Annotated in this window: 52 protein-coding genes, 3 pseudogenes and 1 riboswitch (2 of these 56 only partly in view); of the genes and pseudogenes, 30 read left to right on the top strand and 25 right to left on the bottom strand. The window is 73.0% G+C overall.

The features are described from left to right. The 3 genes in view from ACIQFX_RS05145 to ACIQFX_RS05135 are tightly spaced (at most 1 nt apart) and all read left to right on the top strand, a layout consistent with a single transcriptional unit that may run on beyond the window. On the top strand, nt 1-1,110 hold the 3' portion of the coding sequence (locus ACIQFX_RS05145) for a hypothetical protein (RefSeq protein ID WP_402459064.1). 636 nt of this gene lie to the left of the window's left edge; the window shows 1,110 of its 1,746 coding nt (coding positions 637-1,746); the start codon falls outside the window, past its left edge; it ends in the stop codon at nt 1,108-1,110. Continuing rightward, nucleotides 1,103-1,483, top strand: coding sequence for a hypothetical protein (locus ACIQFX_RS05140; protein WP_402459062.1), 381 nt, complete (start codon nt 1,103-1,105; stop codon nt 1,481-1,483). The genes ACIQFX_RS05145 and ACIQFX_RS05140 overlap by 8 nt, the downstream gene beginning before the upstream one ends. 1 nt (nt 1,484) lies before the next feature. After that, nucleotides 1,485-2,564, top strand: a complete 1,080-nt coding sequence (locus ACIQFX_RS05135) for a hypothetical protein (protein ID WP_402459060.1) — start codon at nt 1,485-1,487, stop codon at nt 2,562-2,564. 61 nt (nt 2,565-2,625) lie between these two features. Here ACIQFX_RS05135 and ACIQFX_RS05130 read toward each other — a convergent pair whose 3' ends face one another. Together ACIQFX_RS05130 and ACIQFX_RS05125 are read right to left on the bottom strand one after the other, a co-directional pair. Further along, entirely contained in the window at nt 2,626-3,378 is a 753-nt protein-coding gene (locus ACIQFX_RS05130) for an isocitrate lyase/phosphoenolpyruvate mutase family protein (RefSeq protein WP_402459059.1), read from the bottom strand. Beyond that, on the bottom strand, nt 3,375-3,905 hold the full coding sequence (locus tag ACIQFX_RS05125) for a carboxymuconolactone decarboxylase family protein (protein WP_402459057.1): 531 nt from the start codon (nt 3,903-3,905) through the stop codon (nt 3,375-3,377). The genes ACIQFX_RS05130 and ACIQFX_RS05125 overlap by 4 nt, the downstream gene beginning before the upstream one ends. Nucleotides 3,906-3,952: 47 nt before the next feature. On the opposite strand from ACIQFX_RS05125, the gene ACIQFX_RS05120 reads away from it, so the two are divergent. Then, nucleotides 3,953-5,455, top strand: coding sequence for a PLP-dependent aminotransferase family protein (locus tag ACIQFX_RS05120; protein ID WP_402459055.1), 1,503 nt, complete (start codon nt 3,953-3,955; stop codon nt 5,453-5,455). A gap of 73 nt (nt 5,456-5,528) precedes the next feature. Here ACIQFX_RS05120 and ACIQFX_RS05115 read toward each other — a convergent pair whose 3' ends face one another. After that, nucleotides 5,529-6,401, bottom strand: coding sequence for a hypothetical protein (locus ACIQFX_RS05115; RefSeq protein ID WP_402459053.1), 873 nt, complete (start codon nt 6,399-6,401; stop codon nt 5,529-5,531). A 115-nt stretch (nt 6,402-6,516) separates the two neighbouring features. Between ACIQFX_RS05115 and ACIQFX_RS05110 the strand changes: the two genes are divergently transcribed. Next, nucleotides 6,517-6,813 carry a hypothetical protein gene (locus tag ACIQFX_RS05110; RefSeq protein WP_402459052.1) on the top strand — a complete coding sequence of 99 codons (297 nt, stop codon included), beginning with the start codon at nt 6,517-6,519 and terminating at the stop codon, nt 6,811-6,813. Nucleotides 6,814-6,828: 15 nt separating this feature from the next. Next, the gene (locus ACIQFX_RS05105) at nt 6,829-8,013 is read left to right on the top strand and encodes a glutathionylspermidine synthase family protein (RefSeq protein ID WP_402459050.1); all 1,185 of its coding nucleotides are present in this window, start codon (nt 6,829-6,831) and stop codon (nt 8,011-8,013) included. 23 nt (nt 8,014-8,036) lie between these two features. Here the strand turns inward: ACIQFX_RS05105 and ACIQFX_RS05100 are convergent, their stop codons facing one another. Both ACIQFX_RS05100 and rocD read right to left on the bottom strand, forming a co-directional pair. Beyond that, the gene (locus tag ACIQFX_RS05100) at nt 8,037-8,732 is read right to left on the bottom strand and encodes a polysaccharide deacetylase family protein (RefSeq protein ID WP_402459049.1); all 696 of its coding nucleotides are present in this window, start codon (nt 8,730-8,732) and stop codon (nt 8,037-8,039) included. Nucleotides 8,733-9,039: 307 nt separating this feature from the next. Continuing rightward, nucleotides 9,040-10,245, bottom strand: a complete 1,206-nt coding sequence (rocD, locus tag ACIQFX_RS05095) for an ornithine--oxo-acid transaminase (protein WP_402459047.1) — start codon at nt 10,243-10,245, stop codon at nt 9,040-9,042. A 107-nt stretch (nt 10,246-10,352) separates the two neighbouring features. After that, nucleotides 10,353-10,443, top strand: a riboswitch (ZMP/ZTP riboswitch). A 64-nt stretch (nt 10,444-10,507) separates the two neighbouring features. Between rocD and glyA the strand changes: the two genes are divergently transcribed. Further along, nucleotides 10,508-11,776, top strand: coding sequence for a serine hydroxymethyltransferase (gene glyA / locus ACIQFX_RS05090; RefSeq protein ID WP_402459045.1), 1,269 nt, complete (start codon nt 10,508-10,510; stop codon nt 11,774-11,776). 95 nt (nt 11,777-11,871) lie between these two features. Here the strand turns inward: glyA and ACIQFX_RS05085 are convergent, their stop codons facing one another. Both ACIQFX_RS05085 and ACIQFX_RS05080 read right to left on the bottom strand, forming a co-directional pair. Further along, complete coding sequence (locus ACIQFX_RS05085) at nt 11,872-12,669, bottom strand: hypothetical protein (RefSeq protein ID WP_402459043.1); 798 nt, start codon at nt 12,667-12,669, stop codon at nt 11,872-11,874. Further along, nucleotides 12,662-13,258: an RNA polymerase sigma factor gene (locus tag ACIQFX_RS05080; RefSeq protein WP_402459042.1), complete on the bottom strand. Its 597-nt coding sequence runs from the start codon at nt 13,256-13,258 to the stop codon at nt 12,662-12,664. The genes ACIQFX_RS05085 and ACIQFX_RS05080 overlap by 8 nt, the downstream gene beginning before the upstream one ends. A 56-nt stretch (nt 13,259-13,314) precedes the next feature. On the opposite strand from ACIQFX_RS05080, the gene trpS reads away from it, so the two are divergent. Continuing rightward, nucleotides 13,315-14,328 carry a tryptophan--tRNA ligase gene (trpS, locus tag ACIQFX_RS05075; protein WP_402459041.1) on the top strand — a complete coding sequence of 338 codons (1,014 nt, stop codon included), beginning with the start codon at nt 13,315-13,317 and terminating at the stop codon, nt 14,326-14,328. A gap of 92 nt (nt 14,329-14,420) precedes the next feature. Next, nucleotides 14,421-15,017, top strand: a complete 597-nt coding sequence (locus tag ACIQFX_RS05070) for a 2'-5' RNA ligase family protein (RefSeq protein WP_402459039.1) — start codon at nt 14,421-14,423, stop codon at nt 15,015-15,017. A 72-nt stretch (nt 15,018-15,089) separates the two neighbouring features. On the opposite strand, the gene ACIQFX_RS05065 is transcribed toward ACIQFX_RS05070, so the two are convergent. Beyond that, nucleotides 15,090-15,845, bottom strand: coding sequence for a decaprenylphospho-beta-D-erythro-pentofuranosid-2-ulose 2-reductase (locus tag ACIQFX_RS05065; protein ID WP_402459037.1), 756 nt, complete (start codon nt 15,843-15,845; stop codon nt 15,090-15,092). 208 nt (nt 15,846-16,053) lie between these two features. Between ACIQFX_RS05065 and ACIQFX_RS05060 the strand changes: the two genes are divergently transcribed. Continuing rightward, nucleotides 16,054-17,019 (top strand): YihY/virulence factor BrkB family protein, encoded by a 966-nt coding sequence (locus tag ACIQFX_RS05060; protein WP_402459575.1) that lies wholly within the window; start codon nt 16,054-16,056, stop codon nt 17,017-17,019. On the opposite strand, the pseudogene ACIQFX_RS05055 reads toward ACIQFX_RS05060, so the two are convergent. Next, a pseudogene (locus tag ACIQFX_RS05055) lies at nt 16,955-18,313 on the bottom strand (D-alanyl-D-alanine carboxypeptidase family protein); the annotation flags it as partial. The gene ACIQFX_RS05060 and the pseudogene ACIQFX_RS05055 overlap by 65 nt on opposite strands. 109 nt (nt 18,314-18,422) lie before the next feature. Here ACIQFX_RS05055 and ACIQFX_RS05050 point away from each other — a divergent pair. The 3 genes from ACIQFX_RS05050 (at nt 18,423) to ACIQFX_RS05040 (ending at nt 21,862) form a co-directional block, all read left to right on the top strand. Next, nucleotides 18,423-18,677 (top strand): SCO4848 family membrane protein, encoded by a 255-nt coding sequence (locus ACIQFX_RS05050; RefSeq protein ID WP_402459036.1) that lies wholly within the window; start codon nt 18,423-18,425, stop codon nt 18,675-18,677. 35 nt (nt 18,678-18,712) lie between these two features. Next, on the top strand, nt 18,713-20,113 hold the full coding sequence (locus ACIQFX_RS05045; protein WP_402459034.1) for a metallophosphoesterase: 1,401 nt from the start codon (nt 18,713-18,715) through the stop codon (nt 20,111-20,113). Between the two features lie 195 nt (nt 20,114-20,308). Next, a complete protein-coding gene (locus tag ACIQFX_RS05040) occupies nt 20,309-21,862 on the top strand; it encodes an ABC transporter substrate-binding protein (RefSeq protein WP_402459032.1) in 1,554 nt (517 codons plus the stop codon). 105 nt (nt 21,863-21,967) lie between these two features. On the opposite strand, the gene ACIQFX_RS05035 is transcribed toward ACIQFX_RS05040, so the two are convergent. Genes ACIQFX_RS05035 through ACIQFX_RS05025 form a run of 3 tightly spaced genes read right to left on the bottom strand, consistent with a single transcriptional unit; the run spans nt 21,968 to nt 23,611 of the window. Continuing rightward, complete coding sequence (locus ACIQFX_RS05035) at nt 21,968-22,729, bottom strand: TetR/AcrR family transcriptional regulator (protein ID WP_402459030.1); 762 nt, start codon at nt 22,727-22,729, stop codon at nt 21,968-21,970. Between the two features lie 10 nt (nt 22,730-22,739). After that, a complete protein-coding gene (locus tag ACIQFX_RS05030; RefSeq protein ID WP_402459028.1) occupies nt 22,740-23,132 on the bottom strand; it encodes a thiol-disulfide oxidoreductase DCC family protein in 393 nt (130 codons plus the stop codon). Between the two features lie 44 nt (nt 23,133-23,176). Continuing rightward, nucleotides 23,177-23,611: a hypothetical protein gene (locus ACIQFX_RS05025; protein ID WP_402459027.1), complete on the bottom strand. Its 435-nt coding sequence runs from the start codon at nt 23,609-23,611 to the stop codon at nt 23,177-23,179. A 125-nt stretch (nt 23,612-23,736) separates the two neighbouring features. On the opposite strand from ACIQFX_RS05025, the gene ACIQFX_RS05020 reads away from it, so the two are divergent. Further along, on the top strand, nt 23,737-24,549 hold the full coding sequence (locus tag ACIQFX_RS05020) for an alpha/beta fold hydrolase (RefSeq protein WP_402459025.1): 813 nt from the start codon (nt 23,737-23,739) through the stop codon (nt 24,547-24,549). Between the two features lie 48 nt (nt 24,550-24,597). Here the strand turns inward: ACIQFX_RS05020 and ACIQFX_RS05015 are convergent, their stop codons facing one another. From ACIQFX_RS05015 to ACIQFX_RS05005, 3 genes are read right to left on the bottom strand one after another with little or no spacing between them, the layout of a single operon-like run. Further along, complete coding sequence (locus tag ACIQFX_RS05015; protein WP_402459573.1) at nt 24,598-25,974, bottom strand: DUF4132 domain-containing protein; 1,377 nt, start codon at nt 25,972-25,974, stop codon at nt 24,598-24,600. Continuing rightward, nucleotides 25,971-27,221: a hypothetical protein gene (locus ACIQFX_RS05010; RefSeq protein ID WP_402459023.1), complete on the bottom strand. Its 1,251-nt coding sequence runs from the start codon at nt 27,219-27,221 to the stop codon at nt 25,971-25,973. The genes ACIQFX_RS05015 and ACIQFX_RS05010 overlap by 4 nt, the downstream gene beginning before the upstream one ends. 42 nt (nt 27,222-27,263) lie before the next feature. Further along, a complete protein-coding gene (locus ACIQFX_RS05005) occupies nt 27,264-28,487 on the bottom strand; it encodes an MFS transporter (RefSeq protein ID WP_402459022.1) in 1,224 nt (407 codons plus the stop codon). An 86-nt stretch (nt 28,488-28,573) separates the two neighbouring features. Between ACIQFX_RS05005 and ACIQFX_RS05000 the strand changes: the two genes are divergently transcribed. Beyond that, nucleotides 28,574-29,122 (top strand): MarR family winged helix-turn-helix transcriptional regulator, encoded by a 549-nt coding sequence (locus ACIQFX_RS05000; protein WP_402459021.1) that lies wholly within the window; start codon nt 28,574-28,576, stop codon nt 29,120-29,122. A 72-nt stretch (nt 29,123-29,194) separates the two neighbouring features. On the opposite strand, the gene ACIQFX_RS04995 is transcribed toward ACIQFX_RS05000, so the two are convergent. The 6 genes from ACIQFX_RS04995 to ACIQFX_RS04970 form a co-directional block, all read right to left on the bottom strand. Further along, nucleotides 29,195-29,755 carry a hypothetical protein gene (locus ACIQFX_RS04995; protein WP_402459020.1) on the bottom strand — a complete coding sequence of 187 codons (561 nt, stop codon included), beginning with the start codon at nt 29,753-29,755 and terminating at the stop codon, nt 29,195-29,197. Between the two features lie 93 nt (nt 29,756-29,848). Next, a complete protein-coding gene (locus ACIQFX_RS04990) occupies nt 29,849-30,607 on the bottom strand; it encodes a succinate dehydrogenase iron-sulfur subunit (protein ID WP_030318427.1) in 759 nt (252 codons plus the stop codon). After that, nucleotides 30,607-32,361 (bottom strand): succinate dehydrogenase flavoprotein subunit, encoded by a 1,755-nt coding sequence (sdhA, locus tag ACIQFX_RS04985; protein WP_306326455.1) that lies wholly within the window; start codon nt 32,359-32,361, stop codon nt 30,607-30,609. The genes ACIQFX_RS04990 and sdhA overlap by 1 nt, the downstream gene beginning before the upstream one ends. Nucleotides 32,362-32,386: 25 nt before the next feature. Further along, nucleotides 32,387-32,863, bottom strand: a complete 477-nt coding sequence (locus tag ACIQFX_RS04980) for a succinate dehydrogenase hydrophobic membrane anchor subunit (RefSeq protein WP_402459018.1) — start codon at nt 32,861-32,863, stop codon at nt 32,387-32,389. 8 nt (nt 32,864-32,871) lie between these two features. Beyond that, nucleotides 32,872-33,252 carry a succinate dehydrogenase, cytochrome b556 subunit gene (gene sdhC / locus ACIQFX_RS04975; RefSeq protein WP_015035721.1) on the bottom strand — a complete coding sequence of 127 codons (381 nt, stop codon included), beginning with the start codon at nt 33,250-33,252 and terminating at the stop codon, nt 32,872-32,874. 192 nt (nt 33,253-33,444) lie between these two features. Beyond that, a complete protein-coding gene (locus ACIQFX_RS04970) occupies nt 33,445-34,062 on the bottom strand; it encodes a 2-oxo-4-hydroxy-4-carboxy-5-ureidoimidazoline decarboxylase (protein WP_402459016.1) in 618 nt (205 codons plus the stop codon). 174 nt (nt 34,063-34,236) lie between these two features. On the opposite strand from ACIQFX_RS04970, the gene ACIQFX_RS04965 reads away from it, so the two are divergent. From ACIQFX_RS04965 to ACIQFX_RS04955, 3 genes are all read left to right on the top strand, one after another. Beyond that, nucleotides 34,237-35,874, top strand: a complete 1,638-nt coding sequence (locus ACIQFX_RS04965; RefSeq protein ID WP_402459015.1) for a glycoside hydrolase family 20 protein — start codon at nt 34,237-34,239, stop codon at nt 35,872-35,874. Nucleotides 35,875-35,961: 87 nt separating this feature from the next. Next, nucleotides 35,962-36,603, top strand: a complete 642-nt coding sequence (locus ACIQFX_RS04960; protein ID WP_402459013.1) for a DUF4328 domain-containing protein — start codon at nt 35,962-35,964, stop codon at nt 36,601-36,603. A 66-nt stretch (nt 36,604-36,669) separates the two neighbouring features. Continuing rightward, on the top strand, nt 36,670-37,230 hold the full coding sequence (locus ACIQFX_RS04955) for a hypothetical protein (RefSeq protein ID WP_402459012.1): 561 nt from the start codon (nt 36,670-36,672) through the stop codon (nt 37,228-37,230). A 7-nt stretch (nt 37,231-37,237) separates the two neighbouring features. On the opposite strand, the pseudogene ACIQFX_RS04950 reads toward ACIQFX_RS04955, so the two are convergent. Further along, nucleotides 37,238-37,836: pseudogene (locus ACIQFX_RS04950) on the bottom strand (Clp protease N-terminal domain-containing protein); the annotation flags it as partial. Nucleotides 37,837-38,181: 345 nt separating this feature from the next. Here ACIQFX_RS04950 and ACIQFX_RS04945 point away from each other — a divergent pair. Beyond that, nucleotides 38,182-38,871: an RNA polymerase sigma factor gene (locus ACIQFX_RS04945; protein ID WP_402459010.1), complete on the top strand. Its 690-nt coding sequence runs from the start codon at nt 38,182-38,184 to the stop codon at nt 38,869-38,871. After that, a complete protein-coding gene (locus tag ACIQFX_RS04940) occupies nt 38,871-40,001 on the top strand; it encodes a hypothetical protein (protein WP_402459009.1) in 1,131 nt (376 codons plus the stop codon). Before ACIQFX_RS04945 ends, ACIQFX_RS04940 begins: the two co-directional genes overlap by 1 nt. Nucleotides 40,002-40,157: 156 nt before the next feature. Here the strand turns inward: ACIQFX_RS04940 and ACIQFX_RS04935 are convergent, their stop codons facing one another. Then, nucleotides 40,158-41,012 (bottom strand): peptidoglycan-binding protein, encoded by an 855-nt coding sequence (locus ACIQFX_RS04935; RefSeq protein ID WP_402459007.1) that lies wholly within the window; start codon nt 41,010-41,012, stop codon nt 40,158-40,160. Nucleotides 41,013-41,243: 231 nt separating this feature from the next. Between ACIQFX_RS04935 and ACIQFX_RS04930 the strand changes: the two genes are divergently transcribed. The 3 genes from ACIQFX_RS04930 to ACIQFX_RS04920 all read left to right on the top strand — a co-directional run bounded on the left by ACIQFX_RS04930 (nt 41,244) and on the right by ACIQFX_RS04920 (nt 44,417). After that, nucleotides 41,244-42,824: a methylmalonyl-CoA mutase gene (locus ACIQFX_RS04930; RefSeq protein WP_402459006.1), complete on the top strand. Its 1,581-nt coding sequence runs from the start codon at nt 41,244-41,246 to the stop codon at nt 42,822-42,824. 67 nt (nt 42,825-42,891) lie between these two features. Continuing rightward, nucleotides 42,892-43,551, top strand: a complete 660-nt coding sequence (leuE, locus tag ACIQFX_RS04925; protein WP_402459004.1) for a leucine efflux protein LeuE — start codon at nt 42,892-42,894, stop codon at nt 43,549-43,551. 44 nt (nt 43,552-43,595) lie between these two features. Then, on the top strand, nt 43,596-44,417 hold the full coding sequence (locus ACIQFX_RS04920) for a MerR family transcriptional regulator (RefSeq protein WP_402459002.1): 822 nt from the start codon (nt 43,596-43,598) through the stop codon (nt 44,415-44,417). 46 nt (nt 44,418-44,463) lie between these two features. On the opposite strand, the gene ACIQFX_RS04915 is transcribed toward ACIQFX_RS04920, so the two are convergent. Together ACIQFX_RS04915 and ACIQFX_RS04910 are read right to left on the bottom strand one after the other, a co-directional pair. Beyond that, complete coding sequence (locus tag ACIQFX_RS04915; RefSeq protein ID WP_402459000.1) at nt 44,464-45,816, bottom strand: polysialyltransferase family glycosyltransferase; 1,353 nt, start codon at nt 45,814-45,816, stop codon at nt 44,464-44,466. 233 nt (nt 45,817-46,049) lie between these two features. Continuing rightward, a pseudogene (locus ACIQFX_RS04910) lies at nt 46,050-47,048 on the bottom strand (glycosyltransferase family 2 protein); the annotation flags it as partial. A 219-nt stretch (nt 47,049-47,267) separates the two neighbouring features. Between ACIQFX_RS04910 and ACIQFX_RS04905 the strand changes: the two are divergent. From ACIQFX_RS04905 to ACIQFX_RS04875, 7 genes are all read left to right on the top strand, one after another. Then, the gene (locus tag ACIQFX_RS04905; RefSeq protein WP_402458999.1) at nt 47,268-48,557 is read left to right on the top strand and encodes a DUF6716 putative glycosyltransferase; all 1,290 of its coding nucleotides are present in this window, start codon (nt 47,268-47,270) and stop codon (nt 48,555-48,557) included. Further along, nucleotides 48,557-49,783, top strand: a complete 1,227-nt coding sequence (locus tag ACIQFX_RS04900) for a cytidylyltransferase domain-containing protein (RefSeq protein ID WP_402458997.1) — start codon at nt 48,557-48,559, stop codon at nt 49,781-49,783. Before ACIQFX_RS04905 ends, ACIQFX_RS04900 begins: the two co-directional genes overlap by 1 nt. An 11-nt stretch (nt 49,784-49,794) precedes the next feature. Then, entirely contained in the window at nt 49,795-50,688 is an 894-nt protein-coding gene (locus tag ACIQFX_RS04895) for an N-acetylneuraminate synthase family protein (RefSeq protein WP_402458996.1), read from the top strand. Further along, nucleotides 50,685-51,764: a hypothetical protein gene (locus ACIQFX_RS04890; protein ID WP_402458994.1), complete on the top strand. Its 1,080-nt coding sequence runs from the start codon at nt 50,685-50,687 to the stop codon at nt 51,762-51,764. The genes ACIQFX_RS04895 and ACIQFX_RS04890 overlap by 4 nt, the downstream gene beginning before the upstream one ends. A gap of 116 nt (nt 51,765-51,880) precedes the next feature. After that, on the top strand, nt 51,881-53,101 hold the full coding sequence (locus ACIQFX_RS04885) for an amidohydrolase (RefSeq protein WP_402458992.1): 1,221 nt from the start codon (nt 51,881-51,883) through the stop codon (nt 53,099-53,101). A 395-nt stretch (nt 53,102-53,496) separates the two neighbouring features. Next, nucleotides 53,497-54,561 (top strand): BMP family protein, encoded by a 1,065-nt coding sequence (locus ACIQFX_RS04880; protein WP_402458990.1) that lies wholly within the window; start codon nt 53,497-53,499, stop codon nt 54,559-54,561. 117 nt (nt 54,562-54,678) lie between these two features. Next, nucleotides 54,679-55,888 carry the 5' portion of an ABC transporter ATP-binding protein gene (locus ACIQFX_RS04875; protein ID WP_402458988.1) on the top strand. The gene runs 503 nt beyond the window's last position, so the window shows 1,210 of its 1,713 coding nt (coding positions 1-1,210); the start codon lies at nt 54,679-54,681; its stop codon lies beyond the right edge, outside the window.

Below are 55,888 nucleotides of genomic sequence, written 5' to 3'. Positions count from 1 at the left end.
GCCACCCAGCGCGGCCAGTTCGCCCGCGCGCTCACCCGCGAGCTCTCCCGGGAGCGCTTCCCCGACCAGCGCACCGACCCGGCCGAACTCGCCGAGGGCGCCCGCTCCCGCCGGCTGCGCGAACGGATCCGGGTCGAGCAGCACGCCCGGCTGATCATGTACGACGCCGACGACCCGTTCTGCGGCGCCGGCGAGCCGTACGAGCCCTGGTCGCTCTCCGTCGAGCTGCGCCCCCGCAAGAACCTCGACGGCAAGGCGCCCGAACCGCTCGACAACAGCGCCATCATGCGCCACGTCGTCCCGCTGGTGGAGGCGCTGCGCGTGCCCTCCCCGCACGGCTCGCCGCAGATCCAGGCCGCCGTACGGGACCGGCTGCGCGAACTGGAGATCGACGAGGTCGTGTTCCTGCCCGTCGACGGGCTGCCGGACCGCGCCTCCGCGCCGTACACCCCGGAGGGCTTCGAGGCGCACCGCTCGGGCGCCATCGAGGAGGGCGGCGAGACCCGCCGGCACTTCCTGCGGATCAGGGTCGGCGGCTGGGGCGAGGAGATCGTCACGACCGTCTTCGTCCGCGTCCACACGCAGGGCGGGATGCTGATGCTGGAGGTCGCCCCGCACGTGCTGCGGCCGGTGAAGCCGCTCTACCGGTACGCCGACCGGGTCGCCCACCGCTACCTGCACAACCACCACTTCGGCAAGGCCGTGTGGGCGCTCGGGCAGACCCCGCGCTCCGCCGGGCGGGCGCTGGTCACCCTCGGGCGCGCGGTCGGCCACCTGTGGCGGGTGCTGACGGCGGGCCACGCCAACGCGCTGCCCGAGGGGCCGTGGGCCTCGGTCCGCGAGCTCGGCTCCGACGACCAGGCCTCCCTCTTCCAGGAGATGGACGTCAGCCGCTATCTGAAGAGCGTGCAGGACCGGGTCGCGAACGGCGTGACGATCGCCCTCCGCGAAGCCGGTTACGAGACCGCCGAGTTCGAGCAGAAGATCGTGCACGTCGCCGAGGGCGGCACATTCATCGAGAACACCCAGGGGAACGTGACCCTCGGCAACCACAACACCGTGACCCACAAGACGTTCACCACTTCGAAGACCGGAGGCGACCGTGGCTGACAGCGACAACTCCCGTGACCGCGGCGGCATTCACGTCACCAACACCGGCGGCAACGTCACCATCGGCGACAACAACACCGTCACCAGCACCGTGAACGGCACCGGCCCGGACCGCGACCCCGGGCAGGAGGCGCTCCTCCAGGCCATCGGCAAGCTCCGCGCCGACCTGGCGGGCGTCGTCCCCTCCGAGCAGACGGCCGCCCTCGACGAGGAACTGTCCGACGCCGAGGACGAGATCGAGGCCACCGGCCGCGCGGGCGCCGGCCGCCTGCGCCGCCTGCGCCAGGCCCTCACGGACGCGGGCGCCGTCACCGGGATCCTCGCCTCGGGCGTCGCCGTCGGCCAGGCCGTCGGCACCCTGCTCGGTGGGTGAGATGAGCGGCCACGGGGGCGGGGCCCGCTGGAACGACGAGACGCAGAGCTGGGAGCGCGGACCGGTCTCACCGCCGACCGGGCCCCCGGACCCCGGCGCGGCCCCGCACGGAGGCGGGCACGGAGGCGCGTACGGAGCCGGGTACGGAGCCGGGTACGGAGCCGCGCACGGCCCCGTCGTGCCGCCTCCGCCGCCCGACCGTGCCCCGGAGTACGGCCCCGGCACCACGCCCGAGTACGGCCCCGGCGTGGCCCCGGAGTACGGCCCCGGCACCACACCGGGGTACGGCCCCGGCGCCTCGCCGGGATACGGCCCGGGACACGCGCCGCAGTACGACCCCGAGACGGGCGGCTGGCAGTACCCGGTGGCCGGCACCGTCGCGGCGGACCGGCCGCGCTCGCGGACGGCGCTCGCGGCCGGGGTGGCCGTGGCCGTCCTGGCCGCCGGGTCCGTGGGCGGCTGGCTGGTCTGGGGCCGGGACGACGCGGGGACCCCGGCGGCGGGCGGCCCGGAGGTCTCCGTCTCCGTCTCGGTCCCGGTGGACAGCGGCGAGACCACCACGGAGCCGACGACCGGCAGCACCGCGTCGGACTCGCCGCCCGGCACGTCGTCGGCCCCGGCCGACGACGTGCCGCCGCCCGGCTACAGCGAGCAGCAGGACCTCAAGGGCTTCACCATCGCCGTCCCCGAGGGCTGGGACCGCACCGAGTCCGACCAGGGCGTCTTCTTCAACGCGCCGGACCGCCGGAGCCTGATCCAGGTCTTCGTCGTCCAGGACGAGGACATGACGCCGTACGACGCCCTGCGGGGAGCCTCCGACGACGGCCGTGCCAACAAGCCCGGCTACCAGGAGATCAGCCTCGAACGGGTCACCGGCGAACCGGGCGCCCCGTCCGACGCCGCCGAGCTGGTGTACGCCTACGACCGCGACGGCGGCCGCCGCAAGGTCGTCGACCGGGCCTTCACCGCCGCGGACGGCACGCACTACGCGATCCTGGCCGCCGGCCCGGAGTCCGACTGGCCGAAGCAGCGGGAGCGGCTCGGCGTGGCCCTGAAGTTCTTCCGCCCGGGCGCGTACTGACGGGCGGGACACCCTGCCGGGTGTCCCGCCCTCTGGGCGCAGCTCTCGGGGCGTCCGCCGGTCAGGCCCCGAGCGTCCCGCCGTCGCGGAGCTTCCCCGCGAGGGCGGCGAGGTCGTCGAGCGCCCGTAGGAGCAGGCCGTCGCCGAAGGTGATCCGGGTCGCGCCGAGCGCGCCGAGCTCGGCGAAGGACGGGCCGCCGGGGACGGCCAGGACGTTGAGCGGGAGGTCGCCGAGGGCGCCGCGCAGGAACGGGAGGTCCGCGGGCGGCGCCGCGATCGGGTAGACGCAGTCCGCGCCCGCCGCCGCGTAGAGCCGGGCGCGGGCCACCGCGGCCTCCGCCGGTTCGGGGACCCGGCGGATGTACACGTCCACGCGCGCGTTGACGAACAGCTCGGGGCCGGCCGCGGCCCGCACCTCCGCGAGCCACTCCGCGTGGACCTCGGGGTCCCTGAGCGCGCGGTCGGGGCCGGTGTCCTCCAGGTTGACGCCGACGGCGCCGGACTCCCGTACGCGTTCCACCAGTTCGGCCGCCGGAAGGCCGTAGCCGCCCTCCAGGTCGGCCGTGACGGGCACGGAGACCGCGCGGGCGATCCGGGCCACGGCGGCGAACATCTCCGCCGCCGGCGTCGCCCCGTCCTCGTGGCCGAGGGAGGCGGCGATCCCGGCGCTCGGCGTGGCGAGGGCCGGGAAGCCGGCGGCCTCGAAGACGCGGGCACCCGCCGCGTCCCAGGGGCCGGGCAGCACCAGCGGGTCGTCCGCGGCGCGTCCCCGGTGGAGGGCGCGCAGGGCCGCGGCCTTCGGGTCGGCGCTCACGCGGAGCGCGGGGTGTAGTGGCCGGGCGTCAGCCGGGTGGTGACGCCGATCCGGTTCCAGGCGTTGATCGTGGTGATCGCCGCGACGATCCGGGCGAGTTCGGTCTCGTCGAAGTGCGCGGCGGCCCGCGCGTACACCTCGTCGGGCACGAAGCCGTCGGTGAGGACGGTGACGGACTCGGTCAGCGCGAGGGCCGCGAGCTCCCGCTCGGTGTAGAAGTGCCGGGACTCCTCCCAGGCGGACAGCTGCACGATCCGCTCGACGGTCTCGCCCTCCGCGAGCGCGTCCCTGGTGTGCATGTCGATGCAGAACGCGCAGCGGTTGACCTGCGAGGCCCTGATCTTGATCAGGTGGTACAGGGTCGGGTCGACGCCCTTCGCCGCGGCGGTCTCGAGGCGGACCATCGCCCGGTAGAAGTCGGGGAGCAGCTCGGCCAGGGCGAGGCGGGGGGCGTGTGCGTGGGCGAGTTCACGGGTGGGGGCGGCGGGCTCGGCCGGGGGCGCGGTCCGCGGGGTCGTGGTCGTCATACCGATCACCGTACGAGCCCTGTGGCACACGGGTATGGTCCATTTCCATGGCGAACGAGTGGGCCACTTTCGGGTCCGACCTCCATCTGGAGCTGCGCGGTCCACGACTGCGCGCCGGCCTCATGGAGGCCCTGCGGGAGGCCGTGCGCAGCGGGCGCCTGGAGGCGGGCACCCGGCTGCCGTCCTCCCGGACGCTCGCCGCCGACCTCGGCATGGCCCGCAACACCGTCGCCGACGCCTACGCGGAACTCGTCGCCGAGGGCTGGCTGACGGCCCGGCAGGGCTCCGGCACCCGCGTCGCCAAGCGGGCGGCCCCCCGCCGGACCCCCGCCCCGGCCCCCGGGCCCGCGTCCCGCGCCACCAGGGCCCCCGCCCCGGCCCCCGGGCCCGCGTCCCGTACCGCCCCGCCGTCTGTCGTGCGCCGGACCACCCCGCCGCCGGCCGGCCGGCGCCCCGGCGGCCCGGCGCACGACCTGAAGGCGGGCACCCCCGACCTCGCCGCCTTCCCGCGCGCCGAATGGCTCAAGGCGTACCGGCGGGCGCTCACCGCTGCGCCCAACGAGGCCTTCGGCTACGGCGATCCGCGCGGCCGGATCGAACTCCGCACCGCGCTGGCCGAGTACCTCTCCCGTGCCCGGGGCGTCCACGCCCGGCCCGAACGGATCATGATCTGCTCGGGGTTCGTGCACGGTCTGATGCTGATGAGCGAGGTGCTGCGGGCGCGCGGGGTGCGGGACGTCGCGGTCGAGTCGTACGGACTCGACATCCACGCGGACCTCCTCGACCGCGCCGGGCTCGGGATTCCGCCGCTGCCGCACGACGAACGGGGCACCCGGGTAGAGGAGTTGACCGAGGAGGGATTCGGCGCCGCCGGCGCCGTCCTCATGACGGCCGCCCACCAGTTCCCGCTGGGCGGCGCCCTGCCGCCGGACCGGCGCGCCGCCGTCGTCGACTGGGCGCGCGCCTCGGGCGGCTTCGTCCTGGAGGACGACTACGACGGGGAGTTCCGCTACGACCGGCAGCCGGTGGGCGCGCTCCAGGGCCTCGACCCCGACCGCGTCGTCTACCTCGGCACCGCGAGCAAGTCCCTCGCGCCCGGCCTGCGCCTCGCCTGGATGGTGGTGCCGGAGGAGCTCATGGCCGAGGTGACGGCCGCGAAGGGGGCCGTGGACTGGGTGTCGAGCGCGCCGGACCAGCTGGCGTTCGCGGAGTTCCTCGGCTCGGGGGCGTACGACCGGCACGTGCGGGCGAGCCGGCTGCGCTACCGGCGCCGCCGCGACCAGCTGGTGGCGGCCGTGGCCGCGCACTCGCCCGAGACCCGGGTCAGCGGCATCGCGGCCGGGCTGCACGCGGTCCTGGCGCTCCCGCCCGGCACCGAGCAGGAGGTCGTGCGCGCCGCCGCCTGGCACGGCCTCGCCGTCCAGGGAGTCAACCAGTTCCGCCGCCCCGCCGTGCCCCCCACCCTCGACGGCCTCGTCGTCGGCTACGCCACGCCTTCCGACAGCGGCTGGCAGGGCGCCCTGCGCGCCCTGTGCCGGGTCCTGCCCTGACCGGCCGAGGGGGCGGCGGTTCGAGGGCTCGGCGGCCCGGGAGGCCGGCCGGCGGTCCGGCGCGCGTCGGCGGTCAAGGCATGCCCGGGTTCCGCCCCGGAGCCGCCTCCGCGTCCTGCCGCCGCCCCGGGACCGGTTCCGGAGCGGGCGGCTCGCCGAAGCGGGCCAGGGTGAGGGAGCCGGCTACGGCGATGGCGAAGCCGGTGACGGCGAGCCAGCCGAGGCCTTCGCGGGTGCGGTCGCCGAGCCAGACGACGCCGACGATCGCGGGGCCGATGGTCTCGCCGAGCACGGCCCCGGCCGTCGCCGTGGTGACGGAGCCGCGCTGGAGGGCGGAGGTGAGCAGGAGGAACGCGGCGCCGCCGCCGACGAGGAGCGCGTACCAGACGGGGTCGGCGAAGTCGATGCCGTCGATGAGCCGGACCGCCACCTCGACCACGCCGAAGCCGAAGCCGGCGCCCAGGCCGAGGACGAGCGCCCGGGACCGCTGCGGCAGCCGGCCCGCCACGGCGCCGAGCAGCAGCACCCCGAACGAGACCGCGAGCAGCGCCCAGCGCAGTGCCTCCGAGCCGTCCTCGTGGCCCTCCTCGCCGGACGCGAGGGCCAGCATCGCGAGTCCCAGGCAGACCACGGCCACGGCCACCCACTCCACGCGCTTGAGCCGCACCCGCAGCACCCGCGAGGCGATGACCGCCGTCACCGCCAGGCTCGCGGCGAGGGCCGCGCCGACCACGTAGATGGGCAGCGTCCGCAGCGCCACGATCTGCAGGGCGAACCCCAGGCCGTCCAGGCCGAGACCGGCGAGATAACGCCACTGCCGCAGGGCCCGCCACATCAGCGCGACGTCGACCCCGCTGCCCGTCCCCGGCTCCGCGGCACGCGCCGCCATCGCCTGGAACACCGAGGCCGCGCCGAAGCAGACGGACGAGGCCAGCGCACAAATCATCCCGAGAAGCACGAAAAGACTCTATGGGTTGAGGCCGGAAATCATCGGCCTACACTGTGCGGTCGCGACGGACGCGACCGCGACGGACGCGACCGCGAAGGGGAGGGCGACGGACATGCGCAGGCTCAGGTCGAGCACGGTGGTGCTCGGTGGGATGGGTGTGCTCGCGGCGACGATCACCGCGTGCGGCTCGGATCCGGACAGGCGGTGCGTGGACCCGCTGACCCGGGAGGAGCTGCCCAGCTACCAGTGTCAGAGTGGCGGCGGTGACGACGACGGCAGCAGCGGCACCCACCGCGGCGCGTACTACTACGGCGGCTCGGTCAACGACCGGAAGGTGAGCGGCGGCAGCTTCGACAAGACCGCCGTCGACACCGGCGGCTTCGGCTGCTCCGGCACCGGCGGCGGCTGAGGCGGACGCGACACCATGGAACGGCACACCATCGAGCCCCGCCCCGACTGGCAGCGGACGGTCGAGGAGCAGGGGCTCGTCTACCCCCTGACCCGCTACCCGGACGGCTCGCTGCGCCCGTACTGGGACGAGAGCGCGTACTACTCCTTCACGCTGCCCGAGGTCGAGGCCCTGGAGGAGGTCGTCGAGGAGCTGCACGCGATGTGCCTGGCGGCGGCCGCGCACATCGTCGAGCGGGACCGGTTCGCGGAGCTCGGCATCACCGATCCGAAGCTGGCGGGCCTGGTCGCCGAGTCGTGGCGTCGGCGTGCCGAACTGCCGTCGCTCTACGGGCGGTTCGACCTGCGCTACGACGGCACGGGCCCGGCGAAGATGCTGGAGTACAACGCCGACACCCCCACCTCGCTCGTGGAGGCCGCCAGCCCGCAGTGGTTCTGGATGGAGGAACGATTCCCCGGCGCCGACCAGTGGAACTCCCTCCACGAACGGCTCGTCGACGCCTGGAAGCGGCAGGCCCACCTGCTGCCGCCCGGCCCCCTCCACTTCGCCCACTCGGACGGCGACGAGCTCGGCGAGGACCTGATGACGGTCGCGTACCTGCGCGAGACCGCCCAGCAGGCCGGGCTCGACACCGAGGCGCTCTCGGTCGAGCGGATCGGCTGGGACCGGCTCTCGCGCCGCTTCGTGGACGACCGGCTCCGGTTCATCCGCAGCTGCTTCAAGCTCTACCCGTGGGAGTGGCTGACCACCGACCGCTTCGGCCGGCATGTCCTCGACACCCTCGACAACGGCGGCGGGACCGGCACCACCTGCTGGATCGAACCCGCCTGGAAGATGCTGCTCTCCAACAAGGCACTGCTCGCGATCCTGTGGGAGCTGTACCCCGGCCACCCCAACCTGCTCCCCGCCTACCTCGACGGTCCGCGCGAACTCGCCGCCACCACCGGCTGGGTCGCCAAGCCGCTGCTCGGCCGGGAAGGGGCGGGCGTCACCCTGCACGAGGCCGGCACGGAGCCGTTCGTACGGGACGGGGAGGCCTGCTGCTACCAGGAACTGGCCCCGCTGCCCGACTTCGACGGCAACCGGGTGGTGCTCGGCGCGTGGGTCGTCGAGGACGAGGCGGCGGGTCTCGGGATACGGGAGTCGGCGGGGCCCGTCACCGACGAGTACGCCCGCTTCCTCCCGCACGTGATCCTCTGAGGCGCGGCCCTGCTCGGGGGCCCTTACTCGGGGACGTACTCCCTGAGCGGCGCGGGCTTCAGACCGGCCGCCTCGGCGAGGTCGAGGGCCCGCCGCAGGTCCTGCTCCACCGTCTCGTTGAAGTGCAGCAGGATGATGTCGCCCGCCTTGAGCCGCGGCGCCGGCGGGGTCCACTGACCCCAGGTCGTCAGGTCGTGCGTCCAGGTCACCAGCGCCTTCGCGCCGCACGCGCGGGCCGTGGTCCGGGTCGTCGCGTCGTACGTGCCGTACGGCGGGCGCAGCAGGCGCGGCCCGTCGCCGAACTCGGCGAGGTGCCGGTCGCGGGCCCCGCAGACCTGCGCCCGCTGCCCGGCGGCGTCGAGGGTGGTCAGGTCCGGGTGGTCGACGCTGTGGTTCTCGACGCGGGAGCGGCCCTGGTCGAGCAGCGTGTGGAAGTAGCCGGAGTCGTACGAGTAGGCGCCGGGGAGCAGGAAGAGCGATGCGGGCACCCGGCGGTCGAGCAGCAGCCTCGCCGCCGCCGGGTCGTGGTTCCAGCCGTCGTCGATGGTGATGAAGACGACCGGGTCGGTGGTCTCCACGTGGGAGACCACCGGGACGGGCTCGGGCCAGGCCGCCCGGGGGGCGGCGTGCGCGGGCCCCGTGACCGCGCCGAGGAGCGCGAGCGGGACGAGGGCGGCGAGCGCGGCACGCACGGCGTGACGCAGACGGAGTCTCGACATGGCCGCATCATTGGCCTAGACCAACTGTCGTGTCAATGGCCCGAGTTGCCCCGTCCGCGCCCCGTCCCCGCCCTGCCGGAGCGTCCCGTCCCCGCCCTGCCCGAGCGCCCGTCCCCGCCCTGCCCGAGCGCCTGCCGACGCGCCGCACGAGCGCCCGCCGACGCCCTGCCCGGAACCTGCCGGAGCCCGGCCCGAGCCCCTGCCGGAGCCCGGCCCGAGCTCCGTCGGCGCGTCGACCCGGACCCAGTCGGCGCGTGCGCGCGAGTGCCGCGCGCCCGTGCCGACCGCCGCCCTCGACCGGACGCCGTCACTCCGAGAGGACGGCCCTCAACTGTTCGAGACCCCAGTCCAGGTCCTCCTTCGAGATCACCAGTGGCGGCGCGATCCGGATCGTCGAACCGTGGGTGTCCTTCACCAGCACCCCGCGCTCCATCAGCCGCTCCGAGATCTCCCGGCCGGTGCCCCGCGACGGTGCGATGTCCACCCCGGCCCACAGGCCCCGCCCGCGCACCGCCTCCACCGCGCCACCGCCGACGAGCAGCCCCAGCTCGGCGTGGAGGTGCTCGCCCAGCTCCGCCGCCCGCTCCTGGTACTCGCCCGTCCGCAGCATCGCGATCACCTCCAGGGCCACCGCGCAGGCCAGCGGGTTCCCGCCGAACGTCGAGCCGTGCTCACCCGGCCGGAACACGTCGAGCACGTCACGGTCGGCGACCACCGCCGACACCGGCACCACCCCGCCGCCCAGCGCCTTCCCCAGGACGTACACGTCGGGGACCACGCCCTCGTGCTCGCACGCGAACGTCCGCCCCGTCCGGCCCAGGCCCGACTGGATCTCGTCCGCCATGAACAGCACGTTCCGCCGGCGCGTCAGCTCCCGCACCCCCGCCAGGTAGCCGGCCGGCGGGACGAGCACCCCCGCCTCGCCCTGGATCGGCTCCAGCAGCACCGCCACCGTGTTCTCCGTGACGGCCGCCTCCAGGGCCGTCAGGTCCCCGTACGGCACGATCTCGAACCCCGGCGTGTACGGGCCGAAGTGGTCCCGTGCCTCGTGGTCCGTGGAGAAGCTGACGATCGTCGTCGTCCGGCCGTGGAAGTTGTTCCCCGCGACCACGATCTTCGCGTGCCCGTCCGGCACGCCCTTCACCTCGTAGCCCCACTTCCGGGCGGTCTTCACGGCCGTCTCGACCGCCTCCGCCCCCGTGTTCATCGGCAGCACCGCCTCCTTGCCGCACAGCTCCGCGAGCTGCCCGCAGAAGTCGGCGAAGCGGTCGTGGTGGAACGCCCGGGACGTCAGCGTCACCCGCTCCAGCTGCGCCTTCGCGGCGTCGATCAGACGCCGGTTGCCGTGCCCGAAGTTGAGCGCCGAGTACCCGGCGAGCATGTCGAGATAGCGACGGCCCTCGACGTCGGTCATCCAGGCGCCGTCCGCCGAGGCGACGACGACCGGAAGGGGGTGGTAATTGTGCGCGCTGTGCGCGTCCGCGGCAGCGATCGCGTCTTCTGTCCTCGACACGGGATCTCCGTTCGTCCTGCGGCTCGGGGGTACGTGTGGCCCCTTTCTTATCGTCGCTCGGATGCCGGACAGGGAAACCTCGACGACGGCGCGCCCGCTACTGTGGAAACACGCGCGGCGACTGGCGTACGGGGAAGCGACCCCGGGGGAGCCGCGCGCGCTCCACCACACGAGGTGCCGCTCGCCTGGGCATCACGGGCCCCAGGTCCCGTGCGCACCTCAGCCCCGGGACCGTTCCGCCGAACGCCCGGAGGACACCACCATGACCACCCCGCAGCACCACCCCGCCCTCGCCGCCGCCGACCCCGAACTCGCCGCCCTCGTCGGCGCCGAGGAACGGCTCCAGGGCGAGACCCTGCGCCTCATCCCCAGCGAGAACTACGTCTCCGCCGCCGTGCTCGAAGCCTCCGGCACCGTCCTCCAGAACAAGTACAGCGAGGGCTACCCGGGGCGCCGCTACTACGAGGGCCAGCAGAACATCGACCAGGTCGAGACCCTCGCCGTCGAGCGCGCCAAGGCCCTCTTCGGCGTCGACCACGCCAACGTCCAGCCCTACTCCGGCTCCCCGGCCAACCTCGCCGTCCACCTCGCCTTCGCCCAGCCCGGCGACACCGTCATGGGCATGGCCCTGCCGATGGGCGGCCACCTCACCCACGGCTGGGGCGTCTCCGCCACCGGCACCTGGTTCCGCGGCGTCCAGTACGGCGTGCGCCACGACACCGGCCTGATCGACTTCGACGAGGTCCGCGAACTGGCCCTCAAGGAACGCCCGAAGGTCATCTTCTGCGGCGGCACCGCGCTGCCGCGCACCATCGACTTCGCCGCCTTCGGCGAGATCGCCCGCGAGGCCGGCGCCGTGCTCGTCGCCGACATCGCCCACATCGCCGGCCTCGTCGCGGGCGGCGCCCACCCGTCCCCGGTCGGGCACGTGGACGTCGTCTCCACGACCACCCACAAGACCCTCCGCGGCCCGCGCGGCGCCATGCTCATGTCCCGCGAGGAGCACGCCAAGGCGCTCGACAAGGCCGTCTTCCCCGGCCTCCAGGGCGGCCCCCACAACCAGACCACCGCGGCCATCGCCGTCGCCCTGCGCGAGGCGTCCCAGCCCTCCTTCCGCGACTACGCCCACGCCGTCGTCGCCAACGCCAAGGTCCTCGCCGAGGCGCTCCTCGCGCGCGGCTTCGACCTGGTCTCCGGCGGCACCGACAACCACCTGATCCTGATGGACCTCACGCCCAAGCAGGTCCCCGGCAAGATCGCCGCGAAGGCCCTCGACCGGGCGGGCATCGTCGTCAACTACAACACCGTCCCCTACGACACCCGGAAGCCCTTCGACCCCTCCGGCATCCGCATCGGCACCCCCTCCCTCACCTCCCGCGGTCTCGGCACCGAGCACATGGCCCAGGTCGCCGAGTGGATCGACCGGGCCGTCACCGCCGCCGGCGCGGGCGACGAGGACACGCTCCTCGCCGTCCGCGCCCAGGTCTCCGACCTGATGGCCGCCCACCCGGCCCCGGGCCTCCCGGCCTGACCCACGACGGGCCCGGCAGCCTGGCAGCCCTGCGGCCCGGCATTCCTGCGGCCCGTCAGCCCGTCAGCCCGTCAGCCCGTCAGCCCTGCTGCCCGTCAGCGCGTCGACTCGGCGGTGCGGCGGGCCCGCTCGCGGTCCGGTATGCCTTCCAGGCGGAAGGTGAGCGCGCCCCCGCTCCTCGTCCAGAGGAGCGTGGGGCCCGCCGTGCGGACCTCGTGGGTCCAGGCGGCGCCCGCGCCGTCCGTCATCGGGAAGGTCAGCAGGTGGGGGGCGGCGAACCAGTAGCCCTGCCCGCCGTCCGAGAGGTCCACCCACTCGGGCGGGGTCCGCACCTGCTTGGCGAAGCCGATGTCCAGGCGGGCAGGGAACTCGTCGAGCCGGACCGTCCGGTCCCCCTCCCGCCAGCACAGGCCGATCACCGCCCGGCCCCGCGCGGCCGAGCCCGTCACCACGACCGCGTCCGGCGCGCCGAGCGCCTCCGGTACCAGCGGCTCGAAGCCCGCGAGCCGCCCGGCGTCCGCCAGGGGCACCGGCTCGGGGCAGCCGGGCACCGCGCCGCCGACCGGCACGTGGGCGTCCGGGTCGTACCGCACGGCGACCCCGCCGAAGCCGAACCAGTCCGCGACCGTCGCGCGGACCGGCGGGGTGAGCACCAGCACGACCAGCACGCCGGTGAACCCCGCCACCAGCGCGCGCCACCGCTCGCGCGCCGCACCGCGCACCGATGCCCACCACCGCGACCGGACCGGCGAAGGCTCCGGCACCGGCGTCGGCACCCGCTCGGCGAGGAGCTGCGCGAGCACCCGCTCGGCCATCGACCCGCCGTCCACGTCCGGCACCCGCAGCCGCCGCCCGAGCTCCCTCAGCTCGTCCGGCAGACCCTCGTCAGCCACGCCCCCCACCTCCCTCCGGATCCTGGTCCAGCACGCGTCCCAGCTTCTTCAGCGCCCGGCTCAGCCGGGACTTCACCGTCCCCCTCGGCCAGCCGAGGGCCTCGGCCGTCTCCGTCTCGTCCAGCTCCAGGAGATAGCGGTGGACCACCACCTGCCGGTGGTCGTCGGCGAGGCCGTCCAGGGCCTCCCACAGCCGCCGGCTCCGCTCCCGCTCCTCGGCCGCGACCGCGGGGTCCGCCGACTCCGGTATCAGCGGCTCGGCCCCGAGCAGATCGGCCTCCCGGTCGTGGACGGCACGCTGCCGACCCGCCGAGCGCACTGTGTTCCTGGTCTCATTGGCGACGATCCGCAGCAGCCACGGCCGGAACGCCGAGCCCTCCCGGAAACGCCCCAGCGACCGGTACGCCTTGAAGAACGCCTGCTGCACCACGTCCTCGGCCTCCGGACCCGCGCCGCACGCCACAGCCGCCCTCAGCGCCACCGCCGTGTGCGCGCGGACCAGTTCCGCGTACGCCTCCGGCTCACCGGCGCGCACCCGTGCGATCACCACGGCCTCGTCGTCGACCAGGCCCCCCTCCCGCGTCCTCACACTCTTGATACACCGGTCGACGGGGATCGGTTCCCACACCTGAGAGAATGATGTGCATGGCCTCTGACAGTCCCCGCGTGCTCTCCGGAATCCAGCCCACCGCAGGCTCGTTCCACCTCGGCAACTACCTCGGCGCCGTCCGCCAGTGGGTCGCCCTCCAGGAGACCCACGACGCCTTCTACATGGTCGTCGACCTGCACGCCATCACGGTTCCGCAGGACCCCGCCGAGCTCCGCGCGAACACCCGGCTCGCCGCCGCCCAGCTGCTCGCGGCCGGCCTCGACCCCGAGCGCTGCACCCTCTTCGTCCAGAGCCACGTCCCCGAGCACGCGCAGCTCGGCTGGGTCATGAACTGCCTCACCGGCTTCGGCGAGGCCTCCCGCATGACCCAGTTCAAGGACAAGTCCGCCAAGCAGGGCGCCGACCGCGCCACGGTGGGCCTGTTCACGTACCCGATCCTCCAGGTCGCCGACATCCTGCTCTACCAGGCCAACGAGGTCCCGGTCGGCGAGGACCAGCGCCAGCACATCGAGCTGACCCGCGACCTCGCGGAGCGCTTCAACGGCCGCTTCGGCGAGACGTTCACGATCCCGAAGCCGTACATCCTCAAGGAGACGGCGAAGATCTTCGACCTCCAGGACCCGACGATCAAGATGAGCAAGTCGGCGTCCTCGCCGAAGGGCCTGATCAACCTCCTGGACGACCCGAAGGCCACCGCCAAGAAGGTCAAGAGCGCCGTCACCGACACCGACACGGTGATCCGCTTCGACCCGGAGAACAAGGCCGGCGTCTCCAACCTGCTCACGATCATGTCCACGCTCACCGCCACCTCCGTCGAGGACCTGGAGAAGAGCTACGAGGGCAAGATGTACGGCGCGCTGAAGACGGATCTGGCCGAGGTCATGGTGGACTTCGTCACGCCGTTCCGGGCCCGCACCCAGGAATACCTGGACGACCCGGAGACGCTGGACTCGGTCCTGGCCAAGGGAGCGGAGAAGGCGCGGGCCGTCGCGGCGGAGACGCTGGCGCAGACGTACGACCGGATGGGCTTCCTGCCCGCCAAGCACTGAGTCCAAGGGCCCTGGCCACAAGGGTGGTGCAGGCCGCACACTGGCGGCTGCACCACCCGCACACAAGTCGACCGACGACGGAGGAGAACGACGTGGGGACCGTAACGCTCGGCGTTTCGATCGCGGTCCCGGAGCCCTACGGCAGCCTGCTCCAGGAGCGGCGCGCCGGCTTCGGGGACACTGCCGCGTACGGCATTCCCACGCACGTCACGCTCGTCCCGCCGACCGAGGTCGCCGAGGAGCGGCTGCCGGCGATCGAGGCGCACCTGGCCGGTGTCGCCGCCGCGCACCAGCCGTTCCCGGTGCGCCTCAAGGGCACCGGCACGTTCCGCCCGCTGTCACCGGTGGTCTTCGTGACGCTGACGGAAGGCGTCGCCTCCTGCAACCGGCTCCAGGCCCGCATCCGGGACGAGGCCGGGCCGCTGGTGCGCGACCTCCAGTTCCCGTACCACCCGCACGTCACCGTGGCGCACGGCATCTCCGAGGAGGGGATGGACCGGGCGTTCTCGGAGCTCGCGGACTACGAGGCGGCCTGGACCTGCGGCTCCTTCGCCCTGTACGAGCAGGGCCCGGACGCCGTGTGGCGGAAGCTGTACGACTACCAGTTCGGCAGCGGCCGCCCGATCCCCGCCGTCCCCAGCCAGGGCGGCAGCCCGGTCGACACGCCGACGGTCACCCCCGCGGGCTGACGGACCCGCCGGCCGACCGCCTTTTCCCCTGCCCACCGGCCGTCACACCGGTGGGCTCCGGTGTGCCGGCCCTCACACCGGCAGACGCCGGTACAGCGGCCTCGGCAGGTGCCGTACGGCCGCCGCCACCATCCGCATCGCCCCCGGCACCCACACCGTCTCCGAGCGGCGCCGCAGCCCCAGCTCGATCGCGCTCGCGACCGCCTCCGGGGTCGTCGCGAGCGGGCCGGCCGGGAGCCCGGCCGTCATCCTCGACCGCACGAACCCGGGGCGCACGACCATGACGCGCGCGCCGGTCCCGTGCAGCGCGTCCCCGAGGCCCTGGGCGAACACGTCGAGCCCCGCCTTCGACGAGCCGTAGATGAAGTCGGCGCGGCGGGCCCGCTCGCCCGCCACCGCGGAGAGCACCACGAGCGAGCCGTGCCCCTGCGCCTGGAGCGCGCCGGCGCACACCAGGCCCGCCGAGACGGCGCCCGTGTAGTTGGTCTGGGCGACCCGGACGGCGGCGACCGGGTCGGACTCGTCGCGCGCCTGGTCGCCGAGCACCCCGAAGGCGAGCAGCACCAGGTCGATGGCGCCCTCCGTGAAGACCTTCCCGAGCCGCTCCTCGTGCGACTCGGTGTCCAGCGCGTCGAACGGCACGGTGCGCACCTCCGCCCCGAGCCGGCGCAGCGAGTCCGCGGCGGCTGCCAGGGCGGGGGAGGGGCGGCCGGCCAGCCAGACCGTCCGGGCGCCCCGGGCGATCATCCGGCGGGCGGTGGCCAGCCCGATCCCGGAGGTGCCGCCGAGGACGAGCAGGGACTGCGGGAGGCCGGGTACGTCCTTCATGGTGGGTGCTCCTCAGGGGGCGGGACGGCGGGACGGGTCCGGGCCGAGCGGGAACGGGAGCCGTTCGCGACGGCCATGGGGGTGACCGTATAGCCGCTTCTGTCGCATATGACGGTATTGCTACGGGATGTCGTTCGTGGTTCTGCGCGCCACGACGGGGGATTCTCGTAGTCAGGTCATCTCACGGATCAAGGGGCACGCGTACGACATGGACTGGCTGACCAAGCTCCCCGTCATCGGCCCCGCGGTCACCCGCCTCATGCGGACCCACGCCTGGCGCTCGTACGAGACGCTCGCGGAGGCCCACTGGAGCCGGCTCGCCGCCGCGATCACCTTCCTCTCCTTCCTCGCGCTCTTCCCGCTGATCACCGTCGCCGCCGCGATCGGCGCCGCGCTCCTCACCGACGACCAGCTCGACCGGATCGAGCAGAAGGTCGCCGACCAGGTGCCCGGCATCTCGGACCAGCTCGACATCGAGGGCCTGGTCGCCAACGCGGGCACCGTCGGACTCGTCGCCGGCGCCATCCTGCTCGTCACCGGCATCAGCTGGATCGGCTCGATGCGGGAGTGCCTGCGCGCGGTGTGGGGGCTCGACGACATCGAGGGCAACCCGGTCCTCCTCAAGGCCAAGGACGCCCTCATCCTCGTCGGCCTCGGCGGCATCGCCCTGGCCTCGCTCGCCGCGTCCTGGCTCGGCTCCACGGCCGTCGGCTGGAGCGCCGACCGGATCGGCATCTCCGGCGACGGGGCGGGCGGCTACTTCCTCCAGGCCGCCGCCGTCCTCGTCGCCGTCGTCGCCGACTTCCTGATCCTGCTGTACGTGCTGACGCTGCTGCCCGGCGTCCAACCGCCCCGCCGCCGCCTCGTGGTGGCCGCGCTCATGGGCGCGGTCGGCTTCGAGCTGCTCAAGCTGCTGCTCGGCGGCTACATGAAGGGCGTCGCGGCGAAGTCGATGTACGGCGCGTTCGGCGTCCCCGTCGCCCTGCTGCTCTGGATCAACTTCACCGCGAAACTGCTCCTGTACTGCGCGGCCTGGACGGCTACGGGTTCGTCTTCGCGGACTCAGGAGTCTCCGGAGTCTCCTGATTCCCCTGATTCTCCTGATTCTCCGGCGTCTTCCGGGTCCCCGGCGTCGTCGCAGACTCCTGAGCCTCCCCGGTCTCCCCGGCCGTAGCGGTCGCCTGCGCCTCGGGGCCCTCAGGGCTCTCCCCGGTCTCCCCGGCCTTCCGGTCGTCCTGCGAGCGGCGGCGGAGCGCGCCCGAAGCGGCCAGCGGCCAGCGGCGGTTGACGAGGAAGGCCGCGGCGGCCAGGAGCACGAGGACGCCGCCGGCCACGCCGAGCGCGATGCCGACGCCGCCGGACCTGCCCGCGGCGGCGGCCTCGGCCGGGGCGTTCTTGCCGGGCGCCGGCGCCGGGGCCGTGCCGTCGGCCGGGGCGGTCGTCTCCGTGCGGGCCGACCGCGGCGGCACCAGCTCGCCCACCGGGGTCACCTTCCCGGACGCGGCGAAGCCCCAGTCGAGCAGCCGGGCGGTCTCCCGGTAGACGGCGTGCTGCTCCTTGGAGGACGGGTTCATGACGGTGACGAGCAGCACCTTGCCGTTCCGCTCGGCGACGCCCGTGAAGGTGGCGCCCGCGTGCGTGGTGTTGCCGTTCTTGACGCCGGCGATGCCCTGGTACGGGGCGACGCCGAGGTCGCCGGTGAGGAGCCGGTTGGTGTTCTGGATCTCGAAGGTCTCGCGCTTCTTGCCCGGCTTGGCCTCGCCGGGGAAGGCGGCGCGCGGCGTGGCGGCGTACTCGCGGAAGTCCGGTTTCTGCATGCCGCTGCGGGCGATCAGTGTCAGGTCGTACGCGGAGGACACCTGGCCCGGGGCGTCGTAGCCGTCCGGGGTGACGACGCGGGTGTCGAGCGCCTGGAGCTCGGCCGCGCGGTCGTTCATGTCGGCGACGGTCTGCTTCAGGCCGTTGTTCATGTTCGTCAGGACGTGGACGGCGTCGTTGCCGGAGCGGAGGAAGACGCCGAGCCACAGGTCGTGGACGCTGTAGGTCTGCTTCTCCTTGATGCCGACCAGGCTGGAGCCCTCTCCTATCCCGGCCAGGTCCTCGGCGGTGACCAGGTGGTTCTGCGTCCGGGGGAACTTCGACAGCAGGGTGTCCGCGAAGAGCATCTTGAGGGTGGACGCCGGGGCCAGCGGCCAGTGCGCGTTGTGCGAGGCGAGGACCGCGCCGGTCTCCGCGTCCGCCACGATCCACGAGCGCCCGGACAGCTCCTTCGGCAGCACCGGCGCCCCGGGGCCCAGCTTCACCTGTGTGCCGGGCTGCCCCAGCAGCACGCCGCCGAGCCCTGACATCGCGGCGGGAGGCTTGGGCTGCTTGTCCTTCTCGTCCGCCCAGGCGGGGGGCGCGCCGGTGACGAGGGGGAGCAGCACGGCAGCGGCGACCGCGCACGCGGTCTTCTTCGAAGCAGACACGGTCGAGAACGTACAGGTACGGAACAGGTATCCGAACCCCGCCCGGCGCTTCGTCCGGGCTCGTCCACCCGGACGCGGGGCCCGGGAGGCGGACGGTGATACTGGGGCCATGAAGCTCAGCCGCCGCGTCTCCTGGTTCCTGCTCGCCTTCGGGGTGTGGAGCTGGTTCATCTGGATCACCTTCGTCAAGAACCTCTGGAAGGACGGGAGCGGCCTCGCGTTCGACGACGCGGGCGACCCGACGGCCTACTTCTGGGTTCATCTGCTGCTCGCCGTCACATCCTTTGTCCTGGGGACGGCGATCGGGGTGATCGGGTTGCGTGGAGTGCGTTCCGGGCGTCGCGACGGCGGTCACACCGTCTGAGCGTCCGTACGGCGTTCGTAGAAGGGGTTCGGGGCGTGGTCGCCTTCCTGCTGGTTCTGGTCGTGGTCCTGGCGCTGCTCGGCGCGGTCCACTGGTACGTGTGGCGGCGCCTCGTGCGGGACGTGACCACGCCGGGGAGCGTGCCGCGGAGACTGGGCACGGGCGCGCTGGTTGCGCTGCCGGTGCTCTCGGTCGCGGCGCTGGCGTCGGGTCGCGCGGGCGTGCCGTTCTTCGTCCAGCAGGTCGTCGCGTGGCCGGGGTTCCTGTGGCTGGCCGTGCTGCTCTACGTGACCCTGGCGCTGGTCGTCGGCGAGGCCGTCCGTCCTGTCCTGCGGGCCTGGCTCACCCGCCGGGCGGCGGGCGCGGCCGCGGCGCGGTCCGTACCGGCGGCGGGTGCCGAGGCGGCGGAGCCCGTACCGGCGCCGGTGACGGTTCCGGCGGAGAAGGCGGCGGCGGAGGAGAAGGCGGAGAAGGCTGCGGACAAGGCGGCGACGACCGCCGCCGCGGCCTCCCGGCCGGAAGCGGCTCCCGGGGCGGCAGAGGCGGCTCCCGGGGCGGTGGAAGCGGCTCCCGGGGCGCGGGGCGGGCAGGGGTCCGGGCCCGCCGAGGTGTCGCGGCGGCTGTTCGTCTCGCGGGTGGTCGCGGGGTCGGCGGCGGCGGTGGCGCTGGGGACCGTGGGCCACGGCACGTACGGGGTTCTGCGCGGACCGCGGCTGAAGCGGGTGACGGTGCCGCTGGCGAAGGTGCCGCGGGCGGCGCACGGGTACCGGATCGCGGTGGTCTCGGACATCCACCTGGGGCCGATCCTGGGGCGTGCGCACACCCAGCGGATCGTGGACACGATCAACTCGGCGCAGCCGGACCTGATCGCGGTCGTCGGCGACCTCGTCGACGGCACCGTCGAGGACCTCGGTTCGGCGGCGGAGCCGCTCGCGCGGCTGAGGGCGCGTCACGGTTCGTTCTTCGTGACGGGCAACCACGAGTACTTCTCGGGCGCCGACGCCTGGGTGGACCACGTCCGCGAACTGGGCCTGCGCCCGCTGCGCAACGAGCGGGTGGAGATCGCGGCGGGCTTCGACCTGGCGGGCGTCGACGACGTCGCGGGGGAGCGCGAGGGCCAGGGGCCCGACTTCGTGCGGGCGCTCGGCGACCGCGACCGGGCCAGGGCCTCGGTCCTGCTGGCGCACCAGCCGATCGTCGTGCACGACGCGGTGCGCCACGGTGTGGACCTCCAGCTCTCCGGGCACACGCACGGCGGCCAGCTGTGGCCGGGCGAGTACCTCGCCGAACTGGCCAACCCGACCGTGGCGGGGCTCGAACGCTACGGCGACACGCAGCTGTACGTCTCGCGGGGCGCGGGCGCGTGGGGGCCGCCGGTCCGGGTCGGGGCGCCGTCCGACATCACGATCGTCGAACTCGCCTCGAAACAGGCCTAAACGGTACCGGTCACTCCTTGCGTCGAGACCGATACGTGCTGCTCATCGACTTAAATTCTCATATCCCGGACATATACCTGTCGTGTGAAAGTTTTCTCTTCCACTTGTGAAAGGGGTGTGATGGGATGACGCCATCGCGGCGTCTTCGGGGGGTTCGTCGCTTCTGGGGTAGCACCAAATGAAGGAAGCACGGCAATGCGGTCGACGGTCCGTCTGCGGATCCTCATCACTTGTGGAGTACTGGTGGCCGCCGGAGTGGGGGGCTGGCAACTCCTGCCCTCCGACGACGGCCGGACCGATCCGATCACTGTCGGCACGACCGACGAGGTCACTTCACTGGACCCGGCCGGCGCGTACGACGCCGGTTCCTGGGCCATGTACAGCAACGTTTTCCAGTCGCTGCTGACGTTCAAGCCGGGCTTCAGCGCCCCGGTCCCCGACGCCGCCGAGAGCTGCAAGTTCGTGGGCACCAAGCTCACGACGTACCAGTGCACGCTCCGCGACGACCTGTCGTTCGCCAACGGGCGGAAGATGACCGCCGAGGACGTCAAGTACTCCTTCGAGCGCATGATGCGGATCAAGACGGACGTCGGTCCGCAGCCGCTGTTCCCGACGCTCAAGAGCGTCACGGCCGACGGGCGCACCGTCACCTTCAGCCTGAGCGGGCGGGACGCCACGTTCCCGCTGAAGCTGGCCACGGGCGCGGGTTCGATCGTCGACAGCAGCCAGTACCCGGCCAAGGCCCTGCGCCCCGGCAACATGGTCGACGGCTCGGGGCCGTACGTCCTCAAGGACTACAAGGAGGGCGAGTCCGCCCGCCTCGAACCCAACCCGAACTACAAGGGCGCCGTCACCAGGACCGGCGGCCCGATCGTCGTGAAGTACTTCGGGCAGTCGACGGACCTCGCTGCCGCGTGGAAGGCGAAGGAGGTCCAGGTGACGCACCGGCAGCTCCCGCCGGACTACCTGTCGGCCCTGGAGACCGGGGACGGGACGCGCGTCACCGAGGCGGAGAGCGCCGAGATCCGCAACATCAACTTCAACGTGCGGCCCGGCTCGCCGATGGCGGACAAGGCCGTGCGGCAGGCCGTCGCCGCCGTCATCGACCGCCCGGCGATCACCACCAGCGCCTACAAGGGCACGGTCGAGCCGCTCTACTCCCTCATCCCGCAGGGATTCGTCGGCCACAGCACCGCGTTCTACGACGTCGACCCGGCGCCCGACGCCAAGAAGGCGAAGCGGATCCTGCGGGCGGCCGGCATCACCGAGCCGGTGAAGTTCACCTTCGGCTTCCGCAAGGACGCCACCTACGCGGCCGAGACCGCCGAGATCAAGAAGCAGCTGGAGGAGACCGGCCTCTTCGAGGTCGAGGTCGTCGAGGCGACCTGGCAGAACTTCCAGAAGGGGTACGCGCGCGGCGCCTACGACGCCTACACCGTCGGCTGGCTCCCCGACTTCCCCGACTCCGACAGCTTCACCGCGCCGCTCGTCGGCACGCAGAACACGCTGCACAACGGCTTCTCCAGCAAGCACATCGACTCGCTGATCTCCTCGACGCAGCAGTACAGCGACCGGTCCCGCGCCACCTCGGACTTCCGGGAGATCCAGGACGTCGTCGCCAGCGACGTCCCGCTCATCCCGCTGTGGCAGAAGAAGGACTACGTCCTCTCCACGGAGTCCGTCGCCGGCTCCCAGTACCTCACGGACGGCACCGGCATCTGGCGCCTGTGGGAACTGGTCTGGATCTAGTCCCCACCCGTCCCGCCGCGCTCAGGGCCCGTCCTCCGGACGGGCCCTGAGCGGCTTCCTGGGGGCCCTGTCCGGAAAGCGGCGCCGTCTCCCGCAGGGCGCTTCCTAGGCCTTCGGCGGCTTCGCGGCGGACCGCTTGGGCATGCCCGAGGCCGCCATGCCGGCCGCCGTGGGCATGAAGTCGGAGAGCAGCTCGTGCGTCTCCTTGACCAGCGGGCGCAGGATGCGGAAGCGGGAGAGGGAGATCGCGCGGGCGGTGACCGGCGCGAGGCGCTCCACCAGGCGCCGGCTGTTGGCCGCGCCCTCCGAGCGGTCGTACACCCAGAACAGCACGAGGCCCATCTGCTGGAGCCACAGCAACTGCGGGAGGGCCTCCCTCAGTTCCGGGTCGACCTTCACCGAGGCCCCGGAGATGACCCGGCGGTGCACCTCGATCGCGGCCTCGCGCGGGCCCTCCGACTCGGGCGAGAACGGGCTGAGCGGGCTGTCGGGGTCGGCGGCGTTCTTGAAGAACTGGGACGCGAACTCGTGGTACGGCTCCGCGATGTCCAGCCAGCCGAGGTAGACCCCGCGGATGCGAGCCGTGAGGTCCTTCTCGCCGCCGGTCAGGATGGACTCGACGGCCGCCTGGTGCTCCTCGGCGATCCGGTCGTAGAAGCCCTGGACGAGGTGCTCCTTGGACGAGAAGTAGTAGTACGCGTTGCCGACGGAGACCCCGGCCTCCTGAGCGATGGCCCGCATCGTCGTCTTGTCGTAACCGCGCTCCTTGAACAGCCGGAGCGCGGTCTCGAGGATGAGCGTGCGGGTCTGCTCGCTCTTGGGGGCCTTCTTGTCGTCGGCCTTCTTCTCTTCGTTCACGTCCTTCACGGGGCCGAGCCTAGTCGGGCGTACCGGGCACTTCGCAGTGCCCGTCCCCGCAGGACGGGCCCTTCAGGGCCGCGCGCCACTTCGCCGCCGTCAGGACCGCCCCCCGGGCGAAGGGCCGTCCGGCGGGGGTGGCGAGCCAGTGGGCCGTGGCCCGGTGGTCGGCGAGCGCCCAGAGGCAGACGATCCAGGCGGCGGTCTCCCGGTAGACCTGGCCCCGGTCCCCGACCACGGTGATCTCCCGCAGGGTGGCGGCGTGGTCGAGGGCGGGGAAGCGGCGACGTGCCTCCTGCGACCCGGCGGGGACGAGGTCGAGCGGGACGAGCCGCCGCTGGCGCAGCAGCCAGTGCCTGAGGTGCACGCAGAGCGGGCACTCGGCGTCGTACAGCACGGTCAGGTGACCCACGGGGGTCCTCGGTGCGGTCGGGGCCGGCACGGTGGTCCCGCCGTTCAGCGCTGGGGCGCGGGCGGGGCCCAGGGGCCGCCCTTGGGGGTCGCGGTCCAGCCCTGCGGGCCGACCGGCGGGACCTGCTCGCGCTCCATGACCCCGCGCCGGCGGATCTTGTTGAGCACGTACACGTTCCCGAGGTGCATGACGCCGAGTACCAGCAGGACGACGCCGAGCTTGACGGAGAGGGCCTCGAAGAGCGACCGGGCGTCGAGGACGGCGGCGTCCTGGCTCAGGTAGAGGGCGACGAAGCCGAAGTTGACGAGGTAGAAGCCGACGACCAGGAGGTGGTTGACCGCTTCCGCGAGCTTCTCGTTCCCGTGCAGGACGTCCGCGAGGAAGACCCTCCCGTTGCGGCTGAGGGTACGTGCGACCCAGATGGTGAGGGCCACGCTGATCAGCAGGTAGGCGATGTACGCGACGACAGTGAGGTCCATGCCCCACCCTCCCTTGAACATGTTCAAAAGCTGACGGGCATGACTGTAGACCTATATTTGAACGTGTTCAACCCGCCCGGGAATAGCGATGGCCAAAGGTTCATCCGGCACGTAGGGTCACCCGAATGACGCTCTCTCATGACCTGGCCGGACACGGCCCCTCGACCGTCGTCCTGCTGCACTCCGGGGTCTGCGACCGCCGGATGTGGGACGGGCAGTTCACCGCACTCGCCGAGGCCGGGCACCGGGTCGTCCGCTGCGACCTCCGCGGCTTCGGCGACAGCCCGATGGACGCCGCGCACACCCACGCCGACGACGTACGGGACCTCCTCGACCACCTCGGAGCCGACCGCGCCGCCGTCGTCGGATCCTCCTTCGGCGGCCGCGTCGCCCTGGAGTTCGCCGCCCGCCACGCCGACCGGGTCACCGCCCTCGCCCTCCTCGGCCCCGCCGTCCCCGGCATGGAACCGAGCGCCGAACTGCGCGCCTGGGGCGCCCGCGAGGACGCGATGATCGAGGCCGGCGACATCGACGGGGCCGTCGAGCTCAACGTCGACACCTGGGTCGGCCCCGAGGCCGGACCGGCCGACCGCGCCCTCGTCCGGGAGGCGCAGCGGCACATCTTCGACGTCCAGCTCGCCGCCCCCGAGGCGCACCACCCCGTCAACCCCGGGGTCACCGAGGACGAACTCGCCCGCATCCAGGTGCCGGCCCTCGTCGCCGTCGGCGCCCACGACCTGCCCGACTTCCGGGCCGTCGCCGCCGAACTCGCCGAGCTCCTCCCCGCCGCCCGCTTCCTCGAACTCGACTGGGCCGGTCACCTCCCCGCCCTGGAGCGCCCGGAGGAGACCGCCCGCCTGCTCCTCGCCTTCTTGGCGGAGACGGCCGACGCGCCCGGTGCGACCGACACGGCCGCCGCCGGGGCCGCGGCCCTCTGACCCGCCGCGCGGGCGGGCCCGTCGGAGGGCCCGTCCGCGGCCCCGGCCTCAGCCCCGCCGTATCCGCGCGGCGAGCGCCGGGTCGGTGATCCGGTCGTCGGCGGCGAGCAGGACGGCCTTCGAGAGGATCACCGAGAGCATCCCGCCGTCCTCCTCGAACGGCAGGAACACCCGCCCGCCGTCCCGCGCCGCACGGTCCGCGTCGACGGCCGGATACGTGTCCGACGGCTCCATCAGCACGCTCCCCGAGCCCAGGTGGATCCGGTACGTCCGCACCTCGCCGCGGACCCGCGGGAACCGGTCGGTCAGCTCCGCCCGGTCCGCGATCCCGGTCCGCGGCAGCAGCCCGGCCAGCGTCGCGCGGCGGATCCGGGCCGGCTCCGACAGCTCCCCGAACGCCCAGCGCTCCCGGTACCCGTCGTGGGCCCGGTCCTCCCCGCGGCCCCGCCAGTCCGGGTCCGCCCCGACCGACGCCACGCCCGCGAACAGGCCGACGTCCCGCAGCGCCTCGGACAGCACGAGCGCCGGTACGTCGGCCAGGGCGGCCTCCGTCCAGGCGCCCCGCGCGCCCGCCGCGCCGGACCGGCGGTCGAACCGCACCTGGTCCGTCGCACACAGCACGGCCACCCCGTCGCGGCTCGCGCCCTCGTCGACCAGTTCCACGAAGAACCGCGCCCGCCAGTGCGTCCCCTCGCCGGCCGGGAGGTCCCCCGGCACCGGCAGCTCCTTCACCAGCTCCGAGGATGCGCCGCCCGCGAAGTGCCCCGCGTGGTCGCCGGCCCAGCCGCGCTCGGCCATCAACGCCCGCGCCTGCCCGGCCCAGCCGCGCTCGGCCATCAACGCCCGCGCCTGCCCGTACCGCAACACGTGCCCCGCGAAGCGGTTCGTGTACGAGCCGGTCGCCGGCTCCTCCGGCAGCGGTCGGTAGACCTCGCGGAACACCTGCCTGAACGGCTGCCGTTCCTCCCGCGCCGCCATCTCGGCCCGCCACTCGGCGACCTCGTCGGCGTCGGCCCGCAGGGGGCGCCACAGCCGCACCCGGGCGCCCGCGCCGACCGGTCGGGCGGTGCCGTCCGCGCCCGCGAGCGCCCAGCCGCCCCCGGTCCGCTCGGGCAGCCCGGCCGTCCACCGCCCGCCGCCCTCCGGACCGCCTTCCTGACCGCCCACCCGATCGCCCGCCGGGCCGCGTTCCGCGTCGTCCTCCGCGACCTCCCACAGCAGGGCGCGGGCCACCGCCCCGGTGACCGGATGGTCCACGTGGTACCGCTGCCAGTCCTCCGCCGACCGGCACGTCCCCGCCGCCAGGTGCTCCTCCAGGCGGGACCGCTCGGCGGCGACGAGCGCCCGGAGTTCCTTGAGCCCGGCGCGGACCCTCTTGAGGGCCTCCGGATGCCCCTCGCGGACGGCCCGGGGCGCGGTCTTCAGGGCCCGGCCCCCGGGCCGCGGAAGGTCAGCGCGACCGTGCCGGGCTCCCGCACCGCGAGCTCCGCCGTGAACGCGCCGAGCGCCTCCTCCCGGATCCCGCGCCCGTCGAGCCCGAGCGTCGGCACCCCGCGCTCGCGGAGCGTCGACGGCGTCGCGCCCGAGCGCGCGGCGACGGCTTCCAGGGCCTTGGCGATCCCCTTGGCCACCGTGCGGTTGCGCACGTGCTTCGGCAGCCGCCCGAGCCACTGCACGGCCTCCTCGCCCCGCGCGCCCCCGCACTCGCCGAGCACGGCGACGGCCGCCGTGGCCAGCGGCCGGCTGCGGCAGGTGCCCCCGGAGCCGCCGAGCCCCGTCCCGGCGTTCAGTGCCACGGCCCCCGCCAGCGGCACCACCCAGGCGTCGGGCAGATCGAGGGACGCCCACAACAGGCCCCTCACCAGCGAGGTGTTGGTCTCGCCGGTGAGGCCCCGGACGTTCGCGCCCCACGGGCCGAGGTCGCTGATCCGGTGCTCGGGCTGTGCGGCGATCCCCTCCAGCAGCCGCCGCACCACCTCGGCCCCCCGCTCGGCCTCGCCGAGCAGGGCCGCCGCCGTCCGGCGCCAGGCCCGCGTCGCCCGGGGCCTGTCCAGGAGGGCGCAATGCCCCAGGAAGGCGGCCACGCCCTCGCCCGCGAGCAGCTCCTCGTGCGCGGCGCGCATCGCGGGCCCGAAGTCGTCGAGCCCATCGAGGAGATGGCGGGGGAGCCGACCGGCTGTGACGGGTGCCTCCCGGCGCAGCAGGGCGTCCATCCGGTCCCGGAGCGGCGCGAACTCGGGGGCCCGGAGGGTGTACAGGGCGTCCGCGGTCCGCCGCAGGGCCCGCACCCGGGCCCGGTCGAAGTCCTCCGCCTGCTCCGCCGCCGACAGGGCGATCGTGACCAACGCCCGGAAGGAACCCTCCAGTTCGAACGGGGCGACCTTCGAGTCCTTCCCGACGAGCCGCGCGAGGAGCACGTCCGACTCCTCGGTGCTCCAGCCCAGCTCCTGTCCGGACAGGTCGGCGAGCGCCCGCTCCGTCCGGGCCCGCGTGTCGCGGCACGTCTTCGCGTGGAGCGTGAGCGCGCACGCCCTGCGCCCCTCCGCGTCCAGCGTCCCGAGCAACTCCCCGACCGCTCCGGGCCCTTCCTCGTGCTCGCGCGCCGGCGCCTCGCCCAAGGCTTCGGCCGGCCCTTCGTACCGTCCCGTGTTCCCCGCCGTCCGCACCACCATGCGCACGACGGTAGAGGACCCCACCGACAGCCGCCGGGCGCCCTACCGGAACCGCCGCACCCCGGGGACCAGCGCCGTGCCCAGGCAGCAGCCGCCGACCACCACCGCGGCGGCGAGCAGGGGGACTTCGGGCCCCCAGGCGGAGGCGGCGAGGGGGGCCAGGGCGTAGCCCAGGGGCATGGCGGCGAGCGAGAGCAGCCAGTCGTACGAGGTGACGCGGGCGAGCGCGTGGTCGGGTACCGCCCGCTGGACGGCGGTGGCCCACACGGGGGAGAGGAATCCGAGCCCGGCCTGGGCGAGTCCGTAGGCGGCGACGGTCACCGGCGCGGGCGCGGGGACGGCGAGGAGCACGAGCGGCAGCGCGTACGTGGCGAGTCCGAGGTTCGCGGTCAGGACGGGGCGGCGGGGCCTGATCCGGTCGGCGAGCAGGGCGCCGAGGAGGAAGCCGACGGCGCCGGTCTGGAGGAGGACGACCCAGGTGGCGGCCCCGCCGAGCCGGTGCACGGCGATGGCGGGTCCGAGGGTCATGAGGACGGCCGCGGCACCGTTCCAGGCGCTGTGGGCGATCAGGCTCGTCCAGTACCAGTCCCGGGAGCGGACCTCCCGCCATCCCTCGGCCAGGTCGGCGCGGAGCGAGCGGCGCGGGATCGGCACCCGCTCCACCCGGACGGCGGTCAGGAGCAGGGCGCTGACGGCGAACGTGGCGGCGTCCAGGACGAACGCCCAGCCCGGCCCCACGGTCAGCACCAGGGTGCCCGCGAGGGCCGGCCCGGCGAGCCGGGCGGCGCTCTGGGCGGCGCTCATCGCCGCGTTGGCGCGGTGCAGCGAGGCGGCCGCCACGGTTCCCTTCACCAGCGGGGATCCGGTCGGCATCGCGAAGGCCCCGGCGGCGCCGCCGACGGCCTCGGCGACCGCCAGGACGGCGAGGCTGGGGGTGCCGCCGAGCAGTTGGACGCCGACGAGGAGCTGGGTGGCGCAGCGGACGAGGTCGGTGGTCAGCGCGACCGCGCGGGCGTCGAAGCGGTCGCCGACCACGCCTCCGACGGGCAGCAGGAGCAGTTTGGGGACCATCGCGCAGCCCAGGACGAGGGCGAGGGCCGCGGTGGATCCGGTGGCCTCCAGGACGGCGAGGGCGAGGGCGGCGGGGATGGCGGCGTCGCCGAGGAGGGAGAGGGCCCGTCCGGCGAAGAGCAGGCGGAAGGGGCGGGTGCGCAGGGGGTGGGGTGCGGCCGCGGGCGTGCGGGTGTGCTCGGGGGTGGCGGGCATGCGCCGTAGAGTATTTCGGTGTCGAATAATTCGTCAACGAAATACTTTTCCGTGAGACGGGCCGCCCGCCGACGTACGATCACCCCATGGCGCTCCCCGAGGAACCGCGTGCCCCCCGCGCACCCGAACCGCGTGACTGGACCGACGAGCACGTCGCCCGCTGGCAGCCCGTGCTGCCCGGCCTCGACCCGGTCGTCGAAGGCGCCGTCACCCGCATGAAGAAGCTCTCCGTCCACCTCCGCCGGGTCAGGGAGCAGTCCCTCGTCGACTTCGACCTGGAACGCCACGAGTTCGACACCCTGCACAAGCTCTCCGGCCGCGGCGGCAGCGCCGCCCCCTCCGAACTCGCCCAGGACCTCGACCTCGCCCCCGCCTCCGTCTCCGGCCGCCTCGACGCGCTGGAGAAGCGCGGGTTCGTCCGCCGCGCCCGGTCCACGACCGACCGGCGCCGGGTCGTCGTCGAACTCACCGCCTCCGGTCGCGAGACCTGGCTCGGCGCCATGGACGTCCTCGGCCACGAGGAGTACCGCCTCCTCGGCGTCCTCACCCCCGAGGAGCGCACCCTGCTCAACGACATGCTGCGCCGGATCATGGTCGAGGCCGAGTCCGGCGGCCACGCCGACTGGCACGCCTGACCCGACGCCCCGACGCCCCGACGCCCCGACGCCCTGACGCCCCGACGACCCGGGTCCGACGGGGACGGAAGGTCAGACGCTCAGCGAACGCGCGAAGTTGAGCTGCCCCATCACCCAGTGGATGGTGTCCGGCCCGGTCGCCGGGATCATCGTCGCGTGGTGCCGGCCCCCACTGGTCACGGTGACCTGGATGAAGCCCGTCGTGGTCTTCTCCTTCATCAGCAGGAACAGCAGGCCGAGCAGGCAGAAGATGAAGAAGACGATCGCGAGCACGATCGCCACGGTCGGCATCTTCTCCTCGGTCCGCGACATGTCCATCGCGTTCCACACCGCGCCCTTGAGCGGCATCGGACCGGCCGGGGTGATGATCTGGTCGCCGACCACGGTGATGTCACCGAGGCTCAGCAGCGGCGCGCCCGCGCCCGCGGGGGCGTGCGGCGGCGGGATCGGCACGCCGGCCGGCAGGGTCGGCTGGTACGGCACTCCGGCCGCGGGGGTGGACCCGGCCTGCGGATAGCCGTACCCGGGCGTCGCGTCCTGCGGATATCCGTACGCCGGAGTGCCGGACGCACCGCCCTGCTGCCCCGGCCCCCACTTGTACTCGCCGTCCGCGTAAGGATTCGGCTCGCTCATCAGTCCCCGCTCTCCACTACGAGGCGGGCAAGGAAAAAGCCCGCTCCTGCACGCCGCAGCGTACAGAAGCGGGCTTTCCCGCCACAGCGGAGGTCAGAAACGTCGCGTGATCAGCGCGCGCTTCACTTCCTGGATGGCCTTGGTGACCTCGATGCCACGCGGGCACGCGTCGGTGCAGTTGAACGTCGTGCGGCAGCGCCACACGCCGTCCTTGTCGTTCAGGATCTCCAGGCGCTGCTCGCCCGCCTCGTCACGCGAGTCGAAGATGAAGCGGTGCGCGTTGACGATCGCGGCCGGACCGAAGTACTGGCCGTCGTTCCAGAAGACCGGGCAGGACGACGTGCACGCGGCGCACAGGATGCACTTGGTGGTGTCGTCGAAGCGCTCGCGGTCCTCGGCGGACTGCAGGCGCTCGCGGGTCGGCTCGTTGCCCTTGGTGACCAGGAACGGCATGACGTCCCGGTACGCCTGGAAGAACGGCTCCATGTCGACCACGAGGTCCTTGAGCACCGTCAGGCCCTTGATGGCCTCGACCGTGATCGGCTTCTCGGGGTTGATGTCCTTGATCAGCGTCTTGCAGGCGAGCCTGTTCTTGCCGTTGATCCGCATCGCGTCCGAGCCGCAGATGCCGTGCGCGCACGAGCGACGGAAGGTCAGGGTGCCGTCGACGTCCCACTTGATCTTGTGGAGGGCGTCGAGGACCCGCTCCTTCGGGTCGATCTCGATCTGGAAGTCCTCCCAGACCGACGCGTCCGACACCTCGGGGTTGAAGCGGCGGATCCGCATCGTGACCGTGATGTACGGGGAGGCGGCGGACTCCGCCTCGACCTTGTCCAGTACGGGGGTAGCCATCAGTACTTACGCTCCATCGGCTGGTAGCGGGTCGTCACGACCGGCTTGTAGTCGAGACGGACGGTCTCGGAGCCGTCCTCGCCGACCTCGCGGTACGCCATGGTGTGGCGCATGAAGTTGACGTCGTCGCGGTTCGGGTAGTCCTCGCGGTAGTGACCGCCGCGGGACTCCTTGCGCGCCAGGGCCGAGACGGCCATGACCTCGGCCAGTTCGAGCAGGTTGCCCAGCTCGATGGCCTCCAGGAGGTCCGTGTTGAAGCGCTTGCCCTTGTCCTGGATGGACACGTTCTCGTAGCGCTCGCGCAGCTCGGCGATCTTCTCGACGGCCGTCTTGATGGTCTGCTCCGTACGGAACACCATCACGTTGGCGTCCATCGTCTCCTGGAGCTCGCGGCGCAGGTCGGCGACCCGCTCGCTGCCCGTGGAGTTGCGCAGCTTCTCGATCTGCGCGACCACGAGGGACTCCGGGTTCTCCGGCAGCTCGACGAAGTCGTGCTTGGCGGAGTACTCGGCGGCGGCGATGCCGGAGCGCTTGCCGAAGACGTTGATGTCGAGCAGCGAGTTGGTGCCGAGGCGGTTGGCGCCGTGCACCGACACGCAGGCGACCTCGCCGGCCGCGTACAGGCCCGGGACGACGGTGGTGTTGTCCGACAGGACCTCACCCTCGACGTTCGTCGGGATGCCGCCCATGGCGTAGTGCGCGGTGGGCTGGATCGGGATCGGGTCCGTGTACGGCTCGATGCCGAGGTACGTACGGGCGAACTCGGTGATGTCCGGGAGCTTGGCGTCGAGCTGCTCCGGCGGGAGGTGCGTCAGGTCCAGGTAGACGTGGTCGCCCTCGGGACCGCAGCCGCGGCCCTCGCGGATCTCCGTGTAGATGGAGCGGGACACGACGTCACGGGACGCGAGGTCCTTCATGACCGGCGCGTACTTCTCCATGAAGCGCTCGCCGTCCTTGTTGCGGAGGATGCCGCCCTCACCGCGGGCGCCCTCCGTCAGCAGGATGCCCATGCGCCAGATGCCCGTCGGGTGGAACTGGAAGAACTCCATGTCCTCCAGGGGCAGACCGCGGCGGTAGCACGCGGCCTGGCCGTCACCGGTCAGGGTGTGGGCGTTGGAGGTCACCTTGAAGAACTTGCCGGTGCCGCCGGACGCGTAGATGACGGCCTTGGCCTGGAAGATGTGGATCTCGCCGGTGGCCAGCTCGTAGGCGACGACGCCCGCGGAGTGCTTCACACCGTCGATCTCGGTGATCAGCTGGTCCAGGACGTAGAACTCGTTGAAGAACTCCACGCCCTCCTTGACGCAGTTCTGGTACAGCGTCTGGAGGATCATGTGGCCGGTGCGGTCCGCGGCGTAGCAGGACCGGCGGACCGGGGCCTCGCCGTGGTTGCGCGAGTGGCCGCCGAAGCGGCGCTGGTCGATGGTGCCGTTCGGGGTGCGGTTGAACGGCAGGCCCATCTTCTCCAGGTCGAGGACGGCGTCGATGGCCTCCTTCGCCAGGATCTCGGCGGCGTCCTGGTCGACCAGGTAGTCACCGCCCTTGACCGTGTCGAAGGTGTGCCACTCCCAGTTGTCCTCCTCCACGTTCGCCAGCGCGGCGGCCATGCCGCCCTGCGCCGCGCCCGTGTGGGAGCGGGTGGGGTAGAGCTTCGTCAGGACGGCGGTGCGGCTGCGCTTCGTCGACTCGATGGCGGCGCGCATGCCCGCGCCACCGGCGCCGACGATGACGGTGTCGTACTTGTGGATCTTCATGACGTGGATTACCTCAGCCCCGTGCCTAGCGGATGTTCGGGTCGAAGGTGAAGATCACCAGCGTGCCCAGAAGGATGGTGAACACCGTGGCGGTGTACAGCAGGCCCTTGAGCCACAGGCGCGTGTTGGCCCGCTCCGCGTAGTCGTTGATGACGGTACGGAGGCCGTTGGCGCCGTGCAGCATGGCGAGCCAGAGCATCAGCAGGTCCCAGACCTGCCAGAACGGGGACGCCCAGCGGCCGGCCACGAAGGCGAAGCCGATCTTGGATACGCCGCCGTCCAGGAAGAGCTGGATCAGCAGGTGGCCGAGGACCAGGACGACGAGGACCACGCCCGAGAGGCGCATGAAGAGCCACGCGGCCATCTCGAAGTTGCCGCGGGTCGCGCGCGGGGTCTTGCCCGTGCGCTTGCGGGGGGCCTCGATGTACGGCGCGGGGTTGTCCACGTCGTAGTGGGCGCCGCCCTCGACGGGGCCGATCGCGGCGGAGGTGTCAGCGGACATGAGTGGCGTCAGCTCCCGAACAGTTCACGTGCGGCGTGGCCGAGGACGGGGTACAGCGAGCCAGCCATCAGCACGACCCAGATGCCCACGACGGTCCAGAGCATCTGCTTCTGGTAGCGCGGGCCCTTGGACCAGAAGTCCACGGCGATGACCCGGAGGCCGTTCAGCGCGTGGAAGAGGATGGCGGCGACGAGGCCGTACTCCAGAAGAGCGACGATCGGCGTCTTGTAGGTCGCGACCACCTCGTCGTACGCCTCGGGGGAGACGCGGACGAGAGCGGTGTCCAGCACGTGTACGAACAGGAAGAAGAAGATGAGGACGCCGGTGACTCGATGAGCCACCCAGCTCCACATTCCTTCCCGGCCGCGGTACAGCGTTCCAGCCGGCACGGAAAAACCCTCCGGGAGCGGGGATCAGGGTCGGCCGGCTTCTCTGTCGGTCTGACCCGGCCGGGTACGGTCCACCGGCCCCGGTCATCGTAGCGACGACTTGTCGGTTCGCTCGCGCGGGGTCCACCGGTGTGATCAAACAGGCACGGACGGACTATCGCACGGGGCGGAATCGCCGCATTCCGGACGGATTCACGGCCCGGAGTGTCGTGGTGTGAGCCCCTCGGCCAGCCGGAACGCCAGCCGGGCGCGCGCGAGCCGGCGCAGTTCGTCGGCGGCGACGACCCGTTCCTCCTCCGGTTCGTTGCCGAGACGTGACCGGATGCCGGCCAGGACCTGGTCGAGCCGCTCCCCGGGACGCACTCCGTCGAGGCTGATGACGAACGCGTGTCCGAAGCTGCTCTCGTACGCGGCGTGGGCCGCCCGCAGCGCCGTCCGCGCCGCCGGCGGCGCCCCGGGGTGCGGCAGGACGGAGGACTCGGCGGCCAGGGCCGTGTCGAGCTCGGCCCGCGACAGGTCGTATCCGGCCTCGTCGGCGGCGGCGAGCAGGGCGTCCACCGTCGGGTACGGGCGGTGCGCCGCCACGCGCTCGGCCCAGCGGCGGCTGTGGCAGCAGGAGAGCAGCAGGGCCTCGGCCTCGGCGGGGGTGGCCGCGTTGAACCCGACGAGACCGGCGGTGTGCCGGGGGTGGGTCTGCTGGGCGGGTATCGCAGGCGTGTCCCCGGAGCCCGGCTTCCGGCAGGGGGCGTGCGTGTCGCTGGTCAGCGTGGGCTCCGGTACTCCGGGACGGGTGGGGTGGGCGTGACGCAACGTTATCGACGAGATGAGGGAAGTGTCCGACGGATGCGCGAATTTCACCCGGAAGGGAGAGTTTCGGAACATGTGATGGACGAACGGATTCCGGTCCGCCGGGGAACCGGCCGGATCCCGCCCCCGCTCCGTCCCCCGATTGGCCGGACCGTCTTCCGTACGGGAGGATTCCGAATGATGCGGTACTCCCTTCGGGGCTCCCACCGGGGCCCGGCGCTGACGGCGACCGCGGTGGCGCTGGCCACCGTGGCGGCCTGCTCCGGCGGATCCCCGTCAGGACCCGCCGGCCCGTCCTCCCCGGGCGCGTCGGCGAGCACGGCGCCCACGAGCGCCCCGCCGCCCAGCCCCACCCCCACGCCCAGCCCCACCCCGACGCCCACCAGGACCTACCCCCTCTCCAGCGCGCCGCGGACCGTCCCCGCCGTGCGCGCCCACGAGGCCGCCCGCGGCCCCGGCTGGAAGCCCGGGCCCACCGGCGGGGTCGTCATCGCCGCCGGCAGTGCGGGTCTCGCCGACGAGGGGAAGCTGATCGCCGGAGAACTCGGCATCCCCTACCGGGGAGCCGTCGCCGCCGGGCCCGGGGACGTCGAACTGGCGCTCGGCGGGTCGGGCGCGCCCGAGTCGTACTCCCTCACCGTCCGGGGCGACCGGGTGCGGATCAGCGGTCCCGACGAGGCCGGGGTCTTCTACGGCACCCGCACCCTCAAGCAGTCCGTGAAGGCCACCGGCGCCGTGCCGGAGGGGACGGTCACCGACCGGCCCGCGAAGCCGCAGCGCGGACTCATGGTGGACATCGCCCGCAAGTACTTCACGGCCGCCTGGCTGGAGGACCGCATCCGGGAGATGGGCGACCTGAAGCTCAACCAGCTCGGCCTGCACTTCTCCGACGACCAGGGCTTCCGGATCCAGTCCGACAGCCACCCCGAGGTCGTCTCCGCCCAGCACCTCACCAAGGCCGAGGTGCGGCGGATCCTCGCGCTCGCGGCGAGCCGCCACATCACGGTGATCCCCGAGATCGACTCGCCGGGGCACCTCGGCGCCGTCATCGCCGCCCATCCCGACCTCCAGCTCGTCAGCGCGAGCGGCCGCACCCCGCGCGGGACCGTCGACATCGCGAACCCGGCCTCGGCGAAGATCGTCGACGAGCTGCTGCGCGAGTACACCGGGCTCTTCCCGGGGGCGTACTGGCACCTCGGCGCCGACGAGTACGTCGCCCTCATGTCGAAGAACCCGGAGGCGAGCTACCCGAAGCTGGCGCGGGCCGCGGTCGCGAAGTACGGGCCCTCCGCCCGCGTCCAGGACCTCGCCACCGGCTGGCTCAACGACCGCGCGGCCGTCGTCCGGCCCACCGGCAAGACCCTCAAGGCCTGGAACGACGGCTTCTTCACCGGCGGGGTGGTGAGCCCGGCCGAGGACCTGGAGGTCGAGTACTGGACGGGCCGCGAGATCGGCGCCCGGCTGCCCGTCTCGTACCTGAGCGAGGGCCGCAAGCTCGTCAACCTCAACGACGAGTACCTCTACTACATCCTGGGCGAGCCCAACCGCTTCCCGTACCCGACCGGCCGCCGGATCTACGAGGAGTGGACCCCGCGCGTCCTGCGCGGCTCCACCCCCGTGCCGGCGAAGTACGACGCGCAGATCCTCGGCGGCCGGCTCGCGATCTGGTGCGACCTGTCGCGGGCCCAGACCCAGGCGCAGGTGGCGGCCGGCATCCGGCTGCCCCTCGCGGCCCTCGCACAGAAGGTGTGGGACCCGGAGAAACCGCCCCTGACCTGGGACCAGTTCAGGGCGCTCGTGGCGCGGGTGCGCTGAGAACCACCGTGGACGCGGTCGAACCCGATCGCGTACGGTCCCCCGGCGGCGGCCATCGGGCCGCCGCGCATTCCTGGGGGGAACCAGTTGCTCACGCTCAAGAACCCGGACGGCCTGGCGAAGGCCGTCGTGGTCCTGCTCGCCGGAAACATCGTCTTCGACGTCCTGCTCGGCATCGTCGACGTCCGCGACCTGATCGTCGAACCGACGCCCTACGTCGACTTCGACCGGTTCGGTCCGCTCGACCTGGACGTGGCCTACGGCATGGCGTTCATGATGTTCCTTGCGACCGGCATCGTCTTCATCAGCTGGTTCCACCGGCTGCGGAGGAACGCCGAGATCTGGGCCCCCGACCTGCACACGCGTACGCCGGGGTACGCCGTCGGCTGCTGGTTCATCCCGTTCGGCAACCTCTGGATCCCGCGGTCCATCGCCGTCGGGATCTGGCGGGCCAGCCGCTGGGAGCCGTACGCCGCCGACGGCAGGGGGGAACTGCGGCTGCTCAACGGCTGGTGGGCGTGCTGGGTCGTCGGCAGTCTGGTGAACTGGTCCTCCGGACAGATGTACAAGACGGTGGACACCACCGAGACCTGGACCGTGGCGACACGGTGGTCCGTTGCGGGCTACGTCCTCGACGCCGTCGCCGCCGTCCTCGCGATCCTCGTCGTCCGGCGTCTGACCTCTATGCAGCGCACCAAGGCCGCTGGCATGATTCCGGCCGCGCAGTGACGAAAAGGCGCCACCCGGCGCAGTAGTGGAAGTACTGCGTCCGCATCGGGTGGCGAGGAGGCGTCCATGACGTCGGGGAACGGCCGGAGCCTGCTGGAACTGATCGAAGGGGCCGACGAGCGAGGGCTGGCCGCGGCCGGTCTCGCCTGCCTGGACCGCTGCCTGCCGCTGCTCGCCCCCGACGGGGGCGACGCCCTGCGGCCGGTGTGGGCGGCCGTCGCCCGCGGCGACGGAGCGGCCTGGGGCGAGGCCGTCGCCAAGGCCCGGGTGGAGCTCGACGCCGAGGGCACGCCGGACGCCGCGGCCGTCCGCGGGATGCTCGCGGACGCCCCGGCCGCCTGGACGGCCGAGACCCTGCGCGCCTGGGCCGGCGGATGCTCCGCCACCGCCCTCGCCCTGCACGGCCGGTACGACGCCGCCGGAGTGCCCGACGGCCTCGTCGACCGCTGCCGGGCCGGGGACGCCGACGGCGCGGGCCCGCTGCTCGCCGGGGAGCTCCGCCGACAGCAGGCCGTCCTCGAATCGGTCGCCCACGGCCCGACCGGACTGCGCCGGGCGCGCGAGCTCTCCGTCGAGGGCGGCCGGGTGCTGCGCGCGGTCGTCTCGCGCCGGGCCCGCACCGCCTGAGGGGGCGCTACGCGGAGGCCTCCGGCGCCTGGATCGCGATCGAGGCGATGGTCTCCGCGATCTCCCGCTCCGCCGTGGCCTTGTCCAGGCCGAGGCCGCTCAGCACGCCCTCGCCGTCCTCGTGCTCCAGGAGGGCCAGCAGGATGTGCTCGGTGCCGACGTGGTTGTGGCCGAGGCGCAGGGCCTCGCGGAACGTCAGCTCCAGGACCTTCTTCGCCGCCGCGTCGTACGGGACGAGCGCGGGCACCTCGGCGGCGGCCGGCGGCAGGGTCGCCGTGACGGTCTCGCGGACCCGGTCGAGGGGTACGCCCTTCGCGGTGATCCAGTGCGCCGCGAGCTCCTCGGGTTCGGCGAGCAGGCCGAGGGCCGGCTGCGCCGGGAGGGTCTCGGTGTTGCGGGCCGCCGTGGCCCCGTTCTGTGCGGCCATGACGACGTTCCGCGCCCGGGGGGTGAAGCGGCTGAACCCGGCGTTCGGGTCCATCTTCTCCGCGTCCGGTTCCTTGGGGCGAAACGCTTCTGGGCCGCCTGGCGGGTGACGCCCATGCTGCGGCCGATGTCGGTCCAGGAGGCGCCGGAGCGCCGGGCCTGCTCCACGAAGTGGCCGATGCGCCCAAGGGTGGAGACGGGCCGCGAAAAGGAAGGGAAAAAGGGGGGGAAAGGGAGACGACCGGGGCCGCCACCCCCCACAGGAGAGGCCCCGGTCGTCATCCACGGAGCCGCAGCACGGCTCCGTACTCCATACAGCGCCACCCGTGCGTTTTCTGTCACACCGCACGTGCGCCCGCACGTGCGCCGCGAGGCGCCGCTGAAGGTTGCAAGTTGTACAAAGACCCCGGACCGCGTGGACGCGGTGCCGCGACACGACGTAGCGTGCAGATGCGCGAGGCAGCGTGGCGGTGATGACCAGCCGCGGCGCCGCGACCGACGCGACCGACGAACAGGGTTTGGGGAGTGCTGGGGGACGACGCGGAGCTGACGGCCGCCGTGCACGCTGCGCAGGACGGGGACGAGAACGCGTTCCGGACTGTGTACCGCGCCGTGCACCCCCGGTTGCTCGGCTACATACGGACACTGGTCGGCGAAGCCGACGCCGAGGACGTCGCCTCGGAGTCGTGGCTCCAGATAGCGCGCGACCTCGACCGGTTCGACGGCGACGCCGACCGCTTCCGCGGCTGGGCCGCCCGGATCGCCCGCAACCGCGCCCTCGACCACATCCGGATGCGCGGCAGGCGCCCCGCGTCCGGTGGCGACGAGACCGAACTGACGGACAAGCCGGCCGACTCCGACACCGCGGGCGAGGCCCTGGAAGCCCTGGCCACCGGCCACACCATGCGACTGATCGCCCAGCTCCCGCAGGACCAGGCCGAGGCCGTCGTGCTGCGCGTCGTCGTCGGCCTGGACGCCAAGAGCGCCGCCGACACCCTGGGCAAACGCCCCGGCGCGGTCCGCACGGCCGCCCACCGGGGCCTCAAGAAACTCGCCGAGCTCCTCGGAGTCGACGGCGTGACGGACGGGTCGGAAGAGGCGGGCGGGGCGGTCGTCCCGCTGGACGGCGTGCCTCCGCAACGCGGCCGCACACCGGGGCCCCTGGCCCCCGGCGGTGTGACGCAATCACGTCCGCGTACGCAGAAGGACATGTGATGGCCGACGAGCGGTACCAGTGGCTCGACCAGGACGCCGCGGAGCAGCTGCTCCGCGGCGAGCCGGTCGATGCCGCCGACAGCCGTGCGCGCGGCCAGGCGGAACGTCTCTCCGAGGCCCTCGGCGCGGCCCGCGCCGACGCCGCGACCCCGGTCGCGGGCACCGAACTCCCCGGCGAGGCGGCCGCCCTCGCCGCCTTCCGCGCGGCCACCGCGGCCCGCGCCGCCGCCACCCCCGCCGGAGCGGCCGACCGCGTCGAACTCGGCCGGGTCCGGCTCGCACCCGTCGCCGCACCCGCGCGCCGCTGGGGACGCTCCCTGCGCTACGGCCTGGCCGCAGCGGTCACCGCCGTCACGGTCGGCGGCGTCGCCGTCGCCGCCGGCACCGGCGTCCTGCCCCTGGTGGGCCCCGCGCCCGCCGGCACCGTGACCGCGGGCGAGTCCCCGGGCCCGGTCGCCCCGAAGGAGCCCGGCATACGCCCGGACCCCGAGGCACCCCCGAGCGGACCGGGCGGCGACGGCACGCCCGGCGCGTCCCCCTCCGCCGGTGCCACCACCGTCGCGCCCTCCACCCAGGGCCCGGACGGGCACGGCACGTCCACTCCGGGGCCCGGCAGGACCACCACGGACACGGGTTCGACGGACGGGGGCGACACCGGAGTCACCGGTGGCACTGCCGGCACCGACCTCCGGAGCAGGACGCTCAAGGCCTGCCAGGACTACCGGGCCGGAAAGCTCGACGCCGCCGGCCGGGACCGGCTCACCCGGGACCTGCGGAGCGGCGACACCCTCCGCCGCTACTGCGACCGGATCCTCGCCGGCGGCACCGGTGCCTCCGACGGCACCGACACGCCCAAGGGCGGCACCAAGGACACCTCCGACGGCGACACCAAGGACGAGGACCGAGACGGCTCCGGCGCCACCGACGGCGACGGGAAGGGCCGCGACGGGAGCGCCGCCGGGTCCGGCGACGCCCGGGACGGCGGCGGTGGCGACCGCGACTCCCTCCGGCTCTCGGCCGCCCTGCCCGCCGGGTTCCCCACCGGAACGGACACCGCGACCACGGCGGGGACCACGGCCGGAACACCCGCCGGAACCACCGCAGAGGCACGCCTCCCGCTGCCGGTGTAACACTTCTCGACCCGTCGGCGCAGTATGGAGTGTGCCGACTGGTCATCGGCCGCGCAGTGAGCCGGGGTTCCCCCCGTACCTACGGCTCCGCGCACCCGGCGCGGGTGGGACACGTTCCCCCGGTCCCACCCGCGCCCCTTCTTCCTCCCGTTCGGGCTACCAGTGGACGACGACCTTGTCGCCGACCTTCACCTCGTCGAAGAGGGCCGAGAGCTTCGCCCGGTCCCGGACGTTGACGCAGCCGTGCGAGGCGCCGTTGTAGCCGCGGGCCGCGAAGTCCGCCGAGTAGTGCACGGCCTGGCCGCCGCTGAAGAACATCGCGTACGGCATGGGCGTGTGGTAGATCGTCGACGTCCACTTGCGGGCCTTCCAGCCGACGCTGAACGTGCCCTCCCGGGTCGGGGTGTTCTCCGAACCGAAGCGGACGTCCATGGACGAGACGACCTTGCCGTCGATCATCCAGGCGAGGGTCCGGCTCTCCTTGCTGATGCACAGCACCCGGCCGGTCATGCACCGCGGGTCCGGGGTGTCCAGCTTGTTGGTGGTGGCGGGCTTCAGCTCGTCGGCGGTCGGCTCGTGGGTCAGCGAGACCAGCCGCTGCCAGGTCGCCTCGTCCACCGACCCCGTCTCCGGCAGCCCCCGCCGCTTCTGGAACCTCTCGACCGCGCCCGCGGTCATCTTCCCGTAGAACCCCGTCGGCGCCCGGTCGAAGAAGTCCAGCTGCCGCAGCCGCGCCTGGAGCTCGCGGACCTGCTCGCTCTCGTCGCCGTCGCCCATCAGGGGCTTGGACGCGGGCGCGCCGGTGGAGGGCGTGCCGGTCGGGGACGGCGGCTTGCCGTCCGTACCGGGGGAGGACGCCGGGGGCGCGGTCCCCGGCGTGGCCGACGTCGGTGCGGGCGCCCGCGTCGGGCCCGCCGTACCGCCGCCACCCACCGCGTCGGGCGTACAGCCCGCGGCGAGTGCCACCGCCGCCGCTGCCAGTGCCACCCTGCGCAGGACGCTGCCGCGCACGGCGGTTCTGTTTATGGCGGACGAAGACCGCTTCATCGTTTCCCCCCGGGACGAGTCGTGTGTACCTAGGGATGCTTCCCGCGCGTGTGCGGTTGCGCACCCGGGGCACGAACCGCGCATGCTGTGAGGAAGGTCCCGGCGTGCTGCTCTCCATGGCCCGCACGCCCGCAACTACAGTCCGTCGCGAGGGTCCGTACCGCTGAGTAGCAGGTCTATCGGAAGGCACAACGCATGGCGCGCGAGTCTGAGTCGGGGCTGCCGATCGAGCCGGTCTACGGACCGGACGCCCTGGACGGATGGGATCCCGACCGGAAGCTGGGCGAGCCCGGCGCGTACCCCTTCACCCGCGGCGTGTACCCCTCGATGTACACCGGCCGGCCCTGGACCATGCGGCAGTACGCGGGCTTCGGCACTGCCGTGGAGTCCAACGCCCGCTACAAGCAGCTCATCGCCAACGGCACCATGGGCCTGTCGGTCGCCTTCGACCTGCCCACCCAGATGGGCCACGACTCCGACGCCCCGATCGCGCACGGCGAGGTCGGCAAGGTCGGCGTCGCCATCGACTCGATCGACGACATGCGCGTCCTGTTCGACGGGATCCCGCTCGACAAGGTCTCCACGTCGATGACGATCAACGCCCCCGGCGCCCTGCTGCTGCTCCTCTACCAACTCGTCGGCGAGGAGCAGGGCGTCCCGGCCGACGAGCTGACCGGCACGATCCAGAACGACGTGCTGAAGGAGTACATCGCCCGCGGCACCTACATCTTCCCGCCGAAGCCCTCGCTGCGGCTGATCGCGGACATCTTCAGGTACTGCAAGGCCGAGATCCCCAAGTGGAACACCATCTCGATCTCCGGCTACCACATGGCCGAGGCCGGTGCCTCGCCCGCGCAGGAGATCGCGTTCACCCTCGCCGACGGCATCGCCTACGTCCGCACCGCCCTCGCCGCCGGCATGGACGTCGACGACTTCGCGCCGCGGCTCTCCTTCTTCTTCGTGGCCCGCACCACCCTCCTGGAGGAGGTGGCGAAGTTCCGAGCCGCCCGCCGCATCTGGGCGCGGGTGATGAAGGAGGAGTTCGGCGCGAAGAACCCCAAGTCGCTGATGCTGCGCTTCCACACCCAGACCGCGGGCGTGCAGCTCACCGCCCAGCAGCCCGAGGTCAACCTCGTCCGGGTCGCCGTCCAGGGCCTGGCCGCCGTCCTGGGCGGCACCCAGTCGCTGCACACCAACTCCTTCGACGAGGCCATCGCCCTGCCCACCGACAAGTCCGCCCGCCTGGCCCTGCGCACCCAGCAGGTCCTCGCCCACGAGACCGACGTCACCGCCACCGTCGACCCCTTCGCCGGCTCCTACGTCGTGGAGAGGATGACCGACGACGTCGAGACCGCCGCGCTGGAACTGATGGCCAGGGTCGAGGACATGGGCGGCGCGGTCGCCGCGATCGAGCACGGCTTCCAGAAGAACGAGATCGAACGCTCCGCCTACCGCATCGCCCAGCAGACCGACAGCGGCGAGCGGGTCGTCGTCGGCGTCAACCGCTACACCATCGACGTCGAGGAACCCTACGAACCGCTGCGCGTCGACCCCGCCATCGAGGCCCAGCAGGCCCAGCGCCTGGCCCGCCTGCGCGCCGAACGCGACCAGCCGGCCGTCGACGCCGCGCTCGCCGCGCTGAAGAAGGCCGCCGAGGGCACCGACAACGTCCTCCACCCGATGAAGGACGCCCTCAAGGCCCGCGCCACCGTCGGCGAGGTCTGCGACACGCTGCGCGGAGTCTGGGGCACATACGTCCCCACCGACGCGTTCTGAGCCCGCGTCCGACCCCGTAGACGCAGGTCACAGCGGAGTGTCGCAATTGTGTGCGACACTCCGCCCCATGCTGGGTGTCACCGATCTGCCGACCTATCTCGCGGGCGTCGTCCTCATCGTCCTCCTCCCGGGGCCGAACTCGCTCTACGTGCTGTCCGTGGCCGCCCGCAAGGGCACCCGGACCGGATACAAGGCCGCCGCCGGGGTGTTCACCGGCGACGCGATCCTGATGACGCTGGCCGCGCTCGGCGCCGCCTCGCTGCTCCAGACGACCCCGCTCCTCTTCACGATCGTCAAGTACGCGGGCGCCGGCTACCTCACCTGGATGGCGATCGGCATGCTCCGCGCCGCCTGGAGCATGTGGCGCTCCCGGGGCGAGACGGCCGCCGCGGAGACCGAGGAGTCCCCGGGCGCGGGCGGCGGCGAGAACCCGTACCGCCGCGCACTGCTCATCAGCATCTTCAACCCCAAGGCGATCCTCTTCCTGATCTCCTTCTTCGTGCAGTTCGTGGACCCCGGCTACGCCTACCCGGCGTTCTCGTTCCTCGTCCTCGGCACGATCCTCCAGGTCGGCAGCTTCCTCTACCTCACGGCCCTGATATTCGGCGGCACCCGTCTCGCGTCCGCCTTCCGCCGCCGCAAGCGCCTCTCCGCCGGCGCGACCTCGGCGGCCGGCGCCCTCTTCCTCGGCTTCGCCGCGAAGCTCTCGCTCAGCAGCGCCGTCTGACGTTTGACCCTGACACCGTGTGAGGGCGTTCCGTAGGAGGCGTCATGTTCACCATCGGAGACTTCGCCCGGCACGGGCGGGTGTCGGTCCGGATGCTGCGCCACTACGACGCCATCGGACTGCTGCGCCCGGCCCGGGTCGACCCCTTCACGGGCTACCGCCACTACACGGCGGACCAGCTCGCGCGGCTCAACCGCGTCATCGCGCTCAAGGACCTCGGCTTCACCCTCGAACAGGTGGGGGCCATCCTCGACGAGCAGGTCGACGCGCACGAGCTGCGGGGGATGCTGCGCCTGCGCCAGGCCGAGCTGGAATCGGCCGTGACGGAGGCGCGGGCCCGGCTCGCCCAGGTCGGCGCGCGGCTCCGAGCCATCGAGAGCGAGGGACGCATGTCCACTCAGGACGTCGTCGTCAAGAAGATCCCCGCCGTCCGGATCGCCGAGCTGAGCGCGGTCGCCGCGAGCTTCGGCCCGCAGGACATCACCCCGGTCATCGGACCGCTGTACGACGAGCTGTGCGGCCGTCTGACGGCCGCGGGCGTCACCGGCTTCGGCCCGGGCATCGCGTACTACGAGGACGCGGGCGAGGGGAACGGGTCGGTCGTCGTGCACGCCGGCATGACCGTCCCCGAGGGCACCGCCGTCGAGGGCGTCGACGTGCTCGTCCTGCCCGGCATCGAGGAGGCGGCCACCATCGTCCACCGCGGGTCGATGGACGCGATCCTGCCGACCGCGCAGACCCTCGCCGCCTGGATCGACACCAACGGCCACGCCTCCGCCGGGTACGCCCGCGAGCTGTACCTGGAGTGCCCGGAGGACCAGGCGGGCTGGGTGACCGAGCTCCAGGAGCCGGTCGGCCGCGCCTGATCCCTCTGCCTGATCCCCGCGCCTGATCCCTCCTCCTCGCCCGGTGCTACCGCTTCAGCGCCTTGCGCAGGCGCAGTGCGCGCCGGGCGAGGCGGCGGACCTTCGGGTGCCGGGGGAGGGGCAGGCCGCCGGGGAGGCCGAGGACCGTGAGGCGGCGGCGGGTGAAGTGGTGCCGGGTGTGCGCGGCGAGCGGACCCGACAGGTGCCGTACCGCCGCCTCCCGCAGCTCCGGCCGGATCTTCGGCTGCATGGCGAAGCCGACCGCCGCGACCAGGTCGTTCAGCTGCTCCGTACCGACCTCCGCGTCGTCGTCCCCCTGCTCCAGGGGCGGGACGACCGTGTCCACCACGGTCAGGGGGACCCGGTTGCTGTTCTGGTACGGGGTGAGCCGCGCGAGCAGGGTGCGCGTCCCGACCCGGGCGACCGGCAGCCCGTAGAAGGTGTGCGCGGTGAGGAGCGCGGTGGAGAAGCAGCCGACGACGAGCGCGGGCCGCAGCTCGCGGTAGAGCACCTCGGCCAGCACGGGCCGGTGCTCGACGGTCAGTTCGGCGCCGAGCTCCTCCGCCGCGCGCACCAGCGCCCGCGACCAGGCGTCCGGGGCCGTCGGGTGCGGCTTGAAGACGAGCCTGCGGTGGCCGCGGGCGACGGCGCCCCGCACCATCCGCAGGTGCAGCTCCTCCTCCTCTGCGACGGTCAGCAGATCGAGCGCCGCCAGGTACTGGCCGAGCAGCAGAGCCGGCCCCTCGCACCCGGCGGCGGGGCCCGGAGCGGCTCCCGCCAGCTCCTCGACGCACTTCGTGAACGCCTCCACGGGTACGGTCTCCGCCACCGCCCCGAACTCGGCGAGCAGCAGCGGCGCGAGCCCCGGCACGAGGTCCAGGTGGAGCAGTCGGTCCACCCGGCCGCCGATCAGCGGGTCGATCTTGTTGCGGGTCGGCCCGTAGCTCATCAGGCCGTCCGCGTACACGGTGATCGACGCGTCGGGCAGCAGCTGGGCGACGGCGAGCGCGGGCGTCACCTGGAGGGACTCCAGGGCCAGCTCGACCCGGTCGTCGCCGAGCCCCCAGATCCGCCGCAGGTGGCGCTGGAGGAGCGGCAGGTCGCTCGCGCGGGGCGTCCAGCCGGCGGGGTGGAGCGGGGAGATCACCTCGTTCCAGGAGAGGACGTCGTCGAAGCGGCCGCGCAGCCGTGCGAAGCCCTCGGCCTCGTCCAGGGCGGGGGTCGTCTCCGGCACGGCTGCGTTGTTGGTGACGAGGAGGATCCGCCGGTCCGCGGGCCCGAAGCAGCCGCTGTCGAGTGCGGCGGCGAGCGTCACGGCGCCGTAGAGCGTCGAGGCGCAGAAGATCTGCGTGGTCCGGCGGGGCGTGGTGGCCCGCGGGGGAGTCAGGGTGCCGCTCACGCCGCCACCTCCGCGGAGGAGGCCGTACCGGCACCGGGCGCCGTACCGGCACCGGGCGCCGTACCGGCACCGGGCGCCGTACCGGCACCGGGCGCCGTACCGGCACCGGGCGCCGTACCGGCACCGGAGGCCGTGGCCGTGCCCGCGCTCGCACCGGCGTCAGGCCCCGCGTCGGTGGCCGTGGCCGTGCCCGCGCCGGCGTCAGGGCCCGCGCCCGCGTCCGTACGCGCACCGGCGGCCGTGCCCCCGCCCGGTGTCGGGCCGGGGGGTGGGGCCGGGCGTCGGCGGCGCAGCCTGCGCAGGGTCGCGGCCCGGTCCGGGCCCATCGCCGGCAGGACCTCTTCGAGGACGTCCTGCGGCATCCGCCGCAGCGCGCCCGCGCTCATCGCCCTGAGCTGCCGCGCCACCTGCGGCTCGAACCGTTCGATCGAACCGACGTGGTGGGAAATCACCGCACAATACGTGCGCACGGCTTTCGGGAGAAGCGCGTCGGCATCCCGGTCCTTCGCCGTTTCCTCGATCACCTGGTCGAATGCGCGGATGAAATCCAATTGTCGTACATCACCGATCTGGGTGAGCGAGGTCGAAACACCCCGCCGGTAGAAAACTCCGAGTTCGCCGACCGCGGCGAACGAATCCGCCTCGCGGTGCAGGCGCCAGATCCACGGCCGGTCCTCGGCGGTCCGCAGCCCGTGCGTGAAGTGCAGCAGCCCCCGGTCGAGGAGTCGCCGGTGGTAGATCCCCGCCCAGGCGTACGGGTAGTCGACGGAGGTCGTCCGGTGGGCCGGCAGGATCGCGTCCCGCGGCGCCAGCACCTCGCCGCGCCGGGGGACCGGCGCCCGCCGCACCGCGCGGGTGCGGCCGGTGACGGACACGTGGTCGGTGCGGAGGAAGTCGCAGTCCAGCTCCTCGGCGGCGGCGACCAGGCGGTCGTAGTACCCGGGGGCCAGCCAGTCGTCCCCGTCGAGGAAGGCGACGTACTCGCCGCGGGCCGCGTCGAGGCCGGTGTTGCGGGCCGTGGCGAGGCCCTCGTTCCGCTCGTGCCGGAGCAGGACGGCGCCCGGCAGCTCGCGCGCGGCCCGGTCGAGGAGCTCCGGGGTCCCGTCCGTCGAGCAGTCGTCGACCAGCAGGAACTCGAAGTCCTTCCGCGCGTTGGCACGCAGGCTCGTCAGGGTGTCGGGGGCGTATGTCTGCACGTTGAAGAACGGCACGACGACGGAGAGCTTGACCACGCGGCCGACGTTAGGCGCCGACCCGGCATTCCCACCGACCGGCGGGCGGATGTCCGGTGAACACCGGGCGGCGGACGGATTAACCGCCTTTGCCTGTGTCGGAATCCTGCTCCCCGCTGACCGGAAATCGGGCCGCTTCAGAATTCGGAGAGGCTCTGTTCACCCTTTGTTGCGGCCCAGTTGGGACGGAAAGCGGAATGCCCTTCTAGCGTCCTCGGCGTGCAAGGAAGCAATCGAGAAGCGGTACGGGTCGCCGTGCTCGCCGACTCCGACACCCGGTGGAAATGGGGCGCCCTCACCGCGCGCCGCATCACCACGGCGACGGCCGAACCCACCGGTTTCGTCCTGCGCGGACGGGCCACGCCCACCGCACGCCAGCTCGCCGAGACCGGGGTGTCGAAGACCGCCCCGCGCGAGGTGACGGGCGCCGAGTTCCTGCGCGCGGTACGGGACGCGGAGCGGCGCGGCGAGGGGTACGACCTCGTCGTCCTCTCCCTCGTCGGAGGCACCGTCCGGGCCGTCCTCCAGGGCCTGGCCGACCTGGACCTGGAGCGGCGTCCGGTGATCGTCACCGGCTACGTCGGCGTCGTGTACGAGAAGCTGACCGACGGCCTCCTGCTGCGCCACGGCGCCGACGTCGTCCTCGCCAACTCCCGCCACGACGCGGAACGCTTCCGGGCCGTCTACGCGGGCGTCGGCGCCGCGGCCGACCCGGTCGTCGAGGCGGCGCTGCCCTTCCTCGGCGGCGCCCCGTACGCCCCCGAGGCCGGCCGTGACACCCTGGTCTTCGCCGCCCAGCCGTCCGTCCCCGCCACCCGGGCCGAACGCGCCCACGTGCTGCGGCGGTTGATCGAGCACGCCCGCCTCCACCCCGGCCGCGAGGTGCTCCTCAAGCTCCGCTCCAAGCCCGGCGAACACACCACGCACCTGGAGGAGTTCCCCTACCAGAAGCTGGTCCGCGCCTTCGACCCGCCCGCCAACTTCCGCCTCGTGTACGGGCACATGGGCGAGGTCCTCGACCGCACCGACCTCCTGGTCACCGTCTCCTCCACGGCCGCCCTCGAAGCCCTCCACCGGCGGATCCCCACCGCGATCCTCACCGACCTCGGGATCCGCGAGGCGCTCGGCAACCACCACTTCGTCGGCTCCGGCCTGCTGACCTCCTTCGACCGGCTCGACAAGGGGCTCACCCCGGCCCCCGACGAGACCTGGCTCGCCCGGCAGGGCGTGGCCTCCGACACCCCGTACGAGAAGGCCTTCGACGCCGCCCGCGAGCGGGTCGCCGAACTCCTCGCGCAGCCCGCACGCCCCCCGATCACCCCCTACTACACCGCGGAGTCGGCCCCCGGCTACCTGCCCGGGATCCTCGCCCGCCACCGCCTGGACGTCACCGCGCCGGAACCCCGCGAGAGCGGACCGCGCCGGATCGTCCGGGAGGCCGCGCGGGGCGCGTACCGCCACGGCGTGCAGCGCATCGCCCCCGTCATCCGCCGCCTGGGAGAACTCTGATGCCCACGACACCCCCGCCGCACACCCCCACCGTGCTCGCCGTCGTCCCCGCCCGGGGCGGCTCCAAGGGCGTCCCCGCCAAGAACCTCGCCACGGTGGCGGGCGTCCCCCTGGTGGCCCGCGCCGTCCGCGCCTGCCTCGGCGCCCGCCCGGTCACCCACGTCGTGGTCTCCACCGACGACCCCGCCATCGCCGCGGCGGCCCGCACCGCCGGCGCCGAGGTCGTGCACCGCCCCGCCGAGCTCGCGGGCGACACCGCCACCAGCGAGGCGGCCGTCCTGCACGCCGTGGACGCCTTCGAGGCCACCCACGGCCGGCCGGCCGACGTCGTCCTCCTCGTCCAGTGCACCAGCCCCTTCCTCACCTCCGCCGAGATCGCCGAGGCCGCCGACCGGATCATCTCGGGCGCCGCCGACACCGCCTTCACGGCCGCCCCCTCGCACGGCTTCCTCTGGCGCGATCCCCGGGACGGCGCGACGGGGGCCACCGGCGTCAACCACGACAAGGCGCACCGCCCCCGCCGCCAGGACCGGGAGCCCGAGTACCTGGAGACCGGCGCCGTCTACGCCATGGACGCCACCGGCTTCCGCACCCACGGGCACCGCTTCTTCGGCCGCACCGCGCTCGTCGTCACCGACCCCGCGCGGGTCCTGGAGATCGACGACCCGCACGACCTCGCCCGCGCCAAGGCCCTCGCGCCGCTCCTCGACGACCCGGCCACCCCGACCTTCGCCGACATCGACGCCGTCGTCCTCGACTTCGACGGCACCCAGACCGACGACCGGGTCCACCTCGACGCCGAGGGCCGCGAGTTCGTCTCCGCCCACCGCGGCGACGGCCTCGGCATCGCCGCCCTGCGCCGCGCCGGACTTCCCGTCCTCATCCTCTCCACCGAACAGAACGCCGTCGTCGCCGCCCGCGCCCGCAAGCTCAGGATCCCCGTCCTGCACGGCGTCGACCGCAAGGACAGGGCCCTCAAGGAGTGGTGCGACGCCGAGGGAATCGACCCCCAGCGCGTCCTCTACGCCGGCAACGACGTCAACGACCTGCCCTGCTTCCACCTCGTCGGCTGGCCCGTCGCCGTGAGCAGCGCCCACGACTCCGTACGGGCCGCGGCCCGCGCGGTCACCGTCACCCCCGGCGGCTCCGGAGCCATCCGCGAGATCGCCGCGTGGCTCCTCGGACCCGAGCTCGACACCCCCGCACGCACCACCACCGACTCGTAAGGAACGGCACCATGAACACCCGTCTGCGCACCTTCGGCGAGAAGACCGCCGGCCCCGGCCACTCCGTCTACGTCACCGGCGAGATCGGCATCAACCACAACGGCGAGCTCGACAACGCCCTCGCGCTGATCGACGTCGCCGCCGACGCCGGCTGCGACGCCGTCAAGTTCCAGAAGCGCACCCCGGAGATCTGCACCCCGCGCGACCAGTGGGACATCGAGCGGGACACCCCTTGGGGCCGCATGACGTACATCGACTACCGCCACCGCGTGGAGTTCGGCGAGGACGAGTACCGCGCCATCGACGAGCACTGCCGCAAGCGCGGCATCGACTGGTTCGCCTCCCCGTGGGACACCGAGGCCGTCGCCTTCCTGGAGAAGTTCGACGTCCCCGCCCACAAGGTCGCCTCCGCGTCCCTCACCGACGACGAGCTGCTCCGCGAGCTGCGCGCCACCGGCCGCACGGTCATCCTCTCCACGGGCATGTCCACCCCGAAGCAGATCCGGCACGCCGTCGAGGTCCTCGGCTCGGACAACATCCTGCTCTGCCACGCCACCTCGACCTACCCGGCCAAGGCCGAGGAGCTCAACCTCCGGGTCATCCAGACGCTCCAGGAGGAGTACCCGAACGTCCCGATCGGCTACTCCGGCCACGAGACCGGCCTCCAGACCACCCTGGCCGCCGTCGCCCTCGGCGCCACCTTCGTCGAGCGCCACATCACCCTCGACCGCGCCATGTGGGGATCCGACCAGGCCGCCTCCGTCGAGCCGCAGGGCCTCCAGCGCCTCGTCCGCGACATCCGCACCATCGAGACGGCCCTCGGCGACGGCGTCAAGAAGGTCTACGAGTCGGAGCTCGGCCCGATGAAGAAGCTCCGCCGGGTCCAGGGGCTCGTCGCCGCATGACCGGGCAGCTGGCGTTCGTCGAGAGCCCGGTCCAGCTCCTCAACGTCCTGGAGTGGGCGCACGCGCAGGCACCCGCCGGCGCGCCCGCGGCCGCGTCGCCCCTCACGGTCGTCGTCCTCTCGCCGACCGACCCCATGTCGCGGGGCCAGCTGCGCCGGATGGCGCAGCTGGCCCGTGACGAGGGGCTCACCGTCCGGTGGCAGGAGGCGCGCGGCGGCCGCGGGGCGCTCGCGCGCACCCTGCGGGAGCTCGCCGGGCCGCTGCGCTCGGCGGAGCGGGTGATCATCGGCGACCCGTTCTCGCGGTACGTCCAGCTGCTCCTGTCCCTGTTCGCCCCCCGCCACCTCACGGTGGTCGACGACGGCACCGCCACCATGGAGTTCGCCGCCCAGCTCGGCCGCGGCGAGCGCCTGGTGCGCTGGCACCGCAAGGGGAACCTGGGCCCGCGCGAGCTGGTGCTCGCGCCGGTGACCTCGCTGGCCCGTCGCCGGCTCGCCCCGGCCCGGGGCCGTACGGTCGAGATCTTCACCTCGCTGCCCGTCGAGGCGCCGGACGCCCTCGCGGTCACGGAGAACTCGTACGCCTGGACCCGGGCCCGCTTCGGCCCGCCCCTGCTCACCCGCGGTGCCGACCTGGTGGGCACCTCGCTGGTCGAGACGGGTGTGGTCGACGCCGACCACTACGCCCGGGTCGTGGGCGAGCTGGCCGGCGCCCACGGCGCCACCCGCTACTTCGCGCACCGCAGGGAGAGCGCCGAGAAGCTGCACCGGATCGCGGTCGAGACGGGCCTCCAGGTGGTCCGCCCCGACCTGCCCCTGGAACTGATCGCCCGCCGCGGCCCCATCGGGCGTACGGTCGTCAGCTTCCCGTCCACGGTCGTCCACACCCTGCCGCTGGCCCTCGCCGGCACGGGGGTGCGGGTCGCCGTGTGCGAGATCGCGCCCGAGTGGCTGCGGGAGAGCGCCTCACCGCGTGCCCGGGGCTTCCTGTCCGTCGTGACGGGCACGGCCGCCCACGAGGTCGACCGGCTGACGGCCCGTGCGGTGTCCTCCACCGACCGGCTCGAATTCGGCTGAGCGTACCCACGTGGAAGGGCCTTCATGCCGGGCAAACCGAGATTCTTTCCCCTAACGGGCTGAACTTTTCGTGATCAACGGGCAGTTGACCTCCTCGCGGGCCTACCCTTCAAAGGGTGAACCAGTTGAAGTCCCGTGAGCCAGGCTCCGCCACCCTGCCCGGAACGCTGTCCGAAGCCCTGCGAGCCGAACTGATCGACTTCCGCAGGGACTTGCACATGCACCCCGAGCTCGGAAACCAGGAGTTCCGTACGACCGCCGCGCTCAAGGCCCGCCTGGAGGCGGCCGGTCTCGCGCCGAAGGTCCTCCCGGCCGGCACGGGGCTCGTCTGCGACATCGGCACCCGGCGCCCCGGCCGGCCCGTGCTGGCGATCCGCGCCGACCTCGACGCGCTGCCCATCCCCGACGTCAAGACCGTCGCCTACCGCTCCACCGTGGCCAACCGCGCCCACGCCTGCGGACACGACGTCCACACCACCACCGTCCTCGGCGCCGGCCTGGTCCTCGCCGAGCTCGACCGGCAGGGCCTCCTGCCCCACGCCGTCCGGCTGATCTTCCAGCCCGCCGAGGAGGTCCTCCCCGGCGGCGCCGCCGACGCCGTCGAGGCGGGCGTCCTGGACGGCGTCGGCCGGATCATCGCCGTCCACTGCGACCCCCGGGTCGACGCCGGGAAGATCGGGCTCCGGGTGGGCCCCATCACCTCCGCCTGCGATCGCCTCGAAGTCACCCTCGACGGCCCCGGCGGCCACACCGCCCGCCCGCACCTCACGACCGACCTCGTCACCGCCGCCGCCCGGGTCGCCACCGACGTGCCCGCCGTCCTGGCCCGCCGCGTCGACGCCCGCTCCGGGCTCTCGGTCACCTGGGGCCGCATCGAGGCCGGTCACGCCCCCAACGTCATCCCGCAGCACGCCGAGCTCTCCGGCACCGTCCGCTGCCTCGACCTGCCGACCTGGCGCGAGGCGCCCGACCTGGTGCACGCGGCGATCGACGAGGTCGCGACCCTGTACCGGGCCAAGTCGACCGTCACCTACGTGCGGGGCGTCCCCCCGGTGGTCAACGACGCGGCCGTCACCGAGCTGCTCCACGACGCCATGACCGCCCGCCGCGGACCGCACGCGATCGAGGACACCGAGCAGAGCCTCGGCGGCGAGGACTTCTCCTGGTACCTGGAGCACGTCCCCGGCGCCATGGCCCGCCTCGGCGTCCGCACCCCCGGCGACAGCCGGGTCCGCGACCTGCACGCCGGCGACTTCGACGTCGACGAGCGGTGCATCGACGCCGGCGTGGAGCTCTTCACCGCCGCGGCCCTCCTCGACGGCGCCGCGGAGGCCTGACCGGCGACCCGGTCGCGGCCCCTCCGGAGCCGTGCCCGGAGCCGCGCCGGAGCCCGTCGGCCGGTGCGCGGAGCCGCGTACCGACGGTGATCATCACCACGTCCGCGCGGTGATCAACGCCACGCCGGAGGCGTTGAAATCCGGCCGGACGGCACACTCGGCCGTCCGGCCCAGTACCCGGCGTGTCGGCCCCGCGGGGTCTCCCCAACGCGTTCACCGGGCTGTATAACCGGCGGTACCGGGCCGAACGCCCCCGGTCGCCTCGGCTGGCCGGTTCGCGACGATCCGATAACGACTCATGAACGGGTCTTTAACTGACATCTACGCGCGTTACGATCGCCGCGAAACCAGCGCCGGAAGAGGCGCTTTCGGTCAGTCTTGAAGGGACCCTCCTCTTGCGCCGGATCACCAGGATCACGACCGTGGGCATCGCCTCCGCGGCGCTCGCCCTGTCCGTCACCGCGTGTGGCAAGTCGTCGACCGACTCGGGCAGCAGCTCCAGCACCAGCCCGGACGCGAAGGGCGGCAAGGCCGCCATCGCGTACGACATCGGCGGCCGTGGCGACCAGTCGTTCAACGACGCCGCCTACGCCGGTCTGAAGAAGGCCGAGGACGAGCTCGGCATCAAGGGTGCCGAGGCCGAGCCGTCGTCCGGTGAGGGCGACGCCGACAAGGTCGCGCGCCTCACCGCGCTGGCCCGCGCCGGCAACAACCCGGTCATCGGTGTCGGCTTCGCCTACGCCCCGGCCATCGAGAAGGTCTCCAAGGCCTACCCGAAGACCACCTTCGGCCTCATCGACGACACGTCGGTGACCGCTCCGAACATCGCCAACCTGGTCTTCAACGAGGAGCAGGGCTCCTACCTGGCCGGCGTCGCCGCCGCCAAGGCGTCGAAGACCGGCACGGTCGGCTTCATCGGCGGCGTCGAGGTCCCGCTGATCAAGAAGTTCGAGGCGGGCTTCGCGCAGGGCGTCAAGGACACCAACCCCAAGGCGAAGGTGCTCGTCCAGTACCTGACCCAGCCGCCGAACTTCGACGGCTTCTCGAAGCCCGACCTCGGCAAGGCCGCCGCGCAGGGCCAGCTCGACAAGGGCGCCGACGTGATCTACGCCGCCGCCGGTCTGGCCGGCTCCGGCTCGATCGAGGCCGCCGCGACCGCGGGCAAGTGGGCCATCGGCGTCGACTCCGACCAGTACAACCAGGCGGGTCTGGCCTCCTACAAGGACCACATCCTGACCTCGGTCACCAAGGACGTCTCCGACTCGGTCTTCAACGTGATCAAGTCGGTCAAGGACGGCAAGCCGCAGTCCGGCGAGATCCGCTACGGCCTCGCCACGGACGGCGTCGGCCTGGCCGACTCCAACCCGGCATACGTCAAGATGACCGACGTCACCGCCGCCGTGGCGAAGGCGAAGCAGGACATCATCGACGGCAAGATCACGGTCAAGACCGCTCCGTAAGGACACCCAGGTCACGACCTGAGCCCGGGCCCGGCGTCCGGTGGCACCCCCACCGGACCCGGGCCCCGGCCCCATTCCCGTACGGGTTTTCATTTTTCGGCAGCGCTACGCGTGTAGATGTCTCCCTGGCACGATAACTTCGCCCCGCCCTGCCCTCCCGCTCCCACTCCTTCCGGCCAAGGAGAGTGCGTCATCAACGCGTCCAGCCCCCCTGCCGTAGAACTTCACGGCATCACCAAGCGGTTCCCCGGCGTCGTCGCCAACAAGGACATCGCCATCACGGTCCGCAAGGGCACCGTGCACGCCCTCATCGGCGAGAACGGCGCCGGCAAGTCGACCCTCATGAAGATCCTCTACGGCATGCAGAAGCCGGACGAGGGCACCATCGCCGTCGACGGCGAGCAGGTGACCTTCTCCAGCCCCGGTGACGCCATCGCGCGCGGCATCGGCATGGTGCACCAGCACTTCATGCTCGCCGACAACCTCACCGTCCTGGAGAACGTCGTCCTCGGCGGCGAGAAGCTCTACGGCATCGGCGCCAAGGCGCGGAAGAAGATCCAGGAGATCTCCGACGCGTACGGCCTCGGAGTCCGCCCCGACGCCCTCGTCGAGGACCTCGGCGTGGCCGACCGCCAGCGCGTGGAGATCCTCAAGGTCCTCTACCGCGGTGCCAAGATCCTCATCCTCGACGAGCCGACCGCCGTGCTCGTCCCGCAGGAGGTCGACGCGCTCTTCGACAACCTGCGCGAGCTCAAGTCCGAGGGCCTGACCGTCATCTTCATCTCGCACAAGCTGGGCGAGGTCCTGAAGGTCGCCGACGACATCACCGTCATCCGCCGGGGCACCACGGTCGGCACCGCCGACCCGAAGACCGCCACGACCAAGCAGCTCGCCGAGCTGATGGTCGGCACCGAGCTGCCCTCCCCGGAGACCCGCGAGTCGACCGTCACCGACGTGCCGATGCTCAAGGTCGAGGGCCTGATGCTCACCGAGGCCGGCGCCGCGTCCGCCGCCCCGCTCACCAGCGCGGCCCCGCCGGACCCGTCCGGCGCGGTCGGGCTCCAGGAGGTCGGCGAGGGCCGCAAGCTCCTCGACGACATCTCCCTGACCATCCACAAGGGCGAGATCCTGGGCATCGCCGGCGTCGAGGGCAACGGCCAGACCGAGCTCATCGAGGCCCTGATGGGCATGAACAGCCCCGACGCGGGTGTCATCACCCTCGACGGCCAGGACATCTCCGGGATCTCGGTGCGCAAGCGCCGCGAGGGCGGCATCGGCTACATCCCCGAGGACCGCCACCGCCACGGCCTGCTCCTGGAGGCCCCCC

Source organism: Streptomyces sp. NPDC093089 (genome assembly GCF_044754405.1).
Lineage (GTDB): Bacteria > Actinomycetota > Actinomycetes > Streptomycetales > Streptomycetaceae > Streptomyces.
Note: the sequence above shows the minus strand (reverse complement) of the source record. Positions and strands in the feature narration are given on the sequence as shown.

Bases quoted from the DNA above. Each gene is read 5' to 3' on its own strand.
- ACIQFX_RS05120 (WP_402459055.1), top strand. From the start codon at position 3,953: ATGGCGAACGAGTGGGCCACTTTCGGGTCCGACCTCCATCTGGAGCTG.
- ACIQFX_RS05125 (WP_402459057.1), bottom strand. From the start codon at position 3,905: ATGACGACCACGACCCCGCGGACCGCGCCCCCGGCCGAGCCCGCCGCC.
- ACIQFX_RS05005 (WP_402459022.1), bottom strand. From the start codon at position 28,487: ATGCCCGCCACCCCCGAGCACACCCGCACGCCCGCGGCCGCACCCCAC.
- ACIQFX_RS04890 (WP_402458994.1), top strand. From the start codon at position 50,685: ATGACCGGGCAGCTGGCGTTCGTCGAGAGCCCGGTCCAGCTCCTCAAC.
- ACIQFX_RS05100 (WP_402459049.1), bottom strand. From the start codon at position 8,732: ATGTCGAGACTCCGTCTGCGTCACGCCGTGCGTGCCGCGCTCGCCGCC.
- ACIQFX_RS04995 (WP_402459020.1), bottom strand. From the start codon at position 29,755: ATGAGCGAGCCGAATCCTTACGCGGACGGCGAGTACAAGTGGGGGCCG.
- ACIQFX_RS04930 (WP_402459006.1), top strand. From the start codon at position 41,244: ATGGCGCGCGAGTCTGAGTCGGGGCTGCCGATCGAGCCGGTCTACGGA.
- ACIQFX_RS05135 (WP_402459060.1), top strand. From the start codon at position 1,485: ATGAGCGGCCACGGGGGCGGGGCCCGCTGGAACGACGAGACGCAGAGC.
- trpS (WP_402459041.1), top strand. From the start codon at position 13,315: ATGGCCTCTGACAGTCCCCGCGTGCTCTCCGGAATCCAGCCCACCGCA.
- ACIQFX_RS04980 (WP_402459018.1), bottom strand. From the start codon at position 32,863: ATGTCCGCTGACACCTCCGCCGCGATCGGCCCCGTCGAGGGCGGCGCC.
- ACIQFX_RS04965 (WP_402459015.1), top strand. From the start codon at position 34,237: ATGATGCGGTACTCCCTTCGGGGCTCCCACCGGGGCCCGGCGCTGACG.
- ACIQFX_RS05060 (WP_402459575.1), top strand. From the start codon at position 16,054: ATGGACTGGCTGACCAAGCTCCCCGTCATCGGCCCCGCGGTCACCCGC.
- ACIQFX_RS05115 (WP_402459053.1), bottom strand. From the start codon at position 6,401: ATGATTTGTGCGCTGGCCTCGTCCGTCTGCTTCGGCGCGGCCTCGGTG.
- ACIQFX_RS05010 (WP_402459023.1), bottom strand. From the start codon at position 27,221: ATGGTGGTGCGGACGGCGGGGAACACGGGACGGTACGAAGGGCCGGCC.
- ACIQFX_RS05020 (WP_402459025.1), top strand. From the start codon at position 23,737: ATGACGCTCTCTCATGACCTGGCCGGACACGGCCCCTCGACCGTCGTC.
- ACIQFX_RS05025 (WP_402459027.1), bottom strand. From the start codon at position 23,611: ATGGACCTCACTGTCGTCGCGTACATCGCCTACCTGCTGATCAGCGTG.
- sdhA (WP_306326455.1), bottom strand. From the start codon at position 32,361: ATGAAGATCCACAAGTACGACACCGTCATCGTCGGCGCCGGTGGCGCG.
- ACIQFX_RS04900 (WP_402458997.1), top strand. From the start codon at position 48,557: ATGCCCACGACACCCCCGCCGCACACCCCCACCGTGCTCGCCGTCGTC.
- ACIQFX_RS04895 (WP_402458996.1), top strand. From the start codon at position 49,795: ATGAACACCCGTCTGCGCACCTTCGGCGAGAAGACCGCCGGCCCCGGC.
- leuE (WP_402459004.1), top strand. From the start codon at position 42,892: ATGCTGGGTGTCACCGATCTGCCGACCTATCTCGCGGGCGTCGTCCTC.
- ACIQFX_RS05000 (WP_402459021.1), top strand. From the start codon at position 28,574: ATGGCGCTCCCCGAGGAACCGCGTGCCCCCCGCGCACCCGAACCGCGT.
- ACIQFX_RS05110 (WP_402459052.1), top strand. From the start codon at position 6,517: ATGCGCAGGCTCAGGTCGAGCACGGTGGTGCTCGGTGGGATGGGTGTG.
- glyA (WP_402459045.1), top strand. From the start codon at position 10,508: ATGACCACCCCGCAGCACCACCCCGCCCTCGCCGCCGCCGACCCCGAA.
- ACIQFX_RS04990 (WP_030318427.1), bottom strand. From the start codon at position 30,607: ATGGCTACCCCCGTACTGGACAAGGTCGAGGCGGAGTCCGCCGCCTCC.
- ACIQFX_RS05065 (WP_402459037.1), bottom strand. From the start codon at position 15,845: ATGAAGGACGTACCCGGCCTCCCGCAGTCCCTGCTCGTCCTCGGCGGC.
- ACIQFX_RS05050 (WP_402459036.1), top strand. From the start codon at position 18,423: ATGAAGCTCAGCCGCCGCGTCTCCTGGTTCCTGCTCGCCTTCGGGGTG.
- ACIQFX_RS05040 (WP_402459032.1), top strand. From the start codon at position 20,309: ATGCGGTCGACGGTCCGTCTGCGGATCCTCATCACTTGTGGAGTACTG.
- ACIQFX_RS04920 (WP_402459002.1), top strand. From the start codon at position 43,596: ATGTTCACCATCGGAGACTTCGCCCGGCACGGGCGGGTGTCGGTCCGG.
- ACIQFX_RS04940 (WP_402459009.1), top strand. From the start codon at position 38,871: ATGGCCGACGAGCGGTACCAGTGGCTCGACCAGGACGCCGCGGAGCAG.
- ACIQFX_RS04955 (WP_402459012.1), top strand. From the start codon at position 36,670: ATGACGTCGGGGAACGGCCGGAGCCTGCTGGAACTGATCGAAGGGGCC.
- ACIQFX_RS05105 (WP_402459050.1), top strand. From the start codon at position 6,829: ATGGAACGGCACACCATCGAGCCCCGCCCCGACTGGCAGCGGACGGTC.